The organism is Amycolatopsis sp. NPDC114478 (assembly GCF_055633805.1).
In genome coordinates, this window is the sequence record NZ_JBVKDO010000008.1 from 227656 (window position 1) to 283348 (window position 55693).

The 55693-nt window shown below is 71.4% G+C and carries 57 protein-coding genes (2 of these 57 running past the window's edge); 29 read left to right on the forward strand and 28 right to left on the reverse strand.

Annotation, left to right across the window (positions count from 1 at the left end; translation table 11 throughout):
• From ACZ7OH_RS23870 to ACZ7OH_RS23885, 4 genes are all read left to right on the forward strand, one after another.
• A protein-coding gene (locus ACZ7OH_RS23870) for a DUF7782 domain-containing protein (RefSeq protein ID WP_470282771.1) crosses the window boundary here: on the forward strand, positions 1-1088 show its 3' portion. The gene continues 415 nt to the left of window position 1, outside the view; only the last 1088 of its 1503 coding nucleotides appear in the window; its start codon lies beyond the left edge, outside the window; the stop codon is at positions 1086-1088.
• Positions 1085-1510, forward strand: a complete 426-nt coding sequence (dtd, locus tag ACZ7OH_RS23875; protein WP_372668244.1) for a D-aminoacyl-tRNA deacylase — start codon at positions 1085-1087, stop codon at positions 1508-1510. The genes ACZ7OH_RS23870 and dtd overlap by 4 nt, the downstream gene beginning before the upstream one ends.
• A gap of 289 nt (positions 1511-1799) precedes the next feature.
• Positions 1800-2828: a sigma-70 family RNA polymerase sigma factor gene (locus ACZ7OH_RS23880; RefSeq protein ID WP_400889647.1), complete on the forward strand. Its 1029-nt coding sequence runs from the start codon at positions 1800-1802 to the stop codon at positions 2826-2828.
• A gap of 556 nt (positions 2829-3384) precedes the next feature.
• Positions 3385-5058, forward strand: a complete 1674-nt coding sequence (locus ACZ7OH_RS23885) for a fumarate hydratase (RefSeq protein ID WP_470282772.1) — start codon at positions 3385-3387, stop codon at positions 5056-5058.
• 57 nt (positions 5059-5115) lie between these two features.
• Here ACZ7OH_RS23885 and ACZ7OH_RS23890 read toward each other — a convergent pair whose 3' ends face one another.
• From ACZ7OH_RS23890 to ACZ7OH_RS23945, 12 genes are all read right to left on the reverse strand, one after another.
• Entirely contained in the window at positions 5116-5787 is a 672-nt protein-coding gene (locus ACZ7OH_RS23890; RefSeq protein WP_470282773.1) for a hypothetical protein, read from the reverse strand.
• Between the two features lie 707 nt (positions 5788-6494).
• The gene (locus ACZ7OH_RS23895) at positions 6495-7898 is read right to left on the reverse strand and encodes an MFS transporter (RefSeq protein WP_470282774.1); all 1404 of its coding nucleotides are present in this window, start codon (positions 7896-7898) and stop codon (positions 6495-6497) included.
• An 8-nt stretch (positions 7899-7906) separates the two neighbouring features.
• Entirely contained in the window at positions 7907-8344 is a 438-nt protein-coding gene (locus tag ACZ7OH_RS23900) for an SRPBCC family protein (protein ID WP_400889639.1), read from the reverse strand.
• Positions 8345-8367: 23 nt separating this feature from the next.
• On the reverse strand, positions 8368-8883 hold the full coding sequence (locus ACZ7OH_RS23905; RefSeq protein WP_470282775.1) for a hypothetical protein: 516 nt from the start codon (positions 8881-8883) through the stop codon (positions 8368-8370).
• 143 nt (positions 8884-9026) lie between these two features.
• Positions 9027-9518: a hypothetical protein gene (locus ACZ7OH_RS23910; protein WP_470282776.1), complete on the reverse strand. Its 492-nt coding sequence runs from the start codon at positions 9516-9518 to the stop codon at positions 9027-9029.
• 36 nt (positions 9519-9554) lie between these two features.
• Positions 9555-10352 carry an ABC transporter permease gene (locus ACZ7OH_RS23915; protein ID WP_400889633.1) on the reverse strand — a complete coding sequence of 266 codons (798 nt, stop codon included), beginning with the start codon at positions 10350-10352 and terminating at the stop codon, positions 9555-9557.
• Positions 10330-11181: a 2-aminoethylphosphonate ABC transporter permease subunit gene (locus ACZ7OH_RS23920; RefSeq protein ID WP_470282777.1), complete on the reverse strand. Its 852-nt coding sequence runs from the start codon at positions 11179-11181 to the stop codon at positions 10330-10332. Before ACZ7OH_RS23920 ends, ACZ7OH_RS23915 begins: the two co-directional genes overlap by 23 nt.
• Entirely contained in the window at positions 11178-12227 is a 1050-nt protein-coding gene (locus tag ACZ7OH_RS23925) for an ABC transporter ATP-binding protein (RefSeq protein WP_470282778.1), read from the reverse strand. The genes ACZ7OH_RS23920 and ACZ7OH_RS23925 overlap by 4 nt, the downstream gene beginning before the upstream one ends.
• Entirely contained in the window at positions 12224-13231 is a 1008-nt protein-coding gene (locus ACZ7OH_RS23930; protein WP_470282779.1) for a 2-aminoethylphosphonate ABC transporter substrate-binding protein, read from the reverse strand. Before ACZ7OH_RS23930 ends, ACZ7OH_RS23925 begins: the two co-directional genes overlap by 4 nt.
• Positions 13228-13893 (reverse strand): phosphonatase-like hydrolase, encoded by a 666-nt coding sequence (locus tag ACZ7OH_RS23935; protein WP_470282780.1) that lies wholly within the window; start codon positions 13891-13893, stop codon positions 13228-13230. Before ACZ7OH_RS23935 ends, ACZ7OH_RS23930 begins: the two co-directional genes overlap by 4 nt.
• Complete coding sequence (locus ACZ7OH_RS23940; RefSeq protein WP_470282781.1) at positions 13890-15002, reverse strand: TIGR03364 family FAD-dependent oxidoreductase; 1113 nt, start codon at positions 15000-15002, stop codon at positions 13890-13892. The genes ACZ7OH_RS23935 and ACZ7OH_RS23940 overlap by 4 nt, the downstream gene beginning before the upstream one ends.
• A 222-nt stretch (positions 15003-15224) precedes the next feature.
• Positions 15225-15998: a GntR family transcriptional regulator gene (locus tag ACZ7OH_RS23945; RefSeq protein WP_400889621.1), complete on the reverse strand. Its 774-nt coding sequence runs from the start codon at positions 15996-15998 to the stop codon at positions 15225-15227.
• Between the two features lie 337 nt (positions 15999-16335).
• Between ACZ7OH_RS23945 and ACZ7OH_RS23950 the strand changes: the two genes are divergently transcribed.
• Positions 16336-17136, forward strand: coding sequence for a S1 family peptidase (locus tag ACZ7OH_RS23950; protein WP_470282782.1), 801 nt, complete (start codon positions 16336-16338; stop codon positions 17134-17136).
• A gap of 40 nt (positions 17137-17176) precedes the next feature.
• Here ACZ7OH_RS23950 and ACZ7OH_RS23955 read toward each other — a convergent pair whose 3' ends face one another.
• Positions 17177-18277, reverse strand: coding sequence for an NAD(P)H-dependent flavin oxidoreductase (locus tag ACZ7OH_RS23955; RefSeq protein WP_400889617.1), 1101 nt, complete (start codon positions 18275-18277; stop codon positions 17177-17179).
• A gap of 13 nt (positions 18278-18290) precedes the next feature.
• Entirely contained in the window at positions 18291-19907 is a 1617-nt protein-coding gene (locus tag ACZ7OH_RS23960) for an acyl-CoA synthetase (RefSeq protein ID WP_470282783.1), read from the reverse strand.
• 62 nt (positions 19908-19969) lie between these two features.
• On the opposite strand from ACZ7OH_RS23960, the gene ACZ7OH_RS23965 reads away from it, so the two are divergent.
• The 5 genes from ACZ7OH_RS23965 to ACZ7OH_RS23985 all read left to right on the forward strand — a co-directional run bounded on the left by ACZ7OH_RS23965 (position 19970) and on the right by ACZ7OH_RS23985 (position 24625).
• Entirely contained in the window at positions 19970-20758 is a 789-nt protein-coding gene (locus ACZ7OH_RS23965) for a crotonase/enoyl-CoA hydratase family protein (RefSeq protein WP_470282784.1), read from the forward strand.
• 75 nt (positions 20759-20833) lie between these two features.
• Positions 20834-21817 (forward strand): Zn-ribbon domain-containing OB-fold protein, encoded by a 984-nt coding sequence (locus ACZ7OH_RS23970; RefSeq protein ID WP_470282785.1) that lies wholly within the window; start codon positions 20834-20836, stop codon positions 21815-21817.
• A 7-nt stretch (positions 21818-21824) separates the two neighbouring features.
• The gene (locus ACZ7OH_RS23975) at positions 21825-22838 is read left to right on the forward strand and encodes a thiolase domain-containing protein (protein WP_470282786.1); all 1014 of its coding nucleotides are present in this window, start codon (positions 21825-21827) and stop codon (positions 22836-22838) included.
• A complete protein-coding gene (locus ACZ7OH_RS23980; RefSeq protein ID WP_470282787.1) occupies positions 22835-23998 on the forward strand; it encodes a thiolase domain-containing protein in 1164 nt (387 codons plus the stop codon). Before ACZ7OH_RS23975 ends, ACZ7OH_RS23980 begins: the two co-directional genes overlap by 4 nt.
• Positions 23999-24013: 15 nt before the next feature.
• A complete protein-coding gene (locus ACZ7OH_RS23985) occupies positions 24014-24625 on the forward strand; it encodes a TetR/AcrR family transcriptional regulator (protein ID WP_470282788.1) in 612 nt (203 codons plus the stop codon).
• Here ACZ7OH_RS23985 and ACZ7OH_RS23990 read toward each other — a convergent pair.
• Together ACZ7OH_RS23990 and ACZ7OH_RS23995 are read right to left on the reverse strand one after the other, a co-directional pair.
• Positions 24600-25619 carry a YhjD/YihY/BrkB family envelope integrity protein gene (locus ACZ7OH_RS23990; RefSeq protein ID WP_470282789.1) on the reverse strand — a complete coding sequence of 340 codons (1020 nt, stop codon included), beginning with the start codon at positions 25617-25619 and terminating at the stop codon, positions 24600-24602. The two genes, ACZ7OH_RS23985 and ACZ7OH_RS23990, sit on opposite strands and share 26 nt — an antisense overlap.
• Positions 25620-25675: 56 nt before the next feature.
• Positions 25676-26467: a transglutaminase-like domain-containing protein gene (locus tag ACZ7OH_RS23995; protein WP_470282790.1), complete on the reverse strand. Its 792-nt coding sequence runs from the start codon at positions 26465-26467 to the stop codon at positions 25676-25678.
• Between the two features lie 69 nt (positions 26468-26536).
• Here ACZ7OH_RS23995 and ACZ7OH_RS24000 point away from each other — a divergent pair, with 69 nt between their 5' ends.
• Entirely contained in the window at positions 26537-26758 is a 222-nt protein-coding gene (locus tag ACZ7OH_RS24000; protein ID WP_470282791.1) for a hypothetical protein, read from the forward strand.
• Positions 26759-26792: 34 nt separating this feature from the next.
• On the opposite strand, the gene ACZ7OH_RS24005 is transcribed toward ACZ7OH_RS24000, so the two are convergent.
• Positions 26793-28019: a cytochrome P450 gene (locus ACZ7OH_RS24005; protein WP_470282792.1), complete on the reverse strand. Its 1227-nt coding sequence runs from the start codon at positions 28017-28019 to the stop codon at positions 26793-26795.
• A 233-nt stretch (positions 28020-28252) separates the two neighbouring features.
• Here ACZ7OH_RS24005 and ACZ7OH_RS24010 point away from each other — a divergent pair, with 233 nt between their 5' ends.
• The 3 genes from ACZ7OH_RS24010 to ACZ7OH_RS24020 all read left to right on the forward strand — a co-directional run bounded on the left by ACZ7OH_RS24010 (position 28253) and on the right by ACZ7OH_RS24020 (position 30640).
• Positions 28253-29410 (forward strand): steroid 3-ketoacyl-CoA thiolase, encoded by a 1158-nt coding sequence (locus ACZ7OH_RS24010; protein ID WP_400889595.1) that lies wholly within the window; start codon positions 28253-28255, stop codon positions 29408-29410.
• Between the two features lie 43 nt (positions 29411-29453).
• Complete coding sequence (locus ACZ7OH_RS24015) at positions 29454-30251, forward strand: alpha/beta fold hydrolase (protein ID WP_470282793.1); 798 nt, start codon at positions 29454-29456, stop codon at positions 30249-30251.
• Between the two features lie 101 nt (positions 30252-30352).
• Positions 30353-30640, forward strand: a complete 288-nt coding sequence (locus tag ACZ7OH_RS24020; RefSeq protein WP_470282794.1) for a DUF2255 family protein — start codon at positions 30353-30355, stop codon at positions 30638-30640.
• Positions 30641-30715: 75 nt separating this feature from the next.
• On the opposite strand, the gene ACZ7OH_RS24025 is transcribed toward ACZ7OH_RS24020, so the two are convergent.
• The 4 genes from ACZ7OH_RS24025 to ACZ7OH_RS24040 are packed head-to-tail and all read right to left on the reverse strand — an operon-like array spanning position 30716 to position 34723.
• Positions 30716-31918, reverse strand: a complete 1203-nt coding sequence (locus ACZ7OH_RS24025) for a metal-dependent hydrolase family protein (protein WP_470282795.1) — start codon at positions 31916-31918, stop codon at positions 30716-30718.
• Entirely contained in the window at positions 31915-33330 is a 1416-nt protein-coding gene (locus ACZ7OH_RS24030; RefSeq protein WP_470282796.1) for a sodium:solute symporter family protein, read from the reverse strand. Before ACZ7OH_RS24030 ends, ACZ7OH_RS24025 begins: the two co-directional genes overlap by 4 nt.
• Positions 33327-33524, reverse strand: coding sequence for a hypothetical protein (locus tag ACZ7OH_RS24035; RefSeq protein WP_400889583.1), 198 nt, complete (start codon positions 33522-33524; stop codon positions 33327-33329). The genes ACZ7OH_RS24030 and ACZ7OH_RS24035 overlap by 4 nt, the downstream gene beginning before the upstream one ends.
• A gap of 5 nt (positions 33525-33529) precedes the next feature.
• Positions 33530-34723, reverse strand: a complete 1194-nt coding sequence (locus tag ACZ7OH_RS24040; protein WP_470282797.1) for a M20 metallopeptidase family protein — start codon at positions 34721-34723, stop codon at positions 33530-33532.
• A gap of 86 nt (positions 34724-34809) precedes the next feature.
• Between ACZ7OH_RS24040 and ACZ7OH_RS24045 the strand changes: the two genes are divergently transcribed.
• Entirely contained in the window at positions 34810-35856 is a 1047-nt protein-coding gene (locus ACZ7OH_RS24045; RefSeq protein ID WP_470282798.1) for an Lrp/AsnC family transcriptional regulator, read from the forward strand.
• 900 nt (positions 35857-36756) lie between these two features.
• Here ACZ7OH_RS24045 and ACZ7OH_RS24050 read toward each other — a convergent pair.
• From ACZ7OH_RS24050 to ACZ7OH_RS24065, 4 genes are all read right to left on the reverse strand, one after another.
• Entirely contained in the window at positions 36757-37686 is a 930-nt protein-coding gene (locus ACZ7OH_RS24050; protein ID WP_470282799.1) for an SCO0930 family lipoprotein, read from the reverse strand.
• A gap of 46 nt (positions 37687-37732) precedes the next feature.
• Positions 37733-39286 carry a DUF1996 domain-containing protein gene (locus tag ACZ7OH_RS24055; RefSeq protein ID WP_470282800.1) on the reverse strand — a complete coding sequence of 518 codons (1554 nt, stop codon included), beginning with the start codon at positions 39284-39286 and terminating at the stop codon, positions 37733-37735.
• 326 nt (positions 39287-39612) lie between these two features.
• Complete coding sequence (locus ACZ7OH_RS24060) at positions 39613-40404, reverse strand: zf-HC2 domain-containing protein (RefSeq protein ID WP_400889573.1); 792 nt, start codon at positions 40402-40404, stop codon at positions 39613-39615.
• A gap of 7 nt (positions 40405-40411) precedes the next feature.
• A complete protein-coding gene (locus ACZ7OH_RS24065; protein WP_400880671.1) occupies positions 40412-40972 on the reverse strand; it encodes a sigma-70 family RNA polymerase sigma factor in 561 nt (186 codons plus the stop codon).
• Positions 40973-41236: 264 nt separating this feature from the next.
• On the opposite strand from ACZ7OH_RS24065, the gene ACZ7OH_RS24070 reads away from it, so the two are divergent.
• From ACZ7OH_RS24070 to ACZ7OH_RS24090, 5 genes are read left to right on the forward strand one after another with little or no spacing between them, the layout of a single operon-like run.
• The gene (locus ACZ7OH_RS24070; protein ID WP_400889571.1) at positions 41237-41803 is read left to right on the forward strand and encodes a hypothetical protein; all 567 of its coding nucleotides are present in this window, start codon (positions 41237-41239) and stop codon (positions 41801-41803) included.
• Positions 41787-42584 carry a DUF4142 domain-containing protein gene (locus ACZ7OH_RS24075; protein WP_470282801.1) on the forward strand — a complete coding sequence of 266 codons (798 nt, stop codon included), beginning with the start codon at positions 41787-41789 and terminating at the stop codon, positions 42582-42584. The genes ACZ7OH_RS24070 and ACZ7OH_RS24075 overlap by 17 nt, the downstream gene beginning before the upstream one ends.
• On the forward strand, positions 42577-43194 hold the full coding sequence (locus ACZ7OH_RS24080; RefSeq protein WP_470282802.1) for a ferric reductase-like transmembrane domain-containing protein: 618 nt from the start codon (positions 42577-42579) through the stop codon (positions 43192-43194). Before ACZ7OH_RS24075 ends, ACZ7OH_RS24080 begins: the two co-directional genes overlap by 8 nt.
• A 1-nt stretch (position 43195) precedes the next feature.
• Entirely contained in the window at positions 43196-43426 is a 231-nt protein-coding gene (locus tag ACZ7OH_RS24085) for a ferredoxin (RefSeq protein WP_086675010.1), read from the forward strand.
• A complete protein-coding gene (locus ACZ7OH_RS24090) occupies positions 43419-44858 on the forward strand; it encodes an NAD(P)/FAD-dependent oxidoreductase (RefSeq protein WP_470282803.1) in 1440 nt (479 codons plus the stop codon). The genes ACZ7OH_RS24085 and ACZ7OH_RS24090 overlap by 8 nt, the downstream gene beginning before the upstream one ends.
• Before the next feature lie 46 nt (positions 44859-44904).
• Here the strand turns inward: ACZ7OH_RS24090 and ACZ7OH_RS24095 are convergent, their stop codons facing one another.
• Positions 44905-46347 (reverse strand): MFS transporter, encoded by a 1443-nt coding sequence (locus tag ACZ7OH_RS24095; RefSeq protein WP_470282890.1) that lies wholly within the window; start codon positions 46345-46347, stop codon positions 44905-44907.
• Positions 46348-46461: 114 nt separating this feature from the next.
• Between ACZ7OH_RS24095 and ACZ7OH_RS24100 the strand changes: the two genes are divergently transcribed.
• From ACZ7OH_RS24100 to ACZ7OH_RS24140, 9 genes are all read left to right on the forward strand, one after another.
• A complete protein-coding gene (locus tag ACZ7OH_RS24100; RefSeq protein ID WP_470282804.1) occupies positions 46462-47352 on the forward strand; it encodes a LysR family transcriptional regulator in 891 nt (296 codons plus the stop codon).
• 46 nt (positions 47353-47398) lie between these two features.
• Entirely contained in the window at positions 47399-47842 is a 444-nt protein-coding gene (locus tag ACZ7OH_RS24105; protein WP_470282805.1) for a helix-turn-helix transcriptional regulator, read from the forward strand.
• A gap of 10 nt (positions 47843-47852) precedes the next feature.
• Positions 47853-48263, forward strand: coding sequence for a VOC family protein (locus tag ACZ7OH_RS24110; RefSeq protein ID WP_470282806.1), 411 nt, complete (start codon positions 47853-47855; stop codon positions 48261-48263).
• A 47-nt stretch (positions 48264-48310) separates the two neighbouring features.
• On the forward strand, positions 48311-49504 hold the full coding sequence (locus tag ACZ7OH_RS24115; protein WP_470282807.1) for an MFS transporter: 1194 nt from the start codon (positions 48311-48313) through the stop codon (positions 49502-49504).
• Positions 49489-49737, forward strand: a complete 249-nt coding sequence (locus ACZ7OH_RS24120) for a helix-turn-helix transcriptional regulator (RefSeq protein ID WP_470282808.1) — start codon at positions 49489-49491, stop codon at positions 49735-49737. The genes ACZ7OH_RS24115 and ACZ7OH_RS24120 overlap by 16 nt, the downstream gene beginning before the upstream one ends.
• A complete protein-coding gene (locus tag ACZ7OH_RS24125) occupies positions 49734-52112 on the forward strand; it encodes an ATP-binding cassette domain-containing protein (RefSeq protein WP_470282809.1) in 2379 nt (792 codons plus the stop codon). Before ACZ7OH_RS24120 ends, ACZ7OH_RS24125 begins: the two co-directional genes overlap by 4 nt.
• 103 nt (positions 52113-52215) lie before the next feature.
• Positions 52216-53232: a fatty acid desaturase family protein gene (locus ACZ7OH_RS24130; protein ID WP_400889551.1), complete on the forward strand. Its 1017-nt coding sequence runs from the start codon at positions 52216-52218 to the stop codon at positions 53230-53232.
• Between the two features lie 9 nt (positions 53233-53241).
• The gene (locus ACZ7OH_RS24135) at positions 53242-54303 is read left to right on the forward strand and encodes an MBL fold metallo-hydrolase (protein ID WP_470282810.1); all 1062 of its coding nucleotides are present in this window, start codon (positions 53242-53244) and stop codon (positions 54301-54303) included.
• The gene (locus tag ACZ7OH_RS24140; RefSeq protein WP_003092780.1) at positions 54300-54554 is read left to right on the forward strand and encodes a Smr/MutS family protein; all 255 of its coding nucleotides are present in this window, start codon (positions 54300-54302) and stop codon (positions 54552-54554) included. The genes ACZ7OH_RS24135 and ACZ7OH_RS24140 overlap by 4 nt, the downstream gene beginning before the upstream one ends.
• Positions 54555-54963: 409 nt before the next feature.
• Here the strand turns inward: ACZ7OH_RS24140 and ACZ7OH_RS24145 are convergent, their stop codons facing one another.
• Complete coding sequence (locus tag ACZ7OH_RS24145) at positions 54964-55563, reverse strand: Rv1733c family protein (RefSeq protein WP_470282811.1); 600 nt, start codon at positions 55561-55563, stop codon at positions 54964-54966.
• Positions 55564-55684: 121 nt separating this feature from the next.
• A protein-coding gene (locus ACZ7OH_RS24150; protein ID WP_470282812.1) for a hypothetical protein crosses the window boundary here: on the reverse strand, positions 55685-55693 show its 3' portion. Its footprint extends 1038 nt past the window's final position; only the last 9 of its 1047 coding nucleotides appear in the window; its start codon lies off the right edge, out of view; its stop codon occupies positions 55685-55687.

Below are 55693 nucleotides of genomic sequence, written 5' to 3' on the forward strand. Positions count from 1 at the left end.
ACCACGTGCTCGGCGTCGGCCACGCGTCGCTGTCGCTGATCCGCGCGACCAGCCGCCGCCCGGTCGGCACGCTGCTCGACCTGGGCACCGGCAACGGCGTCCAGGCCCTGCACGCGACCCGGCACGCCCAGCGCGTGACCGCGACCGACGTCTCGGAGCGGGCGCTCGCCCTGGCCGCGGCCACCTTCCGGCTGAACGAGCTGGACGTCGAGCTCGTGCGCGGCGAGTGGTTCGCACCGGTCGCGCGGCGGAAGTTCGACCAGGTCGTCTGCAACCCGCCGTTCGTGGTCGGCCCGGCGCGCGTCGACTACACCTACCGCGACTCCGGGCTGGCCGGCGACGACGCGAGCGCGCTGGTCGTCCGGCAGCTGCCCGGCTTCCTGAACGAGGGTGGCGTCGGGCAGCTGCTCGCCTCGTGGCTGCACACGGGGAAAGAGGACTGGGCCGACCGGGTGAGCCGCTGGCTCCCGGCCGAGACCGACGCGTGGTTCGTCCAGCGCGATGTGGCCGACCCGGCGCTCTACGTCGGCACCTGGCTGCGCGACGCGGGCCTCGACCCGCGCTCGCCGGAAGGCCGCGCGAAGGCGGCGGCGTGGCTCGACTGGTTCGCGGCCAACGACGTCCAGGGCATCGGGTTCGGCTTCGTCACCTTGCGGCGCGCGTCCGGGCGGACACCGACCGTCGTCTGCGAAGACCTGCGGCAGGCCTACGACGACCCGCTGGGCCCGGAAGCGGCGGGCTGGCTGGACCGCGTCGAATGGCTGCGCGAATCGGGTGATTCATTGCTTGATGTCCGGTTTGTGGTGCCCGACACGGTTTTGCTGGAAAGCATCGAGGAACCCGGCGACGAGGGCTGGGCGACGACCATCCGGCGGCTGCACCGCACCGACGGGCCGGGCTGGCAGCACGAGGTCGACGAACTGGCCGCGCGGCTGCTCGCCGGCTGCCGGGGCGCGCTGCCACTGGAGGACCTGATCGAGCTCCTCGCGTTCTCGCAAGGACTCGACGCTTCGGAGCTCGCCGCCACCGCGTTGCCCGTCGTCCGCGAGCTGGTCCGGCACGGGATGCTCGTCCCGGCGGGCCGGTGAGGGCCGTCGCGGCCCGCGTCGCGCGGGCGGACGTGACGGTCGACGGCGAGGTCGTCGGCGCGATCGACGGACCGGGTTTGCTTGTGCTGCTGGGAATCCACGTCGACGACGACGCGGCGAAGGCCGCCGTGATGGCGCGCAAATTGCACGAGCTGCGCGTGCTTCGCGACGAGGAATCATGCGCCACGGCGAATGCGCCACTGCTCGTGGTGAGCCAGTTCACGCTCTACGGCGACACGAAGAAAGGGCGGCGGCCGTCGTGGACGCGGGCCGCCCGGCCGGAGGTCGCGGAGCCGTTGGTGGACGCCGTCGTGGCCGAGCTGCGCGGGCGCGGCGCCACCGTCGCGACGGGGCGTTTCGGGGCGATGATGGCGGTCTCGAGCGTCAACGACGGTCCGTTCACCGTTCTCGTAGAGGTCTAGACCACTACGATCCGGTTCGATTCATGACCGGATTCATATGGAATTCTCAGGTTCCCCGGTCACGGAACGTTCTCAGCAAAAGCTCAGCATTGGTTGAGCAACCGGATCGCTCCGGCAGCCGTCTTCTCCTATGACGAGCCGGGAACGTTTTGGGAACCCGGAGCGTTGTGCCAGATGTCCAGCCAAGCCGGCCGGACCGGCGTACCGGGTTCCACAGGCCCCGGTCCGCGGGTACGCACCCGGTGGGACGACCGCAGCAGCACGTTCAGCCCGTGACCGGGGAGGCAGAATGTCAGTCCAGACTCTCGAACGCGAGTCGCGCGGGATTCGCGAGCGCATCCCGGCTCAGGTGTCCGAGGAGCCGGTGAGCGTGGGGGCGCTCGCCGACGGCGACCTCGACGCCCCGAGCCCCGCCGCCGACCTCGTGCGTGTCTACCTCAACGGTATCGGCAAGACGGCGCTGCTGTCCGCGGCCGACGAGGTCGAGCTCGCCAAGCGCATCGAAGCCGGGGTCTTCGCCCAGCACATGCTGGACACCGGGGAGAACCTCACCCCGAAGCGCCGCAAGGAGCTGTCCGCCCTCGTCCGCGACGGCCACGTGGCCAAGAACCACCTGCTGGAGGCCAACCTCCGTCTGGTGGTCTCGCTGGCCAAGCGCTACACCGGCCGGGGGATGCCGCTGCTCGACCTGATCCAGGAGGGGAACCTGGGTCTGATCCGCGCGGTGGAGAAGTTCGACTACTCCAAGGGGTTCAAGTTCTCGACCTACGCGACCTGGTGGATCCGCCAGGCCATCACCAGGGGGATGGCCGACCAGGGCCGCACCATCCGGCTCCCGGTCCACCTGGTGGAACAGGTCAACAAGCTCGCCCGCATCAAGCGCGACCTGCACCAGCAGCTCGGGCGCGACGCGACGAACGAGGAGCTGGCGGCCGAGTCGGGCATCCCGGCGCACAAGATCTCCGACCTGCTCGACCACTCGCGTGACCCGGTAAGCCTGGACATGCCGGTCGGCACCGAGGAGGACGCCCCGCTGGGTGACTTCATCGAGGACTCGGAGGCGACGGACGCCGAGAGCGCCGTGATCTCGGGCCTGCTGCAGGACGACCTGCGCCGCGTACTGGCGACCCTGGACGACCGCGAGCAGCACGTGATCCGGCTGCGCTACGGCCTCGACGACGGCCAGCCGCGCACGCTCGACCAGATCGGCAAGCACTTCGGGTTGTCCCGCGAGCGCGTCCGCCAGATCGAGCGCGAGGTCATGTCGAAGCTCCGCCAGGGCGAGCGAGCCGACCGCCTCCGCGCGTACGCCAGCTGATTGCTTTTCGTGAAGGGGCGGGTGCAGAGCGCACCCGCCCCTTTCGCACGTCCAGGACCAGCGGTTCCGCGTTTCCCGCGGCGGTCGACGAGAATTTTTCACGAAAACCGGGTTTGGCCCCCGACAGCCGTGGGTAGCAACCCTCCGCTGGTACCCGTTCGGCCGCGTTGACTTATGACCTCCGTCACGCCACATTCGTGGAGCGGCTTGCGGTACGGCACTGACCAGGCGCCCGGGTGTGCACGCACCCGGCCGCTTTCCCCGGGAGGTCGGGTCCGTCGGGGTGGACCCGGCCTCCCGACCAGCTCCCGCAGCCAGACCTCCCCGCAACCCCGATCCGAAGCCAGAACACGGCCGGCGGTGCCGGGTCAAGGCACGCTTTCCCGCCTTGACGCGGTACTGCCGGCCGTAGTCACAATCGGGCTTCGGGGTGGTGGGGATACCGAGCGGGGCGGGGCAGGCGTGGGGTGGCCCACAGTGATCGCATGCCTCTTCGGCGTGGCTCCTTCCGCTGCGTAGGGTGGACCGATCCCGGAGCTGGCAAAGGAGCCTGGCAGTGCCGTCCACCACCACGTTTCAGCACACCGAAGTCCTCCCGCTGGGCAAGGACACCACCACCGAGTACCGGCTGGTCACCGACGAGGGCGTCGAAACCGTCGAGGCCGCCGGGCGGAAGTTCCTGAAGATCGACCCCGCCGCGCTGACCACGCTCGCCCGCACCGCGATCACCGACATCCAGCACCTGTTGCGCACGTCACACCTGCGGCAGCTGCGGGCCATCGTCGACGACCCCGAGGCCTCCGGCAACGACCGCTTCGTCGCCATGGACCTGCTGCGCAACGCCGCTATCTCCGCCGGCGGCGTCCTCCCCATGTGCCAGGACACCGGGACCGCCATCGTCATCGGCAAGCGCGGCGAAGGCGTCCTCACCGGCGGTGACGACGAACGCGCGCTCTCGCAGGGCATCTTCGACGCCTACCAGCAGCTGAACCTGCGCTACTCGCAGATGGCGCCGGTGAACTTCTGGGACGAGCGCAACACCGGCACCAACCTCCCCGCCCAGGTGGAGCTCTACCACAGGGACAACACAGCCGGCCAGCCCGAAGATCCTTACTACGAGTTCCTCTTCATGGCCAAGGGCGGTGGCAGCGCCAACAAGACGTTCCTCTACCAGGAGACCAAGGCCGTCCTGAACCCGAAGCGGCTCGCGCGCTTCCTCGACGAGAAGCTGCGCAGCCTCGGCACCGCGGCCTGCCCGCCGTACCACCTGGCGATCGTCGTCGGCGGCATGTCGGCCGAGTTCAACCTGAAGGTCGCGAAGCTCGCCTCCGCGCGCTACCTCGACAACCTCCCGGCCGAGGGCTCCGAGCTCGGCCACGCCTTCCGCGACCAGGACCTCGAGCAGCAGGTGCTCGAGATGACCCGCCAGTTCGGCATCGGCGCGCAGTTCGGCGGCAAGTACTTCTGCCACGACGTCCGCGTCATCCGGCTCCCCCGCCACGGCGCCAGCTGCCCCGTCGGCATCGCCGTGAGCTGCTCCGCCGACCGGCAGGCCAAGGCGAAGATCACCGCCGACGGCGTGTTCATCGAGCAGCTCGAGCGCGACCCGGCGCGGTTCCTCCCCGACGTCACCGAGGAAGACCTCTCCGACGACGTCGTGAGCGTCGGCCTCAACCGGCCGATGGCCGAGATCCGCGCGCAGCTCTCGCAGCTGCCGGTCAAGACGCGGCTTTCGCTCACCGGGCCGCTGGTCGTCGCCCGCGACATCGCGCACGCGAAGATCGCCGAGCGCCTCGACGCCGGCGAGGAGATGCCGGACTACCTGAAGAACCACCCGGTCTACTACGCCGGCCCAGCGAAGACGCCGGAAGGCTACGCGTCGGGCTCGTTCGGCCCGACGACCGCCGGCCGGATGGACTCCTACGTCGAGCAGTTCCAGGCCGCCGGCGGCTCACTCGTCATGCTGGCCAAGGGAAACCGCTCGAAGCAGGTGACGAACGCGTGCCAGTCGCACGGCGGGTTCTACCTCGGTTCGATCGGCGGCCCGGCCGCGCGGCTCGCGCAGGACTGCATCAAGAAGGTGGACGTCCTCGAGTACGCCGAGCTCGGCATGGAAGCCGTCTGGAAGATCGAGGTCGAGGACTTCCCGGCGTTCATCGTCATCGACGACAAGGGCAACGACTTCTTCGCCAGCACCGGTGACCCGGTGTTGCAGATCAGCTTCCGTTAGAACGCAAGGGAAGGGGACACCGGCCCGCCGCCGGTGCCCCCTTTCTTCCCTGCTCCCTCAGCCGACGCGCTCGATCCGCGCGTGCCGGATGAGGAACTTTCCGGGTTCCCGCACCTGCTCGAAGGCCGCGTTGTTGAGCAGCGTGCAGCTGCCCGACACCGACGTGACCGCCACCGTGGTGGACTTCGAGTTGTCCAGGTTGGTCACCTTCAGCTTCGTCCCCGCCGGGAACTGGTTGCTCGACGCGGCGGGCGCGCCGCCTTCGCCCGAGAGCGTCACCGTCGAGCCCGGGCAGACGACGGCGCCGGTGGCCACACCGGACTGGTTCTGCTGCTGGTTCTGTTTCTGCGGCTGGCTTTGCTGGGCCGGCGCCTGTTGCGCCGGGGCTTGTGCGGCCGGGGCCGGCGCGGCCTGGCCGTTGTTCGCGGCGACGTTCGCCGTGCAGCCCGCGACCTGCCGCCGTTGCTGGATCAGGTCGACGACCGCCTGCCGGTTGGCGATCCGCGCGGCCGACTGCGCGTCCGGGTTCGCCCGCTGGCCCGCGATGAAGTTCAGGTTGTTCTGCAGGGCGGTGTCGAGTCCCCCGCAGTTCTCCTTCGGTGCCTCGGCCGCGTTGCCCGCGGGACTGCTCAGCGCGATGGCGGCCGCGGTGACGCCGGAAACGCCCAGCAACGCGGCCAGCCCGACGGTCGCCTGCTTGCGGTGCCGACCACTGCTCAACCGGGGCATGTGCCCCTCCTCTCTGATCACCACCTCACCCTTGGATACGGCTCGGTAACACGAGCGGTTCACCGGAACAGCCGGAAGTTTTTCGACGACTTCGACGGGCGGGGGAAAGAGGTGGTCCGGACCACGGGGGTGAAGAGTGGCGGCTACCTGGGCGCCGAGGAGGGAACCACGCCGCAGGGCGCGAGTGGTTCGGACCATGCTTCAGCGCGCACGCCGGCCGCGGTCCGGGCGCCGGTCACGCCACCAGCGCACCGCCGACCGCTCGGCTCACACCACCAGCGCACCGCCACCCACCGACCCGGCCCGGCTCACGCCACCAGCACCGCCGACCACCGCCCCACCCCGGCTCACGCCACCAGGGCAACGCCGGTCGCTCCCCCACCCGGGCCCACGCCACCAACACACCACCGGCCACCGCCCGCCGCCCCGGCTCACGCCGCCAGCCACCGCCCCACCCCGGCTCACACCACCAGCGCACCGCCAGCCACCGACCCGCCCCGGCTCACACCACCATCACCGCCGGCCACCACTCCGCCCGGCCCACGCCACCGGCCACCGCCCGCCGCCCCGGCTCACGCCGCCAGCCACCGCCCCGCCCTGGCTCACGCCACCAGCACACCGCCGACCGCTCCCCCAACCCGGCTCACGCCACCAGCACCGCCAGCCACCACCCCGGCTCACACCGCCGGCGACTGCCCCACCCCGGCTCACGCCACTGGCGCGCCGTCGTGGTCCGAGTTGCCCACCCGGGCCGCCGTGGCCAGGGCCCAGCGGCCGGTCGTCACCAAACCCAGCGCGAACACCACCACTCCGCAGCCCGCGACGATCGCCCACACCGCATGGCCCGTACCCGGCGGCGCTCCCACGTCCGCCGCCACCACCGCGCCGATCACCGCCACCCCCAGCGACGTCCCCACCTGGCGGCTCGTCGACGCCACCGCCGCCGCCAGGCCCGCCTGCTCGCGCGGCATCCCGGACACCGCCGCGTTCGTGATCGGCGCGTTGAGCAGCCCGTAGCCGATGCCGAAGCACACGTACCCCGTCACCACCCACGCGATCGGCGTCGCCGGGCCGGTGCCCGCCAGCACCACGCCGGCCGCCGCAATCCCCGCGCCGGCCACCAGCAGCGGCAGCCGCGGGCCGCGGACGCCCGTCAGCCGGCCCGACAACGGCGCACCCACGGCCGTCAGCACCGCCATCGGCAACGTCAGCAACCCCGCGTGCAGCACCGAAAACCCGCGCGTCTCCTGCAGGTAGAGCGTGGTCAGGAACAAGAACCCCGACAGCGCCGCGAACCCCGCGATCGCGGTGAGCGTCGCGCCCGAGAACGGGACGCTGCGGAAGAACCTCAGCTCCAGCAACGGGTCCCGGCGCCGTCGCTCGTACGGCAGCAGCACCGCCAGCGCCGCGGCGGCGAGCACGAAACAGCCCACCATCACCGGCGCGCCCGAGCCGCGGCCTTCGATGATCCCGTACGTCAGCGACGCCAGCAGCACGATCACCAGCAGCTGCCCGACCGGGTCGAGGCGGCGCGGGCGCGGGGCGCGCGACTCCGGGACGAACAGCGCCGTCAGCACGATCGCGGCGACGCCGACCGGGACGTTGATCCAGAAGATCGAGCGCCAGCCCGCCCAGGCGACGAGCACGCCGCCGAGCACCGGGCCGACCGCCAGGCTCAGCCCGTTCACCCCGGCCCAGACGCCGATCGCGCGGGCGCGGTCCCGCGGATCGGTGAAGACGTTCGCGACGATGGACAGCGCGACCGGGTTGAGCATCGACCCGCCGATCGCCTGCAGCGCGCGGAACGCGACCAGCAGCCCGATCGACGGCGCGATCCCGCACAGCAGCGAGCCGAGGCTGAACAGCGCGAGCCCGGTCTGGAACGTCCGGCGCCGCCCGATCCGGTCCGCGGTCGAGCCGGACAGCATGAGCAGGCTCGCCAGCACCAGCGTGTACGCGTCGATCGTCCACTGCAGACTGGACACCGACGCGCCGAACTCGTGGCGGATCGACGGCAGCGCGAGATTCACGATCGTGTTGTCGAGCCCGACGATGAACAGGCTCAGGCAGCAGATCGCGAGGACCGCCCGCCGTCGCACCGGCTGTGGCACGGCCGTCGTCAGGCCGGGAACAGCTCGGTGAGCCGCGCGAGGGTCTTCTCGATGCCCTCGGCGTTCTTGCGCGGGAACGGGCTGAGGCTGATCGCGAGCGGGAACTTCGCCGTCGACCAGTCGAACGTCTCGGTGACCTCGGTGCGGCCGTCCTCGAGCGGCTCGAGGCGCCAGCGCCAGCGGTGGCCGTTGAAGTGCCGCCAGGCGATGAGCCGGCCCTCTTCGAACTCGACGACGGTGTTGAGGATCTTGTACGGCGCGCCGATCTTCATGTCCATGCCGAAGCGCGCGCCGAGCGTGAGCCGGTCCGGGCCGCCGGACTGGGCGGCCCGGACCGTGCCGGATCCGTCGATGAGCGGGTGCTGGGCCGGATCGGCGAGGAGCCCGAAGATCTTCTCGGGCGGCGCGGCGACGATCGCGGTGCGTGAGACCTGGCGGCTTCCCATCACCCGAGCCTAGGCCAGGGTGATCACTTCGGCGGCGTGGTCTTCAGCACGACCGTGCGCTGGTCCAGCGGCGCGGCCAGGGCGACCGAGATCACCGGGTAGCGGATGTCCATGGTGCACATCTGGCCGGTCTGGGCCTTGGTCTCGCTCAGGTTGACGACGACGCGGTCGCCGGCCTGCTCGGTCGCCTCGCCGAGGGCGTGGCCGCAGCCGCCTTCCTGGGCGCGGATGTTGAGGATCGTGCCGCCGTTGGCCGTCCACACCTCGTGCGGGTAGTTCCGGGGCAGGGCCGTGGCGTCGATCTTGTCGGGCGGCACCTGCGTGCTCCCTTCGGGCACGGTGAGCCGCGGTTTGCCCGGCGGGTTGGCCGACGGCGACGTCGGCAGCACCGACTCGGTCGGCGACGTCGAAACGCTCCCGGTGGGAGCGACGGAGTCACCTCCGGCCGCGGGCTGGCTGGTGGACATGTCCTGGCCGGCGCAGGCCGTCGCCATCAGCAGGAACGCGCCTGTCCCGACCACCTTCGCTGAGTACCTCATGCCCCGAAGACGGAACGGACGGCGCTGGGGTTGCACGGAAGATCGACTGGTTCGTGCTTTTCCCACGAAGCCCCCGGACGTGGTCTGGGAGGGCCGCCCCCGGGCATCCCGGGGGCGGCCCTCCCAGCGTCTGCGGGAGCTCCTCAGCCCTGGCGGAGCACCACCGTGCGCGTGCCCAGCGGCTCGGCGAGGGTCAGCGGGAGGGTGATCTCCTTGATGTAGTCCGGGCACATCTGGCCCTTCTTCGCCGCGCTGACGGCGACCAGCACGACGACCTGCTGCGGCGTCTGGTCACCGACGTGCGCCGAAATGTGCCGGCAGCCGCCCTCCTCCGCCTGGAGGATCAGCGTCTTGCCGTCGGTGCTCCGGGTGAAGCTCCGGGGGTAGCCCTCGGGCAGCCCGCGCGCGTCGATCTGCGACTCCGCGATCACGTCGTCGCCCGGGGCGATGCCCTGCGTCGGGCGGCCGACCGTCTGCGACGGCGGGGGCGCGACCGTCGGCGAACCGGGCACCGAGGACGAAGCCGACGTCGTGGGGGTCTCCGGTCCGGTGCTGCCCGGAGCGCCCGCGGTACCCGCCGCCCCGCACGCCGTCAGCGTGAGGAGCAGCAGGCCCGTACCCAGCAGTGTGCGCATACCTGCCAGACGGACCGGACGCCGATTCGGTTGCACCTACCGGTGCGCCGCCCGGCCGCGGACCAGACCCAGCAGCACCACGCCCGCGAGGGTGACCCCGAGCAGGACGACCGTCGCCGCCGAGGCGAGGAACACCTGGCCGCGGTCGGTCAGCGCGAAGATGCTCGCCGGCAGCGTGCGCCAGTCCGGCGGGTACAGCATCATCGTCGCGCCCAGCTCGCCCATCGACATCGCCAGCGCGAGGCTCGCCGACGCCGTCATCGCCGGGAGCAGCACCGGGACGCGCACCCGCAGCAGCACCCGCACCGGGGACGCCCCGAGCGACGCCGCTGCCCGCGCGAGCAGCGGGTCGACGCGGGCGAGCGCCGCCGAGACCGTGCTGTAGGCGAACGGCAGCAGGATGAGCAGGTGCCCGAGCAGCACGATCCAGCGGGTGCCGTTGAACGCCAGCGGCGGCCGGCTGAACGCCACCAGCAGCGCCAGCCCCAGCACCACCGACGGCACCGCGATCGGCAGGTGGAACAGCGTGTCGGCGAACTGCCGCAGCCGCCGCGGCGCGGTCTCGGCCGCCAGCGCCGCCCCCGTGCCGAGCAGGACGGCCGCCGCGCCCGCGATGACACCCGTCTGGACGCTCACCGAGAGACTCGCGAACGTCTCCCCCGACACCGCGTCGGCGTAGTGGGCGAAGGTCAGGCCGCCCGGCAGCACGCCCGTCCAGTGCCCGGCGAACGACGCGAGCACGATCATCACCAGCGGCGCCGCCACCACGACGGCGAACACCACGCCGAACACCAGCCACAGCAGCACCTTGCTACGCCGCGTCCACAGCAGCACCGCGACCCCTTCCCGCGAGAACCCGGTAACTCCCGTACAGCAGCAGCGAAATCGCGACGTCGACCAGCGCGACGACACTCGCCGCCGGGAAGTCGAACGTGACGATCCCCTTGCCGTACACCAGCATCGGCAGCGTCGTGACGCCCTTCGCGCCGAGGAACAGCACGATGCCGAACTCGTTGAGCGCCAGCAGCAGCGTCAGGCACGCACCCGAAGCCAGCGACGGCAGCGCCGCGGGCAGCACGACCCGCCACAGCACCCGTCCCGGCCGCGCGCCCAGCGATGCCGCGACGTCCAGGTGCACGCCCGGGACCTGGCCGAACGCCGCCAGCGCCGGCCGCATCACGAACGGCGTGTAGAACGTGACCTCGGCGAGCAGCACGCCCCACGGCGAGTAGAGGAAGCCGCCGGCGCCGAAGACGCCCGCGCTGCCGTAGAGGAACGTGAAGGCCAGGGCGATGAGGAACGACGGGAACGCGAGCACGGTGTCGACCAGCCGTGACAGCGTCCCCGCGCCCGGGAACGGGACGAACGCGACGACCAGGGCGAGGAACGTCCCGAGCAGCACGCAGCCGGTCGTCGCGCCCAGCGCGAGCAGCACGGTCTGCCCGGCCGCATCGCGGAACTCCGCCGAGCCCAGCACGTCGGCCCAGACGCCCAGCCCGAACCCGGTGTCCGTGGTCAGCGACTGCCCGGCCACCAGGACCAGCGGGTAGCCGAAGAACACCGCGACGACCACCAGCGGCGGCAGCAGCCACAGACCGCGGGTGCGCGGCCCGGCCGTCCGCCGCGGCCGCGCTACGACGGCTTCGAGCGCGACGCCGCTCATGTGCCGACCCCGACCAACGGGCAGCCGTCGGGGATCGAGACGCCGACCGCCGTCCCGACGGGGAACGCCTCGGGCACCTCGGCCCGGATCGTCTCACCGGTCGCCAGGACCAGGTCCAAGCGGTAGCCGGTGCCGCGCCACTGCACGGCCCGGACCAGCGCCGGGAGCGTGCCGGCACCGGGTTCGCCGACGCCGACGCGGTGCGGGCGGACGCCGAGGGCGACCGGGCCGGGCCCGAGGGCGCCGGTCGGCTCGGCGGTCAGCACGCGCTCGCCGAGCCGGACCGTCGCCGGTGCGCCGTCGCTGACGAGGTCGACCGGGATGAGGTTGGCCGCGCCGAGGAAGCTCGCGGTGAACTCCGAAGCCGGCCGCCGGTAGAGCTGCTCGGCCGGCCCGGTCTCGACCAGCCGGGAGTCGCGCATGACGGCGATGCGGTCGGCCAGCGCGAGGGCCTCGCCCTGGTCGTGGGTGACGTAGACGAGCGTGGTGTCCGGCAGCTCGGCGCGCAGCCGCAGCAGTTCGGCGAGCATGTCCTCGCGCAGGGTGGCGTCCAGCGCGGACAGCGGTTCGTCCAGCAGCAGCACGTCCGGCCGGATGGCCAGCGCCCGCGCGAGCGCGACGCGCTGCTGCTGCCCGCCGGACAGCTCGCGCGGGAACCGCCGGGCGTACGTCCCCATGCCGACGAGGTCGAGGACTTCGGCGACCCGCCGGGTGACTTCGCCGCGTGGCGCCCGCCGCGCCTTGAGCCCGAAGGCGACGTTGGCGTCGACGCGCAGGTGCGGGAACAGCGCGTAGCTCTGCACGACCACGCCGAGGCCGCGCCGGTGCGGCGGCCGGTCGGTGACGTCCTCGCCACCGAGGAACACCCGGCCCGCGCCGGGCAGGACGAACCCGGCGAGGGCCTTGAGCGCGGTCGACTTGCCCGAGCCGGACGGCCCGAGCAGCGCCAGGGTTTCGCCCCGGCCGACCGTCAGGTCGAGGGAGTCGAGCGCGGTGGTGCGTCCGAAGTGGACGGACACGCCGCGCCACTCGACGGCCGGGGTCATCGGCCGACGGCCTTCTTGTACGCGGCCAGGTCGGCGTCGAGCTTGCCGAGCACGGCGGCCCAGTCCGGGTGCCAGATCTCGACGCCGTCGAGCGCGGCCTTGATCTTCGCGGCGTTCGCGCCGGTGGCCGTGACGTCGGCGCGGGCCGGGATGCCGTACGCGTCGGCGGCCTTCGCCTGGACCTCGGGCGAGAACAGGAAGTCGAGGAGCTTCTTGGCGTCGTCGGCGTGCGGCGCGTTCGCCACGAGCCCGGCGTAGTACGGCAGCGCGAACGTCGAGCGCTTGCCCTGGGCGTCGGCCGGGAAGAAGACGTCGAAGCCGCCGCCCTTGGCGATCTCGGCGAGGTTCATCTGGACGTCGCCGTTGGCCACCAGCAGCTCGCCCTTGGCCACCTTCGGCTGCAGCTTGCCCGTGGACGACGACGGTCCGGCGTTGTTCGCCTCGAGCTTCCCGAGGTAGTCGAGCGCGCCCTGCTCGCCGAGGACGTGCTGCAGCTGCAGCAGGACGGCGGTGCCGTCGCCGGCCTCGCCGGGCGTCGAGTACTGGACCTTGCCCTTGAGCTTCGGGTCGAGCAGGTCGTCCCAGGTCTTCGCGGTGGACTGCGGATTGCGGATGAAGCTGAGGTAATTGTCCATCATGGCGGAGTAGCGGCCCTGCGGGTCCTTTTCGGACACTTGGCCGGCGCCCTGCGGAGTGTAGGGCTGCAGCAGGCCCGCGACACGCTGGATGAACGGCGGGAGCGTGACGAGGACGTCGGCCTGGGTGTTCGCCTTCTCCTTCTCGACGCGGGAGGCGACCTCGCCGGACCCGGCCGTCACGGCCTGGACGGTGATGCCGGTCTGCTGCTTGAACTCGGCGAAGCGGGCGGTGTACCAGTCTTCCAGGCCGTCCACTGTGTACACGGTGACGGTCTTGCCGCCGGCGCTCGCGGCGCCGGTGCCGCCGCAGGCGGACAGGACGGCGGTCAGCGCGACCGCGAGGACGGTGGCCAGGGTCTTCTTCATTTCGTTCCTTCGAGCAGGGTGGGGAGGTCACGGACGGAGTCGAGGACGTGGGTGGCTTCGAGGAGGTCTTCGCGGCGGCCGGCGCCGGTGAGGATGCCGGCGACGACGGACGCGCCGGCGCGGAGTCCGCAAAGGACGTCCGACGCGGTGTCGCCGACGACGGCGATGCGCCGCACGTCGGTGACTTCGAGCCGCAACGCGGCGGCGAGGACGAGGTCGGGGAACGGACGGCCGCGGACGCCGTCACCGGGCGCGAGCGCGAGGTCGGCCAGGTCGCGCCAGCCGAGCGTGTCGAGGATGGCCTGCTGGGTGGCGGCCGCGAAGCCGGTGGTGAAGGCGACTTTGACGCCGTCACCGCGCAGGCCGCGGATGACTTCTTCGGCACCCGGGATCGGCTTGCACTCCCCCGCCCGCACCAGGTCGCCGTACGCGGTCTCGAAGGCGGAATTGGCTTGCTGCGCCCGGGTTTCTTCCCGCAGGAGAGCCCGGAAGACGGTGATCTTCGACTGGCCCATGGTGTCGACGACGTACTGCAGCATCTCCGGGTACTTCTCTTCGGGCACGCCGACGGTCTCGATGGCGGCGGTGAAGGCCTTCACGACGAGTCCGTCGTCGGCGACGGTCGTGCCCGCCATGTCCAGGACGACGAGTTCGGGGGTCACAGGTCCAGCTCCTCGGCGGTGTCTTCGGCGATGGCGGGTGCGCAGGTCATGCCGCGGCCGCCCGGCCCGGTGACGAGCCAGGCGTTGCCGGCGACGCGGGCGCGGTGCACGATCCGGCCGGGGTCGGCGGTCTGCGCGTAGACCCCGGCCCAGCGGCGCCGGATCCGCGGCAGCGGGCGCCCGAGCAGCGCGCCGGCGACGGTTTCCAGGTGGTCGTAGGGGGCTTCGGTGACGTCGAAGGCGAAGGGCTCGTCGTACTCGTGGGTGTCGCCGATGGTGAGGGAGCCGTCGAGCCGCTGGACGAGCAGGAGCTGCATCCGGTGCGCCCGGGCCGTTTCGGTCTGCGGCTGCGTCTTTTCGAGGGTGTCGAGGGCTTCGCCGCGGTAGGCGGGGTAGTAGCGGAAGCTGTCCCCGTCGGCGACGCTGGTGGTGAGCGTTTCGCCGAGGGGCTCGGTCTGGGCCATCTGGAGCCGGACTTTTCTCACCGGCGCTTCCCCGGCGAGCTCCCGGACGAGCCCGCCGGTCCAGGCGCCGGTGCAGAAGAGGACGAGGTCGCCGTCGTGGCGCTCACCGCGGTCGTCGACGACGCCGGCGCCGGTGAGGTGGCGGACTTCGCGGCCGGGACGCCACGTGTAGCGGCCGGTTTTGACGAGTTCCGCGCGCAGGGCCGGTTGGGCGGTGCGCGGTTCGACGGCGGCGTCGCGTTCGCACCAGAGGGCGCCTCGGAACTCGCCCCGGAGAGCCGGGTTGAGTTCGCGGGTCTCGGTGGCGTCGAGCAGCTTGTAGCCGCGGTCGGCTCCCGCTTTGACGGCTTCCTCGGCGACGGCGAGTTCGGCGTCGGTCCGGGCGACGGTGAGGGAGCCGTTGGGCCGGAAGCCGAGCCCGGGGACGCGCGCGCCGAGCCGTTCCCAGAGGTGCCGGGCCCGCAGCGCGGTCGCCAGCTCGGCCCCGGTGGCCCGGCCGCCGACCCAGACCAAGCCGAAGTTGCGGACGGACGCGCCGCGGGCCTCGGGTTCGCGTTCGAGCTGGACGACGTCGTGGCCGCGTTCGACGGCCTGCCAGGCGTGCAGCGTGCCGAGCACGCCGCCGCCCACGATGAGGATTCGCACGCGGCCCACGCTGTCGGCCGCGCGCCAACGGGCGCTGGCCCCTCGGCGAACGCGGAGTGAAGCGCCCTCGAATATTGGACCGGATGAGTTACCGTCCCGTTATCTTTGCGGCCGAGCGGCGGCGACGAACACGCAGGTGGGGACTGGCAGTCCCAGTCGTGGCTCACACCGGAAGGGACTCTTCAGCCAGCGAAACTCAGGACCGCGACCGCGGCAAGCTCCTCAGGCGCGGCCCAGCCGGGTCATGAAGCTCAGCCGGTCGCCTCGGTACAGCGACCGCACCCGCTCGAACGGCGCCCCGTCCGGACCCCACGAGATCCGGTGCATCAGCAGCATCGGCAACGCCGGGTTCGTCCCGATCAACAACGCCTCGCGCGGCGTCGCCAGCACCGTCTCGACGCGCTCTTCGGCGCCGTCGAACACGACCCCGAGCTTCTCGCTCAAGCATGCGTACAGCGACTGCTCGGGGTTGAACACCTCCAGCAGCGTCGGGAACCGCTCCGCCAGGAGATATGTCGACTCCAGCCCGACGCGCTCCTCGTCGGCCAGCAGCACGCGCTCGATGTGGATCACCTCGGCGTCCGACGTGACCTGCAGGTCCGCCGCCAGCGCGCTGCCCGCCACGCGGCGCTCCAGGGTGATCACCGTGCGGCCCGGCCGGATCCCCTGGCGGCGCAGCCCTTCGGTGTAGCTCACCAGGGCCAGCGGCTGCACCAGTTTCGGCCCCGCGACGAACGTGCCACTCCCCTGCCGCCGGCTCAGCCTGCCCTCGAGCACCAGCTCGCCGACCGCCTGCCGCACCGTCGCCCTCGACACCTCGAACCGTTCGCACAGTTCCCGTTCCGTGGGCAGCACCGATCCTTCACCCAGTTCCGCGATCACCGCCAGCAGCTCGACCTTCACCGCGTAGTAGCGCGGGACGCGGCCGTGCTCGGGAATCCCGTCCAGGACGGGACCGTCGGCGGACAGGCGGGAATGGCGCGAAGGGGCGGGCACGCAATCGACCCTATTCGGTTCGCGGTGCGCGGTGGTTCGCTGTGGCGCGCAACACGGCCGTAACAGCGAGGATCACCCGGATGCACCCGACGCCGCCGGGGCCGGATTTACGGCCGGGAAAAGGCCCGGTGAATTCCGGGATCACCCGGCCGGGGTGCATGGAGTCCGTCGCTGGGCGCATCGGCCTACGGCGTTCGCCGGTCCGGCGGTGAGAAATCACCCAACCGCCCGAAAGATCCGAAGAAAGTCGGTTGTCCGGGTATGCGAGCACCTGGTGTAGTCGTGGGGCCGCCCTCGGCAACGGCTTCCACTGTGGACACTGGAAGGACTGATCCCCTTGGCTCCCAAGCGCTGGTTCACCCTGCTCAGAAACGCCACCACCGCACTGGCCGCGGTCGCCGCGGCCGCGGCGTTCGCCACCCCGGCGGTCGCCGCGCAGCCGCCGTCCACCGACGTCGTCGGCGGGACCCGGGCCGCCCAGGGCGAGTTCCCGTTCATGGTCCGGCTGTCGATGGGCTGCGGTGGCGCGCTCTACACCAACCAGATCGTGCTGACCGCCGCCCACTGCGTCAGCCGGACGGGGTCGAACACCTCGATCACGGCGACCGTCGGCGTGGTCGACCTGCAGAGCACGAGCGCCAAGAAGATCAAGTCGACCTACGTCTACCAGTCGCCCACCTACGGCACCTCGACCGGCGGCGACTGGGCGCTGATCAAGCTCGCGAGCCCGGTCACCGGCCTCTCGACGCTGCCGATCGCGACGACGTCGACGTACAACACCGGCACGTTCACCGTGGCCGGCTGGGGCGCGGCGACCGAGGGCGGCTCCCAGCAGCGCTACCTGCTGAAGGCGACCGTCCCGTTCGTCTCGGACAGCACCTGCCAGGCCCAGGGCGGCAGCTACCCCGACCTCATCCCGAGCGCCGAGATCTGCGCCGGCAACCTGACCGCCGGCGGCGTCGACACCTGCCAGGGCGACTCGGGTGGCCCGATGTTCCGCCGCGACAACGCGAACGCGTGGATCCAGGTCGGCATCGTCAGCTGGGGTGACGGCTGCGCCCGGCCGCACGCCCCCGGCGTCTACACCGAGGTGAGCACGTTCGCGTCGAAGATCGCCGCGGCCGCCGCTTCGCTGTAACCGCTTCCGCGAAGAGGGGGCCCGCCGCGGCGGGCCCCCTTCAGCGCGTCTTGTCCAACCGCGACAGTGCTTCTTCGTAGCCGTTCACCAGGTCCGCGACGACGTCGGCGACCGGCCGCACCGCGTTCATCCGGCCGACGATCTGCCCGACCGGCATCGACACCACGCTGGGGTCGTTCGCCGCGTGGATCCGGTTGTGGGCGTGGGAAACCAGCAGGTTCTGCAGCGGCATCGGCAACGGCTCGGGCGCGTCCGCCGCGGCCCACGCCTCGGTCCACCGGGTCTTGAGCAGCCGCGCGGGCTTGCCGGTGTAGATCCGCGTCCGCACGGTGTCCGACGACGTCGCGCCGACGAGCGCCTGCTGCATCGCCACCGACTCGCCCATCGTCTGCAGGTACTCCTCGGTGGCCAGCCACATCGAGCCCATCCAGACGCCGGACGCGCCGAGCGCGAGCGCCGCGGCCACCTGCCGGCCGGAACCGATCCCGCCGGCGGCGAGCACCGGGACGTCGACGGCGTCGACGATCTCCGGCACCAGCACCATGGACGCGATCTCGCCGGTGTGCCCGCCGGCTTCGTAGCCCTGCGCGACCACGAAGTCGACACCGTTCTCGACGTGCCGGACGGCGTGCTCGGCCTTCCCGGCGAGCGCCGCCACCGGCACCCCGCGATCGTGGCACTGGGCGATGACGTCGGCCGGCGGCGAGCCGAGCGCGTTGGCGATCAGCTTGATCGGGTGGTTGAGCGCGACCTCGACGTGCGAGCGCGCGACCGAGTGCAGCCAGCCGAGCACCCCCGCGCGTTCGTCGGTGTCGTCCGGCAGAGGCGGCACCGACAGGTCGCGCAGCACCTTGTCGACAAACGCGCGGTGGCCGTCCGGGATGTGCTTCGAGAGGTCGACCTGGGTGCCCTCGGCGGGGATCTTCGCCGGCATCACGATGTCGACGCCGTAGGGCTTGCCGCCGGTGTTCTCGTCCATCCAGGTCAGCACCCGGTCGAGCTCGGCGGCGTCGTTGAACCGGACGCAGCCGAGCACGCCGAGCCCGCCGGCGCGGCTGAGCGCCGCGGCGACGTGCTCCGAGGGCGTGAACCCGATGATCGGCAGGTCGATGCCGAGCCGGTCGCACAGGGGTGTCCGCACTTGCGATGTCCTCTCAGACGGGCTGGGCCGTGGCCGGTTCGTGCTCGGCCGCGTAGCGCTGCGCCCACGGGTAGTCCGGCTTGCCGCTGGGCGACCGGCCGATCTCGCCGGCCAGCCAGATCGTGCGCGGCACCTTGTACCCGGCGATCTCGCCGCGGACGTGCTCCTCGAGCGAGGAGAAGTCCGGTGAAGCGCCCTCGCGCAGCTGGACGACGGCCGCGACGCGCTGGCCGAGCCGGTCGTCCGGGACGCCGATGACGAGCGCGTCGAAGACGTCGGGGTGCGACTTCAGCGCGCCTTCGACCTCTTCCGGGTAGACCTTCTCGCCGCCGGTGTTGACGCACTGGGAGCCGCGGCCGAGCAGCGTGACGGTGCCGTCCTCCTCGTAGCGGGCGTAGTCGCCCGGGACGACGTACCGGACGCCGTCGACCTCGACGAAGATCTTCTTGCTCTTCTCGGGATCGCCGTAGTAGCCGAGCGGGACGTGCCCGCGGCGGCCGATCAGCCCGACCGCGCCGGGCTTCTTCTCGACGAGGTTGCCGTCGTCGTCGAGCAGGATGGCGTCCTGGCCGAAGGTCACCCGCGGGCCGGCGCTGTGGTCGGAGCCCTTGGCGACCATGCCGATCCCGGTGAAGCCGCTTTCCGACGAGCCGATCGCGTCGGTGATCACGGCGTTCGGCACGAGCTCGACGAACTCCTGCTTCACCGACTGCGAGAACAGCGCGGCGTGGCTCGACACGGCGACGACCGACGAAGCGTCGTAGCCGCCCTCCCGGAAGGCCTCGATCAGCGGCCGCGCCATCGCGTCGCCGACGATCGTGAGGACCTGGACCTTGTGCTCCTGGACGGCCTTCCAGATCTCGTGGGCGTCGAAGCGCGGCACGAAGACCACCGGGCTGCCGGTGAACAGCGCGCCGAACGCGGCCCACTGCGCGGCGCCGTGGATGAGCGGCGCGGCGGGCAGCCGGGTCAGGCTCCCGGCCTTGCCCTGCTCGGCGAGCGTCCACTCGTCCGGGATGTACTCGCCGGTGACGAAGTTGATGCCGCCGCCGAGCGCGCGCCAGACGTCCTCCTGCCGCCAGAGCACGCCCTTCGGGTAGCCCGTGGTGCCGCCGGTGTAGAGGATGTAGAGGTCGTCGCCCGAGCGTTCCTCGAAGTCGCGCTCCGGGCTCTGCGCCTCGAGCGCGGTTTCGTAGTCGACGCCGCCGTAGCTCGCGTAGTCACCGTCGCTGCCGTCGTCGATGACGACAACGTGTTTCAGTTTCGGCGTCTCGGGCAGAACGGCGGCGACCTTGTCGGCATAACTTCTCTCGTGCACGAGGGCGACGAGCTCGGCGTCGGTGAAGAGGTAGACGAGCTCGCCGTGCACGTAGCGGTAGTTGACGTTGACGGCGATCGCGCGCAGCTTGTACGCCGCGATCATCGCCTCCAAGGCCTCGATCGAGTTGCGGGAATAGACCCCGATGTGGGACCCGCGTCCCACGCCGTGCGCGGCGAGGTGGTGGGCGAGCCGGTTGGCCCGCGCCTCCAGTTCGGCGAAGGTGACCCGCCGGTCGCCGCACACGACCGCGACGCGCTCCGGCACGGCGTCGACGGCGTGCTCCAGAAGATCCGCGATGTTGAGTGCCACGCCCTCAAAGTAGAACATGTTATCGTTCTGGGCAATGGCACTGCTCCTTCAGGAGGTCTCCCGTGGGTGAACCGCACGCGCTGGTTTCGCAAGAGGGGCAGACCCTGGTCGTCACGATGAACCGGCCCGAGGCGCGCAACGCGATCACCGGCGAGATGATGTCGATCATGGTCGAGGCCTGGGACCGCGTGGACTCCGACGACTCGATCCGCAGCTGCGTCCTGACCGGCGCGGGCGGCGCGTTCTGCGCGGGCGCGGACCTGAAGTCGATGTCCCGGAACTCGCCGTCGGAGTCGTTCGCCTCGGGCAAGTTCGACCCTTCGCGCATCCCGGGCCTGCTGAAGGGCCGCCGCCTGACGAAGCCGCTGATCGCGGCGGTCGAGGGCCCGGCGATCGCGGGCGGGACGGAGATCCTCCAGGGGACGGACATCCGGGTGGCCGGTTCTTCCGCCCGGTTCGGGGTGTCGGAGGCCCGGTGGGGGCTGTTCCCGATGGGCGGCTCGGCGGTGCGGCTACCGCGTCAGATCCCGTACACAGTGGCCGCGGACATCCTGCTGACCGGGCGCCACTTGAGCGCTTCGGAGGCGTTGGCGATCGGCTTGATCGGGCACGTGGTCCCGGACGGGACCGCGCTCACGAAGGCCCTGGAGCTGGCTTCGCTGGTGAACGCGAACGGGCCGGTCGCCGTGCGGGCCATCCTGCGGACGATCCGCGACACCGAGGGACTGCATGAGGAAGAGGCCTTCAAGCTGGACTCGCAGTACGGCATCGAGGTCTTCGCTTCGGAGGACGCCAAGGAGGGGCCACGGGCGTTCTCGGAGAAGCGGAAGCCGGAGTTCAAGGGCCGCTGACATAGAACGCGTTCCACCGATATCGGACCGCCCTGCGGAGGAACCTTGTCGACAGAACAAGAACATGTTTCACTCATGGATGTGACCGAGACACCACTGGCGGCGCCCCTCAACGTCGGCTTCGACTACACGCGGTCCACCGGGCCCGTGCTGGGCCGGTTCGTCACCTCCCTGCGCGACCGCCGGATCGAAGGCGTGCGGGGCAGTGACGGCCGCGTGCACGTCCCGCCCGTCGAGTACGACCCCGGTACCGCCGACCAGCTCGGCGAGTTCGTCCCGGTGGCCGAAGAGGGCACCGTCGTCTCGTGGTCGTGGTGCCCCGACCCCTTCGACGGGCAGCCGCTCAGCCGGCCGTTCGCCTGGGCGCTCGTCAAGCTGGACGGCGCCGACACCGCCATGCTCCACGCCGTCGACGCCGGCTCGCCCGGGAACATCCACAGTGGACAGCGCGTCCGCGTGAAGTGGGCCGACGACACCGTCGGGCACATCCGGGACATCGCCTACTTCCTGCCCGTCGACGCCGAGGACACCGCGCCGACCGAAGCCGCTCCCCCGGTCGCCGAACGCGAAGAAGGCGCCCCGGTCAGCGTTGTCATCACGCCCGTGCACCTGAAGTACATGCACTCGGCGTCGCCCGAGGAGAGCCGGTACCTGCGCGGGCTCGCCGAAGGCAAGCTCATCGGCCAGCGGTGCCCGAAGTGCGAGAAGGTCTACATCCCGCCGCGCGGCGCGTGCCCGACCGACGGCGTCCCCACCACCGACGAGGTCGAACTGCCCGACGCCGGCATCGTGACGACGTTCTGCATCGTCAACGTCCCGTTCCTCGGCCAGCGCCTCAAGCCGCCGTACGTCGCCGCGTACATCCTGCTCGACGGCGCCGACATCGCCTTCCTGCACCTCGTCCTCGGCTGCGACGCCCAGGACGTCAAGATGGGCATGCGCGTGCGCGCCGCGTGGAAGCCGCGCGACGAGTGGTGGACGTCGCTGGAGAACATCAGCCACTTCGAGCCGACCGGCGAGCCGGACGCGGCCTACGAAACCTTCGCCCACCACCTGTGAGGTCCTGATGCCAGACGTCGCGATCGCGGGCTTCGCGAAGGCCCCCAACGTCCGCGAGACCCCGGGAACCACCAACGGCGTGGAGATGCTCGTCCCGATCTTCGCCGAAGTCTTCGAGAAGACCGGCTTGTCCAAACAGGACATCGGTTTCTGGTGCTCCGGTTCGTCGGACTACCTGGCCGGACGCGCCTTCAGCTTCATCGCCGCCGTCGACGCGATCGGCGCGTTCCCGCCGATCCACGAGTCGCACGTCGAGATGGACGCCGCCTGGGCGCTCTACGAAGCCTGGCTGAAGATCAAGATGGGCGAGGTCGAGACCGCGCTCGTCTACGGCTTCGGCAAGTCCAGCGCCGGGCAGCTGAGCCGGGTGCTCGCCCTGCAGCTCGACCCGTACGTCGTCGCCCCCCTGTGGCCGGACTCGGTCTCGATCGCCGGGATCCAGGCGCGTATGGGCCTCGAGGCCGGCCTCTGGTCCGAAAAGGACCTCGCCGAGGTCGCCGCGCGCGGCACCGGCAAGGACGTCGCCGAGCTCCTCGACACGCCCTACTACGCAGATCCGCTGCGGCGCCACGACATCGCGCCGATCACCGACGGCGCGGCCGTCGTCATCCTGTCCACTGTGGACCGCGCACGCGACATCGTCGACCGGCCCGCGGTGATCACCGGCATCGAGCACCGCGTCGACTCCCCTGTCCTCGGCGCCCGCGACCTCACGCGGTCGCCGTCCACCGAGGCCGCGGCGAGCGCCCTGGACCTCGACGGCGCCGACCTCGCCGAGCTGCACGCGCCCTTCACCCACCAGGAGCTCATCCTGCGGACCGCGCTGAAGCTCGACGACGGCGTCAAGATCAACCCATCGGGGGGCGCGCTCGCCGCGAACCCGATGTTCTCCGCCGGCCTCGCCCGCATCGGCGAGGCGGCGGCCCGGATCCACAGCGGCGAATCCCGCAAGGCCGTGGCGCACGCGACGAGCGGCCCGGTCCTGCAACAGAACCTGGTGACCGTGCTGGAGGCCCGATGACCAAGCAGCTCACCGCCGTGCTCGGCACCGGCCAGACGCACCACCGCGCCAAGCGCCAGGACGTCTCGATGCCGGGCCTGCTGCGCGAGGCGATCGACCGCGCGATGGCCGACGCCCAGGTCGGGTGGAACGACATCGACGCCGTCGTCCTCGGCAAGGCACCGGACCTGTTCGAGGGCGTCATGATGCCCGAGCTGTTCCTCGCCGACTCCCTCGGCGCGACCGGGAAACCGCTGCTGCGCGTGCACACCGCCGGCTCGGTCGGCGGGTCGACGGCGCTGGTCGCCGCGTCGCTGGTCCAGTCCGGCGTGCACCGCCGGGTGCTGACCGTGGCGTACGAGAAGCAGTCCGAGTCGAACGCGATGTGGGGCCTGTCGATCCTGCCGCCGTTCCAGATGCCGGTCGGCGCCGGCGCGGGCGGCTACTTCGCGCCGCACGTGCGCTCCTACATCCGCCGGTCGGGTGCGCCCGAACACGTCGGCGCGATCGTCGCGGCCAAGGACCGCCGCAACGGCGCCCTGAACCCGTATGCGCACCTGCAGCAGGCCGACATCACCGTCGAATCGGTGCAGAAGTCGCAGATGCTGTGGGACCCGATCCGCTACGACGAGACGTGCCCGTCGTCCGACGGCGCGTGCGCGATGGTGCTCGGCGACGAGGCCGCCGGGGACGCCGTCGAGGGCGGCGCCGCCTGGATCCACGCGACGGCGATGCGCACCGAGCCGACGACGTTCGCCGGCCGCGACCAGGTCAACCCCCAGGCCGGGCGGGACGCCGCGGCCGCGCTGTGGGCCGAAGCCGGGATCGAGGACCCGATGTCCGAAGTGGACGTCGCCGAGATCTACGTGCCGTTCTCGTGGTTCGAGCCGATGTGGCTGGAGAACCTCGGGTTCGCGCCCGAAGGCGAAGGCTGGAAGGTCACCGAGGCCGGCGAGACCGCGATCGGCGGGCGGCTGCCGTGCAACCCGTCCGGCGGGGTGCTCTCGTCCAACCCGATCGGCGCGTCCGGCATGCTCCGCTTCTCCGAAGCCGCGAAGCAGGTCATGGGCCGGGCCGGGGACTACCAGGTCGACGGCGCGCGGATCGGGCTCGGGCACGCCTACGGCGGCGGGTCGCAGTACTTCTCGATGTGGGTCGTCGGCGCGGACAAGCCGCGTTGATACGCTCGACCCACCATGCCGAGACTCGCCGACCACGAGCAACGCCGCCGCCAGATCGCCGAAGCCGTCTGGCGGATCGCGAGCGCGCGCGGGCTCGAAGACGTGTCGCTGCGCAAGGTCGCGGCCGAGGCCGGCGTCTCGCTGCGGCTGGTCCAGTACTACTTCGGGACGCGGGACGACCTGCTGCTCGGCGCGCTGGAGATCCTCAACGCCGACGCCGGGGAGAGCATCCGCGCGGAGCTCGGCCCCGAGGAGGACGCGGCACCGCGCGAGGTGCTGCGGGCCATGCTCGTCGGGATGCTGCCGGTCGGCGACGAGCGCCGCACGCGCTACCTCGTGCACCTCGCCTACTTCGTCCGGTCCCTTTCGGACCCCGGGCTGGCGTCGGCGTTCAGCGGCGCGCCGCCCGAGCTGGAACGGCTGACCGCGGACCTGCTGGCGTGGGGCCGCGACCGGGGGGAGGTCGCGCCGGATCTCGAGCTCATGCCGGAGGCCGAGCTGCTGCTGTCGAGCGTCGACGGCCTGCAGACCAGCATCATCCTGGGCCAGCGGACGCCGGAAGCGGCGATCGCGCTGATCGACCACCAGCTCGACCGGCTCTTCAGCCTCGCGAACGTCGCCACTTGAGCGCCAGCAGCGTCCCGATCACCCCGGTCACGACGCCGACGGTGGCCGGCACCGCGACCGGCGGGTCCACCACGACCACCGGGTTCAGCACCACCGGCGCCGGCGGCTGGACCGGCTTCGGCGGCGCGTCGGAGCCGGTCGCGGTCCACGCCGTGACGTAGACGAGCAGCCGCGCGACGAGCGAGATGAAGAAGATCAGGCCGATGACCGAGCCGAACGCGATGCCGGTCGGCGAGTCGCCGATCAGGCGCAGGTAGAAGCCGCCGGCCAGCTTGAGCGCCTCGAACCCGATGGCCAGGGCGACGGCGCCGCGCACCGCGCTGCGCACGCCGACCTTCTGCCGCGGCAGCCGCGTGAGCACCCACAGGAACACCAGCCAGTCGGCGGCCAGCGACAGCGGCACCGAAGACGCCGACACGAGCTGGTGGCCCCAGCTCGTGTCGTCGAGGCCGGCCAGCCGCAGCAGGTAGCTGCCGAGCGCGGTGCCGGAGATGGTGAGCGTGAACGACACGAGCAGCGCCGCGGTGAGGCCGAGCAGCGCGAGCAGGTCGACGGCGATGAGCCGCGGGAGCGACTGGTCGGACCGGTTCTGCCCCCACAGCGCGGTGAGCGAGTCCCGCAGCGCGTTCATCCAGTTCCAGCCCGAGTAGAGGCCGATGACCAGGCCGAACACCCCGACGCTCGTGCGCTGCTCGACGAAGCCGGTGAGCAGCTTGGTGGCCTTGTCGCCGAGCCCGCCCGGCAGCGTGGAGACGATCGCGTGGACCATCGTGTCGAGCAGGTGCGGCTGGCTGGCCAGCACGAACCCCGCGACCGACGACGCCACCATCAGCAGCGGCACCAGCGAGAGCAGGCTGAAGTAGGTGATGGAGGCGATGTAGTGGTAGCCGCCCGCTTCGATGTAGCGGTCGGCGGCGCGGGCGAGGTGGTCCAGCCACCGGTACCGGGCGCGGGCCCGGGCCCAGGGGCTCGGGGCCTTGGGGGAACTCTTCACGCACTCTGTCTACCCAGCCGGAGGCCACTTCGCGCAAGCAACACGCGGTCGGACCATCAGCTCAGGACGACGAGCCCGGTGCCGTCGTCCACCGGGAGCGCCGCGTCCGTCGTCGCGAAGACCGTGCTGCCGAGGAAGTCGAGCTCGCAGCCGAGGGTGGCGAGGAAGGACGTGTCCGCGGCGTCGCGGCCGGTGGAGATCCGCAGCATGGTCTGCCGCGGCGCGAGGCGGGTGGCGTCGAAGACGTACCAGTGGCCGTCGATCGCGGCCTCGAAGACGGCGTGGAAGTCCATCGGCGAGAGGCCGGGCGCGTAGACGCCGACGTAGCGGGCGGGGATGTCGAGGGACCGGCAGAGCGTGACGCAGACGTGCGCGAAGTCGCGGCAGACGCCTTCGCCGGCCAGGAGCGTGTCGATCGCGTCGTCGGTCGGCCGGCTCGAACCGACCACATAGGACAGTCGCTCGTGGACGTTGCGGACGATGGCGTCCACCTTCGCCTTGGTGTCCTTGGCTTTGATCGCCGCAGGCGGGACGAGCCCGGCGACGCGGTCGGACGGGCAGTACCGGCTCGGCCGGGTGAAGATCGCCACGTCGGCGAGCGTCACGGGCTCGGGTTCGGGCTCGGTCAGCGCGCGTTCGGCGTGGTAGGTGACGCGGTGTTCGCCCTTGGGCAGGGTGAAGACCTCGGCGCGGGTGCCGTGGTCGAACTCGGCGAGCTCGCTGTCGCCGTGCCAGGAAACGGTGAGCTCTTCGGTATCGGCGTGCGCCGCGGCGACGGAGATCGCCGCGAGCCCGGGTTCGGTGACGTGGATCGAGAACTCGACGTCGACGGTCGCTCGCGGGGCCATCGCCTCATGATGTCACCCGCGGGCGGTATCGTTGCCCGGTCGGCACCCCGTTCACGAAAAAAGGTCCCGATGCCGCGCAGGCGGCCGGCGGCAGCGCAGGCCGAGATCGCCGGGCTCGAGCTCCGAACCTTCCTCGATCGGGCACGACACGGGTTGTGGCCGGGAGCGACGGCGGAGGCACTGGCCCGCTTGATCCGCCCCCTCGACGAGCGCTTCCTCGAGCTGAGCCTGCCCGATCCCCTGGCCCCGGCGCACTGGCCGTGGTGGACCCGGATCTGCGAGCGGCGCTGAGCCCCGCGGGACCCAGCGCCGCACGACCGCTCGCTCAGGCGTACCGCACCGGGTAGTGCTTGATCCCGTTCAACCAGCTGGACCGCAGCCGCACCGGCGGCGCCGCCTCGGTGATGGCCGGCATCACGTCCGCGATCGCGTTGAAGATCAGGTCGATCTCCAGCCGGGCCAGGTTCGCGCCGATGCAGTAGTGCGACCCCGTGCCGCCGAAGCCCACGTGCGGGTTGTCCTCGCGGAGGATGTCGAACTTCTCCGGGTCCTCGAACACCTCGTGGTCGAAGTTGGCCGAGCTGTAGAACATCCCGACGCGGTCGCCCTTGCGGATGTGCGCGCCGCCGAGCTCGGTGTCGCGGGTGGCCGTGCGCTGGAACGCCACCACCGGGGTCGCCCAGCGGACGATCTCGTCGGGCGCGGTCTTCGGCCGCTGCTCCTTGAACAGCTCCCACTGGTCGCGGTGGTCCAGGAACGCCTTCATGCCGTGGCTGATCGCGTTGCGCGTCGTCTCGTTGCCGGCGACCGCGAGCAGGATGACGAAGAAACCGAACTCGTCAGAGCCGAGCGACTCGCCGTCGACGTCGGCGTGGATCAGCTTCGTGACGATGTCGTCCATCGGGCACTTGCGCCGGTCCTCGGCCATGTTCCACGCGTAGCCGATGAGCTGCGCGGACGCTTCGAGCGGCTCGACCTCGTACTCGGGGTCGTCGTAGGCGACCATCTGGTTCGACCAGTCGAAGATCTTGAGCCGGTCCTCCTGCGGGATGCCGATCAGCTCGGCGATCGCCTGCAGCGGCAGCTCGCACGCGACGTCGGTGACGAAGTCGCCCGACCCCTTCTTGCGCGCCTCCGCGGCGATCCGCTCGGCGCGGTCGCGCAGGGTGTCCTCCAGCTTCGCGATGGACCGCGGGGTGAAGCCCTTCGACACGATCCGCCGCAGCTTCGTGTGCTGCGGGGCGTCCATGTTGAGCAGCACCAGGCGGTTCGCGTTGAGGTTGTCCTCGGTCATGCTCTCGTCGAAGCGGATGATCGCCGTCTTCTCGCTCGACGAGTACAGCGTGCTGTCGCGGGACACCTCCTTGACGTCCGCGTGGCGCGAGACGACCCAGTAGCCGTCGTCGCGGAAGCCCGCGGTGTTGTGCTTCTGGGGGTTCCACCACACGGGGGCGGTTCGCCGGAGCTCGGCGAACTCGTCCACGGGCAGCCGTTGGGCGTAGAGGTCCGGGTCCGTGAAGTCGAAACCGGCCGGGATGAGCGGAGCGGCCACGGTGCCTCCCACGTTTCGCCTTTGAAACACGTTCTAACGGCGATTGAAGCATACGGTGTTAACTTGCGGAAGACCGTTCAGTGAAACCCGTTAACTTGACCGATGAGGCCAGGTGAGCGAGCGCTCACTCGAAGTAGATCAAGTTCGGCCCGACCCTGCGGACGCTTGCCTCAAACGATAACTTGTTCTAGTTTTTGAGGTACAGGACAGCGTTTCCCGACGAAAGGGACGACATGGGCGGGCCGGTCATCGTCGAAGCCGTGCGGACCCCGATCGGCAAGCGGGGCGGGCTGCTGGCCGGCCTGCACGCCGCCGAGCTGCTGGGCGCCGCGCAGCAGGCCCTGCTCGACCGCGCCGGGATCGACCCCGCGCTGGTCGAGCAGCTGATCGGCGGCTGCGTCACGCAGGCGGGAGAGCAGTCCAACAACGTGACGCGCACGGCGTGGCTGCACGCGGGCCTCCCGGAGACGGCGGGCGCGACGACGATCGACGCCCAGTGCGGCTCGGCGCAGCAGGCGACCCACCTGGTCGCGGGGCTGATCGCGGCGGGGGCCATCGAGGTCGGCGTCGCGTGCGGCGTCGAGGCGATGAGCCGGGTGCCGCTGGGCGCCAACCGGGCCGGCGCGTCGCCGCGGCCGGCGTCGTGGTCGATCGACCTGCCCAACCAGTACGGCGCGGCGGAGCGGATTGCGGTCCGGCGCGGGCTGACGCGCGCCGACGTCGACGCGTTCGGCGCTTCGTCGCAGCAGAAGGCCGCGGCGGCGTGGGACGCGGGGCACTTCGACCGCGAAGTCGTGCCGGTGAAGGCACCGGTGCTGGCCGAGGACGGCTCCGCGACCGGCGAAACGCGCCTGGTCAGCCGTGACCAGGGCTTGCGCGAGACGACCGTCGAAGGCCTGGCGCGGTTGAAGCCGGTGGTCGAGGACGGGATCCACACGGCGGGGACGTCGTCGCAGATCTCCGACGGCGCGGCGGCGTTGCTGCTGATGGACTCCGCCCGGGCGTCGGAGCTGGGGCTGCGGCCCCGGGCGCGGATCGTGGCGCAGGCGCTGGTCGGCGCGGAGCCGTACTACCACCTGGACGGCCCGATCCGCGCGACGGAACGGGTGCTGTCCCGGACCGGGATGACGGTGGGTGACGTGGACCTGTTCGAGGTGAACGAGGCGTTCGCGTCGGTGGCGCTGTCGTGGCAGCAGGTCCTGTCGCCGGATCCGGCGCGGGTGAACGTCAACGGCGGCGCGATCGCGCTGGGTCACCCGGTGGGGAGCACGGGCGCGAGGCTGCTGACGACGGCGTTGCACGAGCTGGAGCGCCGCGACGCGTCGACGGCCTTGGTGACGATGTGCGCCGGCGGCGCACTGGCGACGGCGACAGTCATCGAACGGCTCTAGGCCGCGGCCACCGCGCCGTCCGGCTTGTGCTTGACTTCGGTGCATGATCTCGGAAAGCCGTTGCCCGGTGGAGAACGGTGAGCTCCTGGTCCGCCGCGGCGGCGAGGGTCCGGCGCTGCTGCTGATCGCGGGCGGCACCGGGTCGGGTGACTCCTACCGAGCGCTGGCGAAGCAGCTGTACGCGGACTACACGGTGATCACGTACGACCGCCGCGGCCACTTCGGCAGCACGGACTCGACGACGGGCCCGGTCCCGGTGTCGCTGCAAGCGGACGACGCGCGGGCAGTCCTGGAGCACACGGGCCTCGGCCCGGCAATGGTGTTCGGCTCGAGCGCGGGCGCGCTGATCGGGCTGGACCTGGTGGCCCGGTTCCCGGCCCACGTGACGACACTGGTGGCGCACGAACCCCCGGCGGTCCACTTGATGCCCGACGCGGGCGCGTGGCTCGAGGCGGCGGCGGAGCAGGTCCGGCTGGCCCGCTCGGGCGAGCTGATGACGGCGGTGACCCGTTTCGCGGACGCGATCGCCGGTGCGGCACTGCCGGATTTGCCGAACCTGCGGCTTCCGCACGAGGCCGACTGGATCCGGCTGTTCGACCGGGAGCTGACGGAGTTCTTCGACTACTTGCCGGATTTGCGGGCACTGCGAAAGGCGAGCACGGAGATCATCCCGGTGGCGGGCGAGGGCAGCCGCGGGCGGTACCACTACCAGCCGGCGAAGATCTTGGCTTTGGAGCTGGGGTTGCCGTTCACGGAGATGCCGGGGGCCCATCTGGCTCCGCAGCGGAACCCGGCGAAGTTCGCGGTGGCGTTGAAGGAGTTGCTGAGCCCGGAGCTTTGACCGGCCCACGCAGCACCCCGCCCTTCCCTGGGGGGCGTGCCCATGCCCAGTTTACCGGCGGACCACGACAAACCACCCGAGCCGAGCCTCCGCAGCCGGACTTGTCCACATCCGGCTGGGAATGTGCACAACTGGTCGCGCGCCGGTCGGCAGCGTACGTGCGGACCTGGGTTCGGCGGGACACCGGCTGGTTCGGGGACGCGCTGCGATCACGCCGGGGCCGGATCCGCGTGCCGGGCTTGCAAGCCGAAGTCACCATCGAGGACATCGGCGCTGAGGTCACGGCGGAAGTCGACGCTGCTTACCGAACCAAGTACACCGGCGGCGGCACGGACGCCATGGTGACGACCGAAGCCGCGGCAACCACCCTGCGGCTCGACCCGCGGTAGCTCAGGCAGGAAGCCTGTGCGGCGGGGTGTGGCCGGCAGCCGCGGCCGAAGGCGGCGCAGGGCCGATGACCCGGCTCACACCACCCGGACCCCGTCCTTCCAGACCTCCCGGATGTTCCCCGCCAACCCCGGGAAGTCATAAGGATCCCCGGCCACCACGACCAAGTCCGCTCGCAACCCGGCCTCCACCCGCCCCAGCTCTCCGTCCAACCCCATCAACCGCGCGGCGGACGATGTGGTCGCCTCCAGGACGTCCCCCGGCGTCATCCCGCAAGCCGCCATCAGCGCCAGCTCCTCGAGGTTCGTCCCGTGCGGCCCGACCCCACTATCGGTCCCCATCGCGATTCGCACTCCCGCCGCATACGCGCGGCGGACCGAATCCCGGTGCACCTCCACCACTTCACGCGCCTTCGCCACCACCGCGGCGGGCAAGTCCACCCCTGCGTCCGCCGCGCGCACGACGTTCACCGGGGCGATCAACGTCGGGACCAGCCACGTCCCGTGGCCCAGCATCAGCTCGATCGCTTCGTCGTCCAGGTAGATGCCGTGCTCGATCGAGCGCACCCCCGCGCGGACCGCGTTCTTGATGCCCGCCGCTCCCTGGGCGTGGGCCATCACCGGGCGGCCCTGGGCCGCCGCCTCGGCCACCAGGACCTCCAGCTCCTCCGGCGTGTACTGCGAATGCCGCGGGTCGTCGCGCGGGGACAGCACTCCGCCCGTCGTGCACACCTTCAGCACGTCCGCGCCCGCTCGCAGCAGCGTCCTGGCCACCCGGCGCATCTCGTCGGGGCCGTCGGCCGTCGCGTCCGGGCGGCCCGGGTGCGGGACCAGCAGGGGGACGCACAGACCGGACGGGTTCCAGCTGTCGCCGTGGCCGCCCGTCTGGCTGATCAGCCCGATCGAAATCTGCAGCCGCGGCCCTGGGATCAGGCCGTCGTCCACCGCCTGCTTGATGCCCAGGTCCGCGCCCGACGCGTCGCGGACCGTCGTGATGCCCAGGCCGAGCGTCGCCCACAGGTTCCGCGCCGCTTCGTAGAACTGGTAGGAAAACGGCTTCTGCACGCGGGCCAGCAGCCCGATGTCCGACACCGTGACGTGCACGTGGCAGTCGAAGAGCCCCGGCAGCAGCACCGCGCCCGAACAGTCGACGCCCTCGTCGCCGTCGAGGTCCGTGCCGACGTCGACGATCCGGCCGTGCTCGACGACGACGTCGGCCGGCGCCGGGTCCGCGCCCGTGCCGTCGAAGACCGAGCCGCCGGTGAAAACCGTGCGCGTCACGCCGCCTCCACGAGAGAAGTCCGTCGCGGCGCCACCACCGCGGCCAGGGCGAGGACGACGACGTTGACGCCGAGCCCGACCAGTCCCACGTTGACCGTGCCGACGAGATGGGTGTCCACAAAGGTCAGCCAGACGACCACCAGCTCGCCCGCGATCAGGCCGGCGAACACCGGTCCCTTGCCGACCGGCACGCGCCGCAGGAAGCCCAGCAGGTTGGCCGGGGCCAGCTGGACCGACCCCGAATAGGTGAGCAACAGCAGGTTGGCCAGCAGGTCCGGCCGGAAGATGCCGAGCACGAGGGCAAGAGTACTCGCGAGCACAACCGTGCCGTGGTTGATCCAGAACTGCCTGCGGCCACTGCGGACGCGGACGATGTTGCGCGCCACCAGCGACGAGATGCCGATCAGGATCCCGGCCGCGGGGACCATCGCGGTGGCCGTCGCGGCGACCACGATGATGCCGGTCACCCAGGGCGGCAACGCGTCTTTCGACAGCGTCAGCAATACGCCGTTCGGGTCACTCTTCTTGGGCACCACGATGATCGCGGCGAACCCCACGATCATCGGCAGCAGCAGGCACAGCTCGTAGATCGGCATCCAGGTGTAGTTGCGCCGCAGCACCTTCGGGTCGCGCGCGGACATCAGCGCCGGCCACGAGTGCGGCAGCGTCATCAGCCCGACGCCGATCGCGCTGACCAGCATGCTCGTCACGAACCACACGTGATCGTTCGGTCCACTGTGGACGATCAGCTTCTCCGGGTGCAGCTGCTCGATCTTGTGGAACACCCCGCCGATCCCGCCGGCGAAGTGCGTCGGCACGGCGATGATCAGCACCACCAGCGCGACCAGCATGATCCCGTCCTTGAAGTAGGACGTCGCCGCGACGCCGCGCAGCCCGGCCCACAGCACGAACGCGACCACCAGCACGCTGCCGGTGACCATGCTCAGCGTGCCGGACGCGCTGTCGCCGGTGACCAGCCGGACGATCAGGCCCAGCCCGGTGATCTGCAGCTGCAGGTACGGCAGCACGAAGACCACGCCGAGCACCGCCGACAGCGTCCCGAGCGCCCGGCTGGAGTAGCGGTCCTCCAGGAAGTCGCCCTGGGTGAGGTAACCGCGCTCCTTGCCCATCGTCCAGAGGCGCTTCGCGAGGAAGAACAGCACGACGTAGGCGATCGGCACGTACGGCAGCGCGTACATCGCCGCGACGCCGCCGGAGAACGCGAGGCCGGCCATGCCGAGGAAGGTGAAGGTGGTGAACACCTCGCCCGCCTGCAGGAACCACATGGTGAGCGCGCCGAAGCGGCGGCCGCCGACGGTCCACTCGGCCAGGTCGGCGACGGGCTTGCGCCGGCCGAGGAAGCCGAGGACACCGATCAGGACGATGCCCACGAGGGTGAAGGTGAGGATCACGACTCGTCCTCCCGCCCGCGCATCAGGCGCTCCGACAGCAGCAGCGCCGGGGTGAACATGAGGCACCAGAACGCGCCCCACACGACCATGCGCGGCAGCCCGAGCCACAGCCCGGTGGTGTTGACGAACGGCAGGAACGGCATCAGGACCAGCGCGACGACCGGGAGCACCGGGGGCCAGTGGTAGCTGCGCACGCCCGTCACCCGGCCAGGAGCCCGAGGCGGCGGACGGCGAGCTCGGCCAGCAGCGCGGCGCCGTCGCCGAGGACGCTGTCGTCGAAGCGGGCGCGCGGCGAATGGTTGTCCGGTGCGGACTCCGGGTCCGTCGGGCAGGCGCCGAGGAACAGGTACGCGCCGGGAACGCGTTCGAGCACGCGGGAAAAGTCCTCCGAGCCGGTGATCGGATCGGCCATCTCGGTGAACCGCTCTTCGCCGAAGACGTCACGGATCGTGTCGGCGACGAAGTCGTACGCCGCGGCGTCGTTGACCGTCGCGGGGTACTCCGGCTCGTAGGTTACCTCGATGTCGAGACCGTGCGCTTGGGCGATGCCGCGGCAGACCTGGACGGCGCGCTCCCCCACCCGCGCCGCGACCTCCGGGGAGAACGACCGCAGCGTCGCTTCGAACTTCGCGTCGTCCGGGATGATGTTGCGGCGGGTGCCGGCGTGGAACTGGCCGACGGTGATCACGACCGGGTCGAAGACGTCGAAGGTGCGCGTCACCATCGTCTGCAGGGCGGTCACCATCTCGCAGGCCGCGGGGATCGGGTCGCGCGCGTCGTGCGGCGAGGAGCCATGGCCGCCGTCGCCGAGGACGCGGACTTCGAGCGCGCCCGAGGCCGCCATCAGCGTGCCGGGCCGGGCGGCGAAGTGGCCCTTCGCGTAGGTGGCGGCCGAAACGTGCAGGCCGTAGGCGGCGTCGACGTGCTTGCCGGACGCGGTCAGCACGCCTTCCTCGATCATGTGGCCGGCGCCGTCCCAGCCTTCTTCGCCGGGCTGGAACATGAAGACGACGTCGCCGGCGAGTTCTTCGCGGCGAGCGGCGAGCAGGCGGGCCGCGCCGACCAGGCCCGCGGTATGCAGGTCGTGGCCGCAGGCGTGCATGGCGCCGTCGAGGGTCGAGCTGAACTCCTCGCCGCTGGCTTCGGTCACGGGGAGGGCGTCCATGTCGCCGCGGAGCAGGACCGTTCCGCCGGGTTGGCCGCCGCGGAGGACCCCCGTGATCGACGAGAGGTTCTTGCCGAGGCTGATTTCGAGGGGCAGGCCGTCCAGCGCGGCGAGCACCCGCTCCTGGGTGCGCGGGAGGTGCAGGCCGATCTCGGGGATGCGGTGCAGGTCGCGGCGGAGGGCGACCAGGTCGGCGAGGAGGGCGGCGGCGTCCGAACGCAGGGTCATCCGCAGATCATGCAAGTGTCGAGCACAATGGCCGCAGGAATTCCCCGAAACCACCGCTGCGAGAGCCGATGAACGAAGAATCCGCCATGTTGACCGAGCAGGACCTCAAACTGGTCGACGCGCTGCAGGCGGCGCCGCGGGCGTCGTGGTCGACGCTCGGCCGCGCGCTCGGGCTCGGCGCGGTCACCGTCGCCCGGCACTGGGACACGCTGGTCGAGCGCGGGGACGCGTGGCTCACCGCGTACGTCGGCGGCGAGCTGAGCGCGCGGCTGGCCCTGGCGTTCGTCGAGATCGCGTGCGTGCCCGGCACGGCGCTGGCCGTCGCGGGCGCGCTGGCCGCGGACCCGCACGTGGTCACCGTCGAGTACGTGGCCGGGCCGTGCGACCTGCTGGCTCACGTCGTCGCGCCGACGCTGCGCGAGCTGGGCGCGCACGTGCAGGACCGGGTGGCGGCGGTGCCCGGGGTGGCGCGGGTGCGGACGGTGCTGTCGCCGCGGATGTTCACCGAGGGCAGCCGGTGGCGGGTGCGGGCGATCTCGCCGGGGCAGCGGGAGGCGTTGTCGGCGAAGCCGGCGAAGAACCGCGCGCCGCTGCGGTTCGACGACGCCGACCGCGCGCTGGTCCTGGCCCTCGGCGTGGACGCGCGGGCATCGGCGGCGGCGCTGGCGGCCGAGCTGGGTGTCGGGGCGACGACGGTCCGGCGCCGGCTGGACGCGTTGCTGGCCCGGGGCGCGATCCGCGTCCGGTGCGAGATCGCGCGGTCGGTGTCGCCGGCGCCGGTCACGGTGACGCTGTGGCTGCGGGTGCCGCCGGACAAGCTGGAGACGACGGCGCGGTCGCTGGCGATGCTGCCGGAGGTGCGGATGTGCGCGGCGCTGACGGGGGCGGCGAACCTGATGCTGGTGGTGTGGCTGCCTTCGCAGCACGAGACGCTGGGGTTGGAGGCGGTGCTGGCGGCGAAGCTGCCGTGGCTGGAGGTGGCCGCCCGAGCGGTGACGCTGCGGAGCGTGAAGCTGATGGGCCGCCTGCTCGACGCGGCGGGGCGCGGGGTGGGCCGGGTGCCGCTGGACTTCTGGGCCGCGGTCCCCGTGCCGGAGCACGGGGACCGCGGCGTAGGCCGGTCCGGGGGATGAGGGGGGTGAGGTGGAGGGAAGCATCCACCGGACCGGGTCTTCGGGGCCGGCTTCGAGGGCCGGGCTTCGGGGCGCTGTGCTGGAGTGCGGTGCCTTCGGGGCACGGGCTTGGGAAGCGCGGCTCCCGGGTGCTGGCTTCAGGGCTGGGCTCCGAGGCCGCGGCTTCGGGGCGTTGACTCTGGGCCGAAACCTCGGGACTGAGGCTTTAGGGCTGGCTCCGAGGCTGAGGTTTCGGAGCGCCGGCCTCGGGCCGGCTTCGGACCACCGGCCCGAGGGCCGTGGTCTTCGGCTACCTCCTACGGGACTACTGCTTGGGCGGCGGCACCTTCGGGCGCCGGCCCTGTGAGCACCGGCCCGGAAGTTGGCCTCCGGCTGCACCTTCTCCGGAGCGCCACCCCCGGATGAGCCGACTTAGGCCGGAGGTTCCGGCCCGCCCGCCCGAGGGGCGGGCGCCGGGCCGGGAAGTTCGGGAGCGGATCTCCTCTGATCGGAGCCTGTGGCTCGTGTGGTCGGAGGCGGGTCTCGCCCTGGCTGGAGCGGCTCTGACTTGACCGGCTCGGGTGACCCGAGGCTGGACTCGTCGGCGGTGCGGGAGGAGTTCCGGCTCGGTGGACTCGGGGGGTGAGGTGGAGGGAAGAACGTCCACCGGCCGGAACTCGCGGGGCGGGACTGCTCCCGCCGTCTTCCTCCTTCGCTGATCCGGCGAACCGGATCGGTGTGGGGTGAGGAATCCCGGCCCGGGGGACATAGGGGGTGAGGTGGAGGGAAGTGTCCACCCGGGCCGGGGCTCGGGGCGCGGGACGGGGTCCCGCGGTTCTTTCGGGTGGTGCGACCGGCCCGGCGGACTTGGGGGGGTGAGGTGGAGGGAAGTATCCGCCGGGCCGGGGTTCGTGGGGCGGGTCAGTACCCGCCGGTCGCCGCGGCCGTCGAGACCTGCGCTTCCGGCCGGCGCGACGGGTCCACCTTGCAGCCGTTGGGTTCCATGGCGTACCAAGTGTTCCCGGCGCCGTGGCCGGTCGCCTCGCCGGGCGCGCCGTCCTTGGCGTAGGTGTAGACCGGCCAGCCGCCGACCGTCACCTGCTCGCGGCCGTCGGCTCTCGTGATCCGGCCGACCAGGCCGGTGTCGATGTCCTGGGCGACGGTGATCCGGCCGTCGACGAGCAGCGGTGGCCACGTCTTCGCGCAGGTACCGTCGCAAGTGGACTGTCCGGAGCCCTTGCCGTCCTTGGTGAACAGGTAGAGCGTGCGGCCGGCCTGGTCGGTCAGGACCGGGCCGAGGCCGCCGATGTCGGTGGTGCCGAGGGTGGTCGCGGCAGCCGCCTTGACCTTCTCCCCCGTCGGCGTGATCGCCGCCCAGTCGTCGCTGACGTTCTGGCCGAGCGCGACGCCGGTGCCGGTGTCCTTGGCGTAGGTGTACACCGGCCAGCCGGCGACCGTCACCTGCCGCTGCCCGTCGGGCCGGGTGACCTGGCCGACGAGCCGAGCGTCCACACCGGACGCCGACACCGGGGTGTCGGAGAGCAGCGGCGGCCACGCCTGCTCGCAGGCGCCGACACAGGCGGTCCGCGACGGCTTCGCGGAATCCTTGGCGTAGCGGTAAAGCGTGTGGCCCGCCGCGTCGGTGAGGACCGTGCCGAGACCCTCCACTGTGGACGTGCTCAGCTGCGCCGAGCCGGTGGCGGGAGTCGCCTGAACCGTGCTCGCCGAGAGCTGCTGCGCGGCCGGCTGGACCACACCGGACGTGGCGTACGGGTTGGTCCCGCAGGCCGCGACCAGCGCGAGACCGGCGACGGCGGCCACGGCAGCGGCACTCGGACGAGCACGGTTCATCGGACGTTCTCCCTCCTGGTGTGGAGTGACCGGACGGGTGGAGCTGCTACTCCGCGCAAGCCTTTCCGGAGTTGATGCAGTTGACCAGGCGGCCCATGATCCTGCGGCTCATCACGTTCGCGAAGTCGTCGTGGTCGGACCGCGGGTTGTGCTTCTCCTGGGCGAAGGCGTCCACTTTGTACTGGCCCTTCTGCTGGACGTCCTGCGGGACGTTGTAGACCAGCGTCACCTGCAGCTGCGGCACGTTCTTGAAGCCCTGCGGGCACTTGCCCTGCTGGTTCGCGAACACGATGTGCGTGCGGTGGTTGGCGCTGTCGGTGTTCTTGCCGTCCCAGCAGTTCGGGAAGGCGTGGATGCGCTCGACCTTGCTGCCGGCCGGGCAGATCGGGTAGAGGTCGGTCAGCCGGTCCTCGAACCCGGTGCAGGTCCAGCTCGGCCGGGCGTTGGCCGGGCCGTTGGTGCTCTGCTTGGCGTCGCCGTAGAGGATCTTCAGGCCGAGGGGCATCGCGACGACGTTCTGAGCGCCGCCGCCGATGAACTTCAGCGTCGCGGACTCCGGCTCGATGATCTGGCCGTCGTTGTCGCCGACCTCTTGGTTCGCACCCTGCGGGCCGCCGAGCTGCGTGGCCGGCGGTGCGGCGGCGGAGCTGCTCTGGTTGTTGTTCTGGCCGCCGTTCTGGTTGTTCTGGCCGCCGTTCTGGTTCTGGCCGCCGTTCTGGTTGTTCTGGCCGCCGTTCTTCCCGCCGCGCCGGCGGTCCTGGGCCTGCTGCTGGTTCTGCTGGTTCTGGCCGTTCTGCTGCTGGGCGTTCTGGTTACCGCCGCGGGCCGCGCCGCCACCGGTGCCGCGCTGCTTCTGCTGCTGACCGTTCTGCTGCTGGCCGTTCTGCTGCTGCGCGTTCGGATCCTGCGCATTCGGGTCCTGCGCGTTCGGATCCTGCGCGTTCGGGTCCTGCGCATTCGGGTCCTGCGCGTTCGGATCCTGGCCGTTCTGGTTCTGGGCGGCCTGCTGGCCCTGACCGGCGTCCTGGGCGGCCTGCGCGTCCTTGGCGCTCTGGTCCTGCGGGACGTCGGCGATCTTGCCCTGCTGGTTCTGCTGGGCCTTCTGGTTCTGGCTCGCCTTGGTCGCGTTGTCCGCGCGGTCGACGCGGATCACCGGCCAGAAGTACGCCGACTTGTCACCGTTCTTGCAGGTGGTGCCGCCGGCGAGGAGGCTCTTGAGGCTCGAGTTCGCGTCGGTGGTCACGTTGCCGACGTAGTCGTGCAGGTGCTGAGCACCGTTCTTGATCCCCGGCTGCGCGATGAAGTTGTCCGGGTTGTGGTGCGCGCCGTCCGCGTTCGTTCCGCAGTTGACGGTGAAGGAACCCTGCGCACCCTTCTTCAGCAAGGCCGCGTTGACGTTGTTGCCGGCGGGAACCTTGTTGATGTCGATGAAGAACGACGGGTCCGCGGGGTCCGCGCTGGCCTCGCCCGTGCGGCCCGCGGTGACCGCGACGGCGAGCGCGCCGACGGCGATCGCCAGGCCGATCGCGCCCATGGCGATCTTGGTACGGCGGGCGACGCGATGCTTGCCCGTCACGGGGGACCGAGAATTCCGGGCCATAGACTAGTTCACCTCGTTCGTTATTCCGGGCACGCCGAACACCGCGGTGGCCCGGGCAAGAACTCCGTTGGTTTGAGGTCGAGATCGCACGGAACCCGGGGGGATGCTTGCGGTTCCGGCTGTCGGGATGCATCGGGGGATGCATTGGGGGATACGGACGCGGGCGCGGTGAGGTTCAAAAGCGACCAGCCCGTTATCTGTTCGTTATCAAGCGGAACGCAACCGCACGGCATTAACCCAGGTCACGGCAGTGCGAAAGAAAAAAGCGAGTTCTGAACCGCGGCGAACGCGCCTGCGTGGTCCGGACCGGAGAAGCGGAAAAGGAGTCAGCGCTGCACGACGACGAGCACCGTGCCGTCGTCGCCGCGGACCTCGAAGCGGCTGATCTGCTCCACCGCCAGCGAGGTGGAACCCTGCAGCCGCAACGGGTCCGGCGAGCCGGGGATGCCGAACCCCTTGGGCGGCACCGACCAGCCGGACACGACGCGGTCGTCGCCGGTGGTCGAGATGGCGACCAGCTGGCACTTGAGCGGTCCGACGATCCCGCGCAGCTCGAGGTCGACGCGGCTGCCCCACTCCACCGGGGACACCGTGACGACGGCGCTCACGGCCGACCCGCCGCTGCCGCGGCCGTAGGTCTGGCCGCCGCCGGGCTGGTTCGGCGCGCCGGTGGACGGCGGGGGCACGGACGTCGCCAGGACGCTCGTCGCGGGCGGGGGCTGCTTGCCGGACGGCGCGGCGAGGGAAGCGGGCGGGACGGCGTCTGCCGGCTGGACCGCGAGGGTCACCAGCGGGCCCGCGATCACCGCGGCGGCGGCCGCGGCCCCGGCGAGGAGGCCGATCCGCTTGCGGCGGCGGCGCTTGACGGCGGCCTCTTCCATCAGGCCGCGCAGCACGCGGGGCCCGGGCGCGAGGGTGCGCGGGCCGGGCGCCGGCATCGGCGGCTCCGGCCAGCTGCGCTTGACCAGGTCGAGGACGTCCGGCAGCTGGTAGAGCTCGATCAGGTCGAGCTGGCAGTGCGGGCAGTTCATCAGGTGGGCTTCGAACTGCGTGCTCTCGGCCTCGCTGAGGACGCCGAGCACGTACGCGGCGACGTCGGTGTGTGCGGACCCGGCCACCCTCAGCTCACCCCCGCTCCCGGAGGGCCCGGCGCAGGGCGCGGACGGCGTGGTGGATGCGGGACTTGATGGTGCCCGGCGGCACGCCGAGGGTCGCCGCGACCTCGTTCACGGTGCGATCGCGCAGGTAGGTCTGCTGGATGGCTTCCCGCTGCTCGGGCGAAAGGCCCTGCAGCGCCTCGTAAACGATCATCGCGGCGAGCGTCCGGTCCGATTCGTCGGACACCGCGATCGCGTCGGACTCGATCTCTTCGAGCTCCTGGGGCCGGACACTGCGGCTGCGCCAGCCGTCGATGACGGTCCGCCGGGCGACGGTGAACAGCCAGGCGCGCAGCATCTCCGGCTGGCGGTCGAGCTTGTCCGCGTTCCGCCACGCCTTGATCAGGGTCTCCTGCACGACGTCTTCGGCCCACTGCCGGTCGTGGCCGGTCAGCCGCAGCGCGAACGCCATGAGGGACCCGCCGAACTCCTGGTAAAGCGCCTTCGCCAAGTCATCGGAGGCGTCGTTCGGCTCGACAACGACTTCCTGATCTTGAACGGGTCTCAGCGCTCGGGTGTGCCGTCCCACGCGGGACATCCTGGTGCTCCGAAGGGGCTACGTCCAGTACCAAACGGTCCCGAAACTTTTTTGAACCGTTTCCGGACCGTGTCCGTATCCCCTACCGAAGACCCCGACAAAGCGTTGTCCCCCGCAACGCTCCGCATCCACTCCGGACCGATTGTCCACTGTGGATCATTCGCGCGCATTTTCGCCTCACCCCAGGCTACTGCGCGTAGTCATGCCCTCGGAGGAGCAGTGATACGCATTCCCCGTACGGTGGTCCCCGCCGCCGTGTGCCTCACCGCACTCGCCCTGCTCACCGCCTGTACCGCCGGCGCGGCCACCACCTCGGGCGGCTACGCCGCGGGTGGCGGTGCCGGGATGCAGATGCCCGGTATGCAGCAACAGGCCCCGATGACGATCGCGATGCCGCAACCCATCACGGCCAACCCGAACGACCCGCTGAAGAGCCAGCTCAGGGCCGCGAAGACGTTCGACCTCGGCCTGATGCTCGTCGACGGGACCGGTTACACGCTCTACCGCTACGACCGCGACTCGACCGACCCGTCCCGCTCGAACTGCAACGACGCGTGCGCGACCAAGTGGATCCCGGTCAAGGCCGGCGGCAACCTGGCCCCGATCGACGTCGACCGGTCGCTGATCGGCCAGATCACCCGTGACGACGGCACCCAGCAGGCCACCCTCGCCGGCTGGCCGCTGTACCACTTCACCGGCGACAGCGAACCGGCCGACACGTCCGGGCAGGGCGCCGACCAGGCGTGGTACCCGATCGCGCCGGACGGCAAGAAGATCACGATGACCCAGGACCAGTGGAGGGAAAATGCTTTCGGCCTCTGAGCTCGCGGGGCTGGAGCTCGCTCCGCCGTCCCCGCTCGAGCGTTCACGCCCGCTGGTCCGGATCCTGTTCGTGCTGGTCGCGGTGCTGACGCTGCTCGCGTCGGTGTCCCCGGCCTCGATCGCCCAGACCACCGCGGTCTCGCCCGAAGACGCCGTGCTGCTGACCAAGGTCCGCCAGGCGGGCCTGTGGGAGATGCCCTCGGGCATGATGGCAATGCAGAAGGGCAGCCCGAAGGTCCAGGCGGTCGGCTTCGCGATCATGATGGACCACGGCCGGCTCGACGTCGCGACGCGCGCGCTGTCGCAGAAGCTGAACTCGCCGGTCCCCGACCAGCCCTCGGCCGAACAAATGGGCTGGCTGGCCGAGGAGATGGCGGCGCCCCCCGGGGCGTCGTTCGACAGCGTCTTCGCCAACCGGCTGCGCGCGGCGCACGGCCAGGTCTTCGCGATCCTCGCGCAGCTGCGCGCCGGCACCCGTAACGACGACGTGCGGGCGTTCGCGACCGTCGGCAACCAGGCCGTCATGCGGCACATGACGATGCTCGAGAGCACCGGCATGGTCGACTACACCGCGCTGCCGACGCCGGCCGTCTCCACGACCGCCGCGCCCGTCGGGCAGCCGCTGGGCCTCGACTCGTCCCAGATCGCCGTGGTGGGTGCGCTGTTCCTGCTGCTCGGCGGCGGCCTGTTCTACGTGCTGCGCCAGGTCAAGGGCAACCGCGGCCGCGGCCGGGGCTCGCGCCGGCCGGCCACCGTCAGAACCGGGGGCAGCCATGGTTGAGACCTGGCACGACGCGACGATCTTCCTCACGCAGCAGTTCCAGCCCAAGACCGACCCGGCGGCCCGCGGTCTCGCGGCCTTCGCCGCCCGGGCGTCCTACGCGGCGATGATGCTGACGCTCACCTGGGGCGTGCTCACCGCCACCGGCTGGGTGCGCTCGGTCACCGGTCGCAAGGCACTCCGCAGCTCCCACATGGTGCTGGCCACCGCCACGCTGATCTTCGGCGGCATCCACGCACTGGGCTTCTTCTACCTGACGATCCAGCCCTACAGCCTGCAGTACCTGTTCCTCCCCTTCCTGTCGGACCAGGAGACCCGGCACAGCATCGGCATCGTCGGCTTCGAGGTCATGCTGGCCATCGCGCTCACCGCGGGCCTGCAGCGGTTCACCTCCTACCGCCGCTGGCTGTGGCTGCACCGCTGCGCGTACCCGGCGGTCGCGCTGACCGCGCTGCACGCGTGGTTCGGCTCGATCGCCAACGGCCACCTCGCGGTCGTCTGGCTGGGCGGCATCACGCTGCTCGTCCCGGCGGTCACGACGTCGCTGCTGCGGTTCATGCCCGCGCGGACCCTCGAACGCATCGGACTCGTGGAAGAGCAGGTGGCCTGACATGCCCTTCCGTTTGCCCGGTGGCGGGCCCCGGATCAGCGTCGACAACGACCGGTGCGAGCTCTACGGCATCTGCGCGATGGAGGCCCCGGACGTGTTCGACCTCGGCCAGGACGGCCGCCTGCGCTTCCACACGCGGCTGCTGGACGAAACCACGATTGAACAGGCGAAGATGGCGGCCCGCTGCTGCCCGATGCAGGCGGTCGTGATGAGAGGAGAGCTCGATGGCTGACGGCGACCGGATCGTCATCGTCGGCGCGGGCGTCGCCGGGCTGCGCGCGGCGGAACGCCTGCGCGAGCAGAAGTTCGACGGCGAGATCGTCCTCATCGGCGACGAGGCGCGGCGCCCCTACCACCGTCCGATGGTCTCCAAGGCGCTGGTGATGGGCACCGAACGGCCCAGCGACGTCGGGCTCGACCACTACCTGCCCGACCTCGACGTGCACTGGCGCCTCGGCGCCCGGGTCACGCACCTCGACACCACCGAGCGGGTCGTGCACCTGCCCGGCGGCGAGTCCCTCTGGTACGACGGCCTGATCGCCGCGACCGGCGTCTACCCGCGGCACCTGCCCGGGGCCCCGCGGCACGACCCGCGGGTGCGGATCCTGCGCACGGTCGAGGATTCGATGGCCGTCCGGCGCTGCCTGCACGCCAGCAAGAAGCCGGCCGTCGTGATCGGCGCCGGCCTGATCGGCAACGAGTTCGCGGCGAGCATGCGGCACATCGGCCGGGACGTCACCCTGGTCGGGCACGCCAAGGCGCCGCTGCACCGCTTCGGTGACCGCGTCTCGAGCGGCATCGTCGAGGCGCACCACGAGCACCGCGCGAAGCTCGCGATGAAGAGCGAAGTGCGGCACTGGATCAGCACGAAGGACACCGTCGGCCTGCACTTGACGAACAACCAGCTGCTGGTCGCCAGCGTCGTCGTGCTCGCCATCGGCAGCGTCCCGTCGGTCGACTGGATGCGCGGCTCCGGCCTCGACATCAGCGACGGCGTGCTCTGCGACTCGAAGCTGTTCGCCGAGGGCGCTTCCGACGTCGTCATCGCCGGCGACATCGCGCGCTGGCCGAACCTGCGGTTCGACGAGACCCCGCGGCGGGTCGAGCACTGGATCAACGCCGTCGAGTCGGCCCGGCACGCGGCGGACAACCTGCTGATGGGCCAGTCCAGCGCCAAGCCGTTCACCCCGCTCCCCCGCGCGTGGTCGACGCTGTACGACACGCGGCTGCAGATGTGCGGCATGCCGTCGCTGGCCGAGGACACCGTCACGCTGGCCGACGGCATCACCGGCTTCATCCGCGACGGGCGGCTCGTCGGCATCTCCTCGTGGGACAAGCCGCGGGCGATGCTGGACTGGATGGCCGAGCTCGACCGCCGGCTGCCCGCGCCCGACTACGTGCCGGAGCCGGAGCCCGCTCCCGCCCCGGCGGTCGCGGAGGTCCCGACCGTCGAACCGGCGATCGCCGCGCTGGCGGCCGACGTGCCGCCGGAGTTCGACAGCGGCTTCGACCACCAGGCGTTCGAGCGCGAGTTCGAGAGCGAGTTCGCCAACGACATCCCGACCACGGCGTTCCCCTCGCTCGCGGCTCCGCCGACCACGGCGTTCGCCGCGCAGCCCGGGGCCGCGGCGCCGCCGACCATGGCCATCCCGATGGGGAGGTAGAAAGCCGGGACGTGGCTGCGCGCGGCGGCCATCGTCCCTTCGCCGGTCACCACGCCCCCTCCGCGGCTGGGCGGTGTGGTGACCGGCCCCCAAGCTGTGACACCCGAGGCTCGGGGGCTCCGCCACCCGGAACCCCGGGACGAGAAGAACGTCCCCCTGCCCGCCTCGCGTCCGGAACGGACCGAGCGCCCGGCGGGCCAGGAGAGGGCCATCCCGAGGGAACCCGACGCCCCCGGGGTGGCCTTCTTCCGGCGCACCGGGCGGGGGCCCGGGGTCGAGCGCCGCGGCGGTCTCCGCTGCCACGGCGTGCACGTCCGTACCGGCCTTTCCCGGGGGAAGGGTATGCCGCCGGGAAGGCCGGTACGGGCGAACAGTCGGGTTCGGGGTTGCACCGGCGAAGGCCGTCTCGAGGGAAACGGGAACCCTCGAGGCGGCCTTCACCTCGTCCGCCGCCAGGACTCCCCGCCGCGTACGGCGTCCGGGCGTCGCTTGTGGACAGTCCGAGCAGGCCGCCGCCGACGGACGCGAAGGCGAGCGCGACTGTGGCGTCGAGGCCGATGCGCCGGGTCAGCCGGCCGACGTGGCGGCCGCCGAGGATGATCGGGACGGTCAGCGGGACGATGCCGAGCCCGGTGCCCAGCACGCCGAACCCCTTGGCGTACTGCAGGCACGACGCGTTGACGTAGAACAGCGCGAACATGCCGAAGAAGACCGTCGTCAGGCCGAGGCAGGCGCTGCGCAGGCCCGGGATCCGGAACAGCCGCGGGTCCAGCAGCGGGTGTTCGGCCTTCAGCTCCCGGAGGACCCAGGCCGTGAACAGCACGGCGGCGCCGGCGAACCCGGTCACGACGACCACGCTGCCCCAGCCCGCCTCCGGGCCCTGCACGATCCCCACGAGCAGGGCGACCGACGCGCCGACGAGCAGCAGCGCGGAAACGGGGTCGAGCCGGCGGTCGTGCCGCGACGACACCGGGGCGGTCCGCGCGACCAGCGCGGCTTCGGCGAGCGCGACCGGCACGGCGGCGGCGAACAGCCAGCGCCACGACCCGGTCGTCAGGACGAGCCCGCCGCCGACGTTGCCGAGGACGCCGCCGATGCCGGTCATCGACGCCCAGACGGCGATGGTCGCGGCCTTCTTCTCCGGCGGGACGGCGTGGAGCAGGACGGCGAGCGAGTTCGGCAGCACCGCGGCCGCCCCGACGCCGGTGAGCGCGCGGCCGGCGAGCAGGAGGACGACGTCCGGGGCCAGCGCCGACAGCAGCGCGCCGGCGGCGAACAGCCCGAGCCCGGCCAGCAGGACGCCCTTGCGGCCGTACCGGTCGCCCGCGGCGCCGCCGGGGATCACCAGGCAGGCGAACACGATGACGTAGGTGTCGACGATCCACACCAGCGTGGCCGCCGACGGGTGCAGCTCGCTCGCGGCGAGCATCGGGACAGCGAGGTTGACCGCCGCGACCATGCCGACGACGAGCGCGACGCAGGCGCACATCAGCGTCAGCAGGCCGCCGGTCCGTTGCTTGAGGTGCATACGGCCGACGGTAAGAATGGGTGACCTGGTCGTGCCACGCAACTTCGGCAAAGGTGAGTTGCGTACGCTGCAACCATGGCGGACCAGCTGGACCTGAACCTGTTGCGCGTGTTCGACGCGCTGCTGCGGGAAGGCAGCGTGACGGCGGCGGCCGAGCGCCTCCACCTGTCCATCCCGGCGGCGAGCCGCGCGCTGGGCCGGCTGCGGCGGGCGATGGGCGACCCGATCCTGGTGCGGGCCGGGCGCGGGATGGCGCCGACGCCGTTCGCGCTCCGCACGGCACCGCGGGTGCGGTCGCTGCTGGAGGAAGCGGCGTCGCTGGTCAACGCGGACTTCTCGGTCGCGGGTCTGGAGCGCACGTTCACGATCCGCATCAACGACGGCGTGGCGGCGACCCTGGCGACCGCGGCGGTCGAGGCGACGGCGGCGGCCGCCCCGGGCGTCACGCTGCGCTTCGTCGCGGAGGGCACCGAGAGCACGGAGGCGCTGCGCGACGGTTCGGTCGACCTCGACATCGGCGCGGGCGACGTCCCGGCGCCGGACATCCGGACGGCGGTCTTGTACCGCGAACGGCTGGTCGGCATCGTCCGCGCGGACAGCCCGCTGGGCCGCGGCCGCCGCCCGACGCTGGCGCAGCTGTGCCGCCACCCGCACGTGTCGGCGTCCCGCCGCGGCCGGGCGCGCGGCCCGCTGGACGACGTCCTGGCGGCGGCGGGCCTGCAACGCCACGTGGCGGCGGTGGTGCCGACGTCCGCGCTGGCGCTGCTGCTGGTGGCCTCGAGCGCGCACGTCGGGCTGGTGCCGGAGCGGCTGGCCGAGCAGCACGGCCCGGCGCTGGGCCTGCGCTGGTTCCCGATCCCGGCGGAGCTGCCGGAGGTCGAGGTGGGCCTGTTCTGGCACGCGCGCCTCGACGCGGACCCGGCCCAGCGCTGGCTGCGCGACACGCTCCGCACAGCGCTGCGCTGACCCGAAGCGTGCCGCGGAAGCCGTCCGGTGTGGCACGATCGTCGGCGTGAGCAGCACGTCCGCCTCCGAGCAGTACCTGCGCGACCTCGCGCTGCTGCGTCGCGTCAAGGACCGGATCGACCGGGAGTACGCCCAGCCGCTGGACGTCGAGGCGCTCGCCAAGGGCGCCGGCATGTCCGCCGGGCACCTCAGCCGCCAGTTCCGCAAGGCCTACGGAGAGTCACCGTATTCGTACCTCATGACCCGGCGGATCGAACGCGCGATGGCGCTGCTGCGCAAGGGCGAGCTGAGCGTCACCGAGGTCTGCTTCACCGTCGGCTTCTCGTCGCTGGGCACCTTCAGCACCCGGTTCGCCGAGCTGGTCGGCGCGCCGCCGAGCGTCTACCGCGAAGAGCAGGCCGAGGCGACCGTCGGCCTGCCGCCGTGCGTGGCCAAACAGGTCACCAGACCGATCAGGAATCGAGAAGCGCGGCCCTCGGCGGCCACCTAGGGTGACGACCATGGACGTCACCATTCACTCGAGCTTCCTCCCGCACACCGACCCGGAAGCCTCGCTCGCCTTCTACCGCGACCTGCTCGGCTTCGAGGTCCGGATGAACGTCAAGTACGGCGAAATGGCCTGGATCACCGTGGGGCCACCGAACCAGCCCGACACCGCGATCGTGCTGGCGCCGGCGACCGCGACGCCGGGCCTCACCGACGACGAGCGCCGCACCATCAACGAGATGATGGCCAAGGGCACCTACGCCGGCATCAACCTCGCCACCAGGGACCTCGACGCTCTCTTCGCCAAGCTCGAAGCGGGCAACGCCGAGGTCGTCCAGGAGCCGGTCGAGCAGCCCTACGGCGTCCGCGACTGCTCCTTCCGCGACCCCGCCGGGAACCTCCTGCGCATCCAGGAGCTCCGCTGACCGAGGTCGCGGCCCGGTCGTACCGCCAGGTCCTGCGCGACCGGCGCGTGGCCGGGCTGCTGCTGGGGGACCTGCTGGCCAACGTCGGCACCGGCATGATCATCGTCGCCATGCCCGTGCAGACGCTGTCCCTGCACGGGAACGTCCCGAAGGCGATCGCGATCGGGCTGGTCGAGGCGGCGCCGTTCGTGCTGTCGACCGTCCTCGCGCTGGCCATCGGGCTGGGCCGGGTGCGCGTCCCGCCGCGCACGCTCCTGGTCGCCGACTGCGTGCTGCGGTCGCTCACCTTCACCGCGCTCGGCGTCCTGGCCGTCACCGGGCGGCTCACGCTGCCCGTCCTGATCGCCGGGCTCCTCTTCGGCGCGACGGGCAAGCTGGCCGGGTCGAGCAGCCGCCGCCTGCTGGCGACCGAAGCCGCGGGCGACGCCGGGCGGTTCTCGGTCAACGGCCTGCTCGGGCTCAACACCACGTTCGCGCTCTACATCGCCGGACCGGTGCTGGGCGGGCTGGTCGTGGCGACGGCGGGCGCGGGCTACGCGCTCTTCTTCGACGCGGGCGGCGCGCTGGTCCTGCTCGCGGCCACCCTCCGTTTCGTGCCCCGCGCGGCCGCGGGCCGCGACGCCCTGCGTGAGCCGAAGACGTCCGGCTGGCGGATCCTACGACGCCGCCCGGTGGCCGCGCGGCTGCTGGTCGTCGAGTTCTTCTTCAACTTCCTCTACATGCCCATCGAAGTGGCGCTCCCGCTGTACGTGAGCGGCACGCTGCACGCGGGCGCGTCCGGCCTGGGGCTGCTGTGGGGCGTGCTGGGGGTCGGCGCGTTCCTCGGCTCCGCGCTGGTCAACCAGCTGCGGAACCTGCCGCAGCGGCCGCTGCTGGTCGCGATCATCGGCTTGTGGGCGCTGTGCCCGATCGCGCTCGCGTTCGCCGGGAACCTCACGCTCGCGCTGGTCGTCTTCGGCCTCGGCGGCCTGGTGTACGCGCCGTTCACGCCGGTCGCCTACAGCTTCCTGCAGTCGGGGCTGGCCCCGGGCGAACAACACCAGGTCGTCACGCTGTGGACGACCGGCGCCACCGTCGCCGCGCCACTGGGCCTGGCCCTGGGCGGGCCGCTGATCGAACTGGCCGGCAGCACCGGCGGGCTCGTGCTGTCCGGCGTGCTGACCTTGCTGCTGCTCCCGATCGCGGCCCGGGCCGTGCTCGGCCGCACTCGCGAAAGGGAACCGACATGTGCCTCAGCCTGAAAGCCGCCGCGCACGAGCACTTCCGCGAGCTGGCGCTGCTGCGCCGCGTCCGCGACCGCATCGGCCGCGAAGCGACCCTCGACCTCGAAGCGCTCGCCCGCGACGCCGGCATGACGACCGAACACCTGACCCACCGGTTCCGCCAGGCCTACGGCGAAACCCCGCACGGCTACCAGCGTGCGGCGCACGCCGGCCGAACCCCCACCTTCGAACGAGTGCTGGAGACCCGATGACCAAGCCCGCGAGGAAGTCCGCGTCGCACGTCGCCGACAGCCACGACCTGATCCGCGTCCACGGCGCCCGCGTGAACAACCTCAAGGATGTCAGCGTCGAGCTGCCCAAGCGGCGCCTGACGGTGTTCACCGGGGTTTCCGGCTCCGGCAAGAGCTCGCTGGTGTTCAGCACGATCGCCGCGGAGTCGCAGCGGCTGATCAACGAGACCTACAGCACCTTCGTGCAGGGGTTCATGCCGACGCTGGCGCGTCCCGACGTCGACGTGCTGGACGGGATCACCACGGCGATCATCGTCGACCAGGAGCGGATGGGCGCCAACCCGCACTCCACGGTCGGCACCGCGACCGACGCGAACGCGATGCTGCGCATCCTGTTCAGCCGGCTCGGGCAGCCGCACATCGGTTCGCCACAGGCGTTTTCCTTCAACGTCGCCTCGATCAGCGGCGCCGGCGCGGTCACCATCGAGAAGGCCGGGCGCCAGATCAAGGAGCGCCGCAGCTTCAGCATCACCGGCGGCATGTGCCCGCGCTGCGAGGGCCGCGGCAAGGTCAACGACATCGACCTGACCGCGCTGTTCGACGAGAACAAGTCGCTCAACGAAGGCGCGATCACGATCCCGGGCTACAGCATGGAGGGCTGGTTCGGCCGCATCTTCCGCGGCTCCGGCCTGTTCGACCCGGACAAGCCGATCAAGAAGTTCACCAAGAAGCAGTTCAACGACCTGGTCTACAAGGAACCGACCAAGATCAAGGTCGAGGGCATCAACCTGACGTTCTCCGGGCTGGTCCCGGCGATCCAGAAGTCGATGCTGGCCAAGGACGTCGACTCGATGCAGCCGCACATCCGCGCGTTCGTCGAGCGGGCCGTCACGTTCACGACGTGCCCGGACTGCGACGGCACGCGGCTGTCGGCGGAGGCCCGGTCGTCGAAGATCGACGGGATCAGCATCGCCGACGCGTGCGCGATGCAGATCAGCGACCTCGCCGCGTGGGTCGGGAAGCTGGCCGAGCCGACGGTCGCGCCGCTGCTGGACGCGCTGAAGCACACGCTGGACTCGTTCGTCGAGATCGGGCTCGGCTACCTCTCGCTCGACCGTCCATCCGGGACGCTTTCGGGCGGGGAAGCCCAGCGCACCAAGATGATCCGGCACCTGGGGTCGTCGCTCACCGACGTCACCTACGTCTTCGACGAGCCGACGATCGGCCTGCACCCGCACGACATCCAGCGCATGAACGACCTGCTGCTGCAGCTGCGGGACAAGGGCAACACGGTGCTGGTCGTCGAGCACAAGCCGGAGGTGATCGCGATCGCCGACCACGTCGTCGACCTCGGCCCGCGCGCCGGTTCCGCCGGCGGCGAAGTCGTCTTCGAGGGCACGGTCGCCGGGCTGCGCAAGAGCAAGACGCTGACCGGCCGGCACCTGGACGACCGGGCGTCGCTGAAGTCGTCGGTGCGCTCGCCGTCGGGGGTGCTGGAGGTGCGCGGCGCTTCGACGCACAACCTGCAGGACGTCGACGTGGACATCCCGCTCGGCGTGCTGGTGGTCGTGACCGGGGTGGCGGGTTCGGGCAAGAGCTCGCTGATCCACGGTTCGGTGTCCGGCGGCGAGGGGGTCGTGACGGTCGACCAGACCGGGATCCGCGGTTCGCGCCGCAGCAACCCGGCGACGTACACGGGGTTGCTGGAGCCGATCCGCAAGGCGTTCGCCAAGGTCAACGGCGTCAAGCCGGCGCTGTTCAGCGCGAACTCCGAAGGCGCGTGCCCGAACTGCAACGGCGCCGGCGTCGTCTACACCGACCTGGGGATCATGGCCGGCACCGCGACGCCGTGCGAGGTGTGCGAGGGCAAGCGGTTCAACGCGGAAGTCCTGGAGTACACCTTCGGCGGCCGGGACATCAGCGAGGTGCTCGGGATGTCGGTGGCTGCGGCGACGGAGTTCTTCGCGTCCGGTGACGCCGCACTGCCGGCGGCGCACAAGATCCTGACGCACCTGTCGGACGTCGGTCTGGGGTACCTGACGCTCGGCCAGCCCCTGACGACGCTGTCCGGCGGCGAGCGGCAGCGGATCAAGCTGGCGACGCACATGGCGGAGAAGGGCGGGGTGTACGTCCTCGACGAGCCGACGGCGGGCCTGCACCTCGCCGACGTGGAGCAGCTGCTGGGCCTGCTGGACCGGCTGGTGGAGGCGGGCAAGTCGGTGATCGTCATCGAGCACCACCAGGCGGTGATGGCCCACGCGGACTGGATCATCGACCTGGGCCCGGGAGCGGGCCACGACGGCGGCCGGGTGGTGTTCGAGGGGACACCGGCGGAGCTGGTGAAGGCGAGGAAGAAGACGCTGACCGGCGAGCACCTCGCGGAGTACGTCGGCTGACGCACCGGCGCCCATACCAGACATCTCGGTAGGGCGGGCCCCCGGAATGTGCCGGGGGCGCTCCGGGTTCCGGCCGGGCCCCCCTACCGCGAAACTCGGGGGCGTGACCACGACAGAGATCAGCACCGGCAGCGACTTCGCCCGGCTGAGCCACCGCATCTCCGCCGCCGGCCTGATGGTGCGGCGGCCCGGCTACTACACCGCCCGGTTCACCGTCGTCGGCGGGCTGTTCGCGGCCGGCTGGGTCGCCTTCGCGCTGCTCGGGAACTCGTGGTGGCAGCTGGCCGTCGCCGCTTTCCAGGCGGTCATGTTCGCGCAGATCGCCCTGCTCTCGCACGACCTCGCGCACAAGCAGGTGTTCCGGCGCCGGCGACCCACGGAGATCGCCGGGATGCTCGCCGGCAACCTCGGCATCGGGATGAGCTACGGCTGGTGGATGGACAAGCACACCCGCCACCACGCCAACCCCAACCACGAGGAGCTCGACCCGGACGTCGATCCCGACATCCTCGTGTGGTCGAAGGACCAGGCGCGCAACGCGAGCGGCGTCGCGAAGTTCATCGGGCGGTACCAGGCTTTCCTGTTCTTCCCGCTGCTGACGCTCGAAGGCCTGAACCTGCACGTTTCGGGCATCCGCGCGGTGCGCAAGCCGGGCCTGCGCCGCCGCGGCGTCGAAGCCGCGCTGCTCGCCACGCACTTCGTCGTCTACCTCACGGCGTTGTTCACGGTGCTCTCCCCCGGCATGGCACTGCTGTTCTTCGCCGTCCACCAAGGACTCTGGGGTGTCTACATGGGATCGATCTTCGCGCCCAACCACAAGGGCATGCCGACGCTGACCGGGCGCCCCGAGCTGGACTTCCTCCGCAAGCAGGTCCTCACGTCCCGCAACGTCCGCGGCGGCGTCGTCACCGATGTCGCCCTCGGCGGCCTCAACTACCAGATCGAGCACCACCTGTTCCCGAGCATGCCGTCGCGGCACCTGCGGCTGGCGCAGCCGATCGTCCAGGGCTACTGCGCCGAGCTGGGCATCCCCTACCTGCAGACGAGCCTGGTCGAGTCCTACCGGCAGGCCCTCACCCACCTGCATGAAGCTGGGGCGCCTCTCAGGAACCGTTCGTAGACTCGGGGCATGAGGAAGACGATCGCGGCACTGCGGGACCTGCCGGCGGCGTTCGGCGCGAAAGCCACCGGCGCGCGGGCCGAGCGGGTCCGCGCGTCGCCGCAGTTCGACGGCAAGGTGTTCCGCAACGCCGCGCCGCGGCACCCGATGACCGCGGCGTCGATGCGGACCATCTTCCGCGAGATGTTCTTCGGCGAGCACCGCGAGCTGCGCAAACCCGCCGGGGCGGTACCGCTGGTCGCGTCGGCGGCGGTCGACGCGACCGACGGCCTGCACCTGACCTGGTACGGCCACGCGTCGGCGCTGATCGAGCTGGACGGCGCGCGCATCCTGCTCGACCCGGTGTGGAGCGACCGCGTGTCGCCCGCGGCGTTCGCCGGCCCCCGGCGGCTGCACGAGCCGCCGGTGCCGCTGTCCGGCCTCGGCCGGGTCGACGCGGTGGTGATCTCGCACGACCACTACGACCACCTGGACCTGGCCACCGTCCGCGAGCTGGTGGCGGCGTCGGAAGCGCCGTTCCTGGTCCCGCTCGGGGTGGGCGCGCACCTGGAACGCTGGCACGTCCCGGCGTCCCGGATCATCGAGCTGGACTGGCACGACGAGGCGACGGTCGCGGGCGTCCGGTTCGTGGCGACCCCGGCCCAGCACTTCTCCGGCCGCGGCATCACCAACGACGACACGCTGTGGACGTCGTGGGCGCTCCTCGGGCCGGCGCACCGGGTGTTCTACAGCGGTGACACGGGCTACTTCGACGGGTTCGCCGCGATCGGGGAGGCGCACGGCCCGTTCGACGCGGCCCTGATCCAGATCGGCGCGTACGCCCCGCAGTGGCCGGACATCCACATGACCCCGGAGGAAGGCGTCGCGGCGGGCATCGACGTCCGCGCGAAGCTGCTGGTCCCGGTCCATTGGGCAACGTTCCAGCTGGCGATGCACCCGTGGGGCGAGCCGGCGGACCGGGTGTGGCGCGAGGCGAAGGCGGCGGACCTGCCGCTGGCGATCCCCCGCCCGGGCGAGCGCATCGACGTGAGCGAGCCCCCGCCGGTCGACGGCTGGTGGCAGGCGCTGTGAAACTCAAGCTGGACCTCCACGACATCTACAACCGAGGCGGCGAGATCGACCGCGCGCTGCGCGCGATCATCGACGAAGCCGTCGCCAAGAAGGCACCGCTGGTCGAGATCATCCCCGGGAAGGGGTCGGGCCAGCTGAAGAAGCACGTACTGCGGTTCCTCGAGCGCAAGGACGTGAAGGCGCTCTACCACCGGGTCGAGAAGGACAAGGACAACTTCGGCCGGGTGTTCGTGCACTTCCGCTGGAAGTGAGGTCAGCCGCCCTCGTGCTGCGCCGCGAGGCACTCGCAGTCGCGGACGACCTCACGGCTGCGGATTCCGATGCCGACGATCCGGTCGGTCCGCCGGTGTAGGAGATGAGGACCCGCTCATCGTCGAAGATCCCGGCGCTGATCGCACCCACATCGAGAGCTCCTGCCGAAGGTGGTCGATCATCGACGGGTTGTCCGAATTGAGCAGGACTCGCCGAAAAAGTGCCGCCGCGCCGCGGCGTCGAGGGCGGTCGGGCTCGTCGACCGGAAGTAGGTGACGTAGATCCGCCGCCGGACGCTTTCGGTGGCCTTGCGGGTGGCCTCGAATGGTGAGCACGAACAAGAGGGCCGTGAGGATCAGCGGGCGTTCGTTACGGAAGTCGGACGCTCAGCGCATCAGGACGGATTCGTCAGAACCGGCTGTCGTGGCGGGCTTCGGCCCACGCGCGGTCCCACGCCGATGCGTGGAGGCGGCTCACCGCGAACCTGCCGATTCCGTACAAACCGGCCAGCGTGCCTGTGATCGCCACCCACAGGAGGATCGCCGCGAAGATGCCGTCGGCCGCCGACGTCGACGGCGACAGCGGCTCGTTCGTCAGCTCGCCGCGCTGGTCCAGCCACACCGATACGTGCGTGCCCGCCGGGCTGCCCGCGTCGGCCAGGACGTCGCCCGTGTGGCGGGCTCCGCGCGTGTCGAACCAGGCCGCCTGGACCGTCGTCTGGTCGGCCGGGGCGCCCGCGCCGTCGGTGCTGTACGTCTGGTTGGGCGCCGCGGCCAGGGACACCGCCGTCGCCGGGTGGCGGGTCGTGCGTTCCTGCTCGGCGCGGGCCGTCTGCGCGGCGTAGGTCTCGGAGCCGAACGCCGCCGCGAACGGCAGCGCCAGCAGAGCGCCCGCGAAGACCAGCACCAGCAGCGCGGCCTCGAGGCGGTCACCGAACCTGGTCAGCGGGTTGCGGCCGGGGTGCAACCGGCGCCGGAACCGGGCAATCCGTCCGCTGGGCCCACGCATGCGCGACACACTCCTCCCAGGAAAAGCATCAACTGGGTACCAGTGTGCCCGCGAAGGCTCGGCTTACTCTCGTGAATGGGACGCGGCCCACCTGTGAACCCCTGCACAACCACCCGATCGATTAACTCGC

What these genes read in the sequence shown, in the direction of transcription:
- ACZ7OH_RS23880 (WP_400889647.1), top strand. Translation starts at nt 1,800, where the DNA reads ATGTCAGTCCAGACTCTCGAACGCGAGTCGCGCGGGATTCGCGAGCGC.
- ACZ7OH_RS23890 (WP_470282773.1), bottom strand. Translation starts at nt 5,787, where the DNA reads ATGCCCCGGTTGAGCAGTGGTCGGCACCGCAAGCAGGCGACCGTCGGG.
- ACZ7OH_RS23900 (WP_400889639.1), bottom strand. Translation starts at nt 8,344, where the DNA reads ATGGGAAGCCGCCAGGTCTCACGCACCGCGATCGTCGCCGCGCCGCCC.
- ACZ7OH_RS23905 (WP_470282775.1), bottom strand. Translation starts at nt 8,883, where the DNA reads ATGAGGTACTCAGCGAAGGTGGTCGGGACAGGCGCGTTCCTGCTGATG.
- ACZ7OH_RS23910 (WP_470282776.1), bottom strand. Translation starts at nt 9,518, where the DNA reads ATGCGCACACTGCTGGGTACGGGCCTGCTGCTCCTCACGCTGACGGCG.
- ACZ7OH_RS23920 (WP_470282777.1), bottom strand. Translation starts at nt 11,181, where the DNA reads ATGAGCGGCGTCGCGCTCGAAGCCGTCGTAGCGCGGCCGCGGCGGACG.
- ACZ7OH_RS23925 (WP_470282778.1), bottom strand. Translation starts at nt 12,227, where the DNA reads ATGACCCCGGCCGTCGAGTGGCGCGGCGTGTCCGTCCACTTCGGACGC.
- ACZ7OH_RS23930 (WP_470282779.1), bottom strand. Translation starts at nt 13,231, where the DNA reads ATGAAGAAGACCCTGGCCACCGTCCTCGCGGTCGCGCTGACCGCCGTC.
- ACZ7OH_RS23970 (WP_470282785.1), top strand. Translation starts at nt 20,834, where the DNA reads ATGGATGTGACCGAGACACCACTGGCGGCGCCCCTCAACGTCGGCTTC.
- ACZ7OH_RS23975 (WP_470282786.1), top strand. Translation starts at nt 21,825, where the DNA reads ATGCCAGACGTCGCGATCGCGGGCTTCGCGAAGGCCCCCAACGTCCGC.
- ACZ7OH_RS23980 (WP_470282787.1), top strand. Translation starts at nt 22,835, where the DNA reads ATGACCAAGCAGCTCACCGCCGTGCTCGGCACCGGCCAGACGCACCAC.
- ACZ7OH_RS23985 (WP_470282788.1), top strand. Translation starts at nt 24,014, where the DNA reads ATGCCGAGACTCGCCGACCACGAGCAACGCCGCCGCCAGATCGCCGAA.
- ACZ7OH_RS23995 (WP_470282790.1), bottom strand. Translation starts at nt 26,467, where the DNA reads ATGGCCCCGCGAGCGACCGTCGACGTCGAGTTCTCGATCCACGTCACC.
- ACZ7OH_RS24000 (WP_470282791.1), top strand. Translation starts at nt 26,537, where the DNA reads ATGCCGCGCAGGCGGCCGGCGGCAGCGCAGGCCGAGATCGCCGGGCTC.
- ACZ7OH_RS24010 (WP_400889595.1), top strand. Translation starts at nt 28,253, where the DNA reads ATGGGCGGGCCGGTCATCGTCGAAGCCGTGCGGACCCCGATCGGCAAG.
- ACZ7OH_RS24015 (WP_470282793.1), top strand. Translation starts at nt 29,454, where the DNA reads ATGATCTCGGAAAGCCGTTGCCCGGTGGAGAACGGTGAGCTCCTGGTC.
- ACZ7OH_RS24040 (WP_470282797.1), bottom strand. Translation starts at nt 34,723, where the DNA reads ATGACCCTGCGTTCGGACGCCGCCGCCCTCCTCGCCGACCTGGTCGCC.
- ACZ7OH_RS24045 (WP_470282798.1), top strand. Translation starts at nt 34,810, where the DNA reads ATGTTGACCGAGCAGGACCTCAAACTGGTCGACGCGCTGCAGGCGGCG.
- ACZ7OH_RS24050 (WP_470282799.1), bottom strand. Translation starts at nt 37,686, where the DNA reads ATGAACCGTGCTCGTCCGAGTGCCGCTGCCGTGGCCGCCGTCGCCGGT.
- ACZ7OH_RS24055 (WP_470282800.1), bottom strand. Translation starts at nt 39,286, where the DNA reads ATGGCCCGGAATTCTCGGTCCCCCGTGACGGGCAAGCATCGCGTCGCC.
- ACZ7OH_RS24075 (WP_470282801.1), top strand. Translation starts at nt 41,787, where the DNA reads ATGCTTTCGGCCTCTGAGCTCGCGGGGCTGGAGCTCGCTCCGCCGTCC.
- ACZ7OH_RS24080 (WP_470282802.1), top strand. Translation starts at nt 42,577, where the DNA reads ATGGTTGAGACCTGGCACGACGCGACGATCTTCCTCACGCAGCAGTTC.
- ACZ7OH_RS24085 (WP_086675010.1), top strand. Translation starts at nt 43,196, where the DNA reads ATGCCCTTCCGTTTGCCCGGTGGCGGGCCCCGGATCAGCGTCGACAAC.
- ACZ7OH_RS24090 (WP_470282803.1), top strand. Translation starts at nt 43,419, where the DNA reads ATGGCTGACGGCGACCGGATCGTCATCGTCGGCGCGGGCGTCGCCGGG.
- ACZ7OH_RS24095 (WP_470282890.1), bottom strand. Translation starts at nt 46,347, where the DNA reads ATGTGCGCCTGCGTCGCGCTCGTCGTCGGCATGGTCGCGGCGGTCAAC.
- ACZ7OH_RS24100 (WP_470282804.1), top strand. Translation starts at nt 46,462, where the DNA reads ATGGCGGACCAGCTGGACCTGAACCTGTTGCGCGTGTTCGACGCGCTG.
- ACZ7OH_RS24110 (WP_470282806.1), top strand. Translation starts at nt 47,853, where the DNA reads ATGGACGTCACCATTCACTCGAGCTTCCTCCCGCACACCGACCCGGAA.
- ACZ7OH_RS24120 (WP_470282808.1), top strand. Translation starts at nt 49,489, where the DNA reads ATGTGCCTCAGCCTGAAAGCCGCCGCGCACGAGCACTTCCGCGAGCTG.
- ACZ7OH_RS24125 (WP_470282809.1), top strand. Translation starts at nt 49,734, where the DNA reads ATGACCAAGCCCGCGAGGAAGTCCGCGTCGCACGTCGCCGACAGCCAC.
- ACZ7OH_RS24135 (WP_470282810.1), top strand. Translation starts at nt 53,242, where the DNA reads ATGAGGAAGACGATCGCGGCACTGCGGGACCTGCCGGCGGCGTTCGGC.
- ACZ7OH_RS24145 (WP_470282811.1), bottom strand. Translation starts at nt 55,563, where the DNA reads ATGCGTGGGCCCAGCGGACGGATTGCCCGGTTCCGGCGCCGGTTGCAC.